The following is a 57,671-nucleotide window of genomic DNA, read 5'->3' on the forward strand; positions in this document are numbered from 1 at the left end:
CAGCGGTGGCAGAACGTAGCAGAACCAGGGAACTTCGCTGAATGATCCGATTCGCCCGATCAGCAGAATGCCGGACAGAAGAATCGTGTACGGAAGCACAATTCCGGACAGGACTGTCTGCCTGCGGCCTGAAAAACAAACCAGAGACATTCCTGCCAGTGCTCCGGTGCCACAGCCTGCCGTTTGGCAGAATCGCAGACTGCCGCATAACAGCAGGATGATCGCAGCGCACGCGGCAACGCCGGTCAGAGCTGCCGGGAACGCCCAATCCGTCAACCGTTCCTCCAGTGGTTCCAGGCACAGAATCATCGGGACCAGCATGACGTGCCACGCCATGACGAACGCACGTTCGGTCGTTTCCAGACGTCCCCAATTCGGCACCAGCAACCACGCGGAAAGCGCGGCGACGACCAGGACTATCGCCCCGCGAACTTTCAGACTTCGCCACGGCGTCAAAGTCCCTGCAGTTGCAAGAACAACCATTGCCGGAAGCCAGTCACGCGCCGATTTGGGTTTGACCGGCCCGAGTTCCAGCAGCCAGTAGCCAACAAGAAACCCGGTAACCAGCGCCAGGGGAGACGGCAATCGGCGCGCGGCATGGAACGGCAGCGCTGTTCGCAGCAGAAGAAATACGGCAGCGGCAGCGACGGCCGGCAGCAGGAACCCGTGCGTCAGATCTTTCAGATCGAATGGCACGTGGTTACTTGCCGATGCTGATCATCAGAGTAACGTCCTTCTCGACTTTGGAAGGATCGTAATCCATTCCAAACTCCGTTCGATCGATCACGAATTCGGCGTTCAGCGTCAGTCCATCCGTTGTCGAGATGGTGGCGGGAATAGAAACCTCTCCGGAGTTTCCCAGCAGCGTCAGTTCTCCCCTGATCGTGACGGTGTCGCCGTCACCCGGTTCAACGGACGCGGACTTGAAGGACGCCGTCGGGTGTTCGACAACGTCAAAGAAATCAGCACTCTTGAGATGGTTGTCCAGCATCGCATTTCCGGTGGCGAGAGATTCCGTTTCGATGTCGACAGACACGGACTGCAGCTTGCCGTCACTGACACTGGCCGTGCCCTGAAATGCGCCGAAGTGGCCGCGGCGAGCATTCGGATCAGGCTTCTCATCCACAACGTGCGTCCCGATGAACTCAATCTTTGTGTTCTCCGGCGTCAGTGCCATCGCGGAGCCTTCCGAGGCGCCGGTGCCCGGTTCCGGAGTCGGTTGTTCGGTCCCCAGAGATTCCGCCGGAGCACCAAGGTCCGAACTCGGAGCACCACTGACGGCGGTGGTGCCCCCGGTTCCGGTCGATTCGGTTTCCGTCTCAGCGCAACCGGCAAGAATAAGTACCAGACCGGGCAACAGCATGAAGTGTGATTTCATCAACCGGGAATCCTTAAAAGTGCAACGCTGACAAAAGGAAAAGAACTCACGGCATTCCGCAAGTTGTTTGCCGCGAAAATCGTCTGACCGTCCGCAACGCTTGTGGAAAGCCGCCTGTGACATGCCAACTCGGCGTCTTCTGCTGGTTCATCACAGACCACAACGGCCCGCGGCGCCGCAGTATAACGGCTCTGCTGTCGTGCGACACGCAAGCTGACTTCTGAGCTGACAACCGGCAGGATTCTTCCCGGCGCGCGCATCCGCTATCCTGCCGCTGCGTCCACCGGGTGACCGAACAGAGACAGGGGCAGGCAGTGGAAAACAGAACCTCAGACGCGGCAGTGCAGTGCGAACTGCAGTTCCGCAAGGGCTGTGATGCGGCGTTCGTGAAGGCCGCCGAAGACTCGGCCGATCGAGAACTCCGGAAGGCGTGGCGGAAGATGACCGCCCGGGCTCGAAGAAAGTTCAATCGTCGATTCGCCGGCGATTCGTGTGTGACGCTGTGGTCTGCGGAATCGATGGTCCGGTCATCGGCGGACCGGGAGCTAGCGGCAACAATCGAAGCGTGGCAGCGATCGCCGCGGCCGGGAAAGTCGCGTCGATCGGTCAAAGCCGCCCAGGAAGCCACCGCCGAAATCGCGGAGCTGCTGGCGTCGGCCGTTCAGCAGGAGCCGACTGCGTACTCGATACTGACGGCCGCGGAAATGCTGCTGCGTCAGCCCGAAGCGTTTTCCCCGGAGGCGTTCGCAGCGCTGTGGAGACTGCTGGCGGCCACCGATACGTCCCAGTGGAATCACGTCGCGCTGCCCGGCGAACCGGAAACCAGCGACGCCGTCGCGCGCACGGTAACGAATGGCGAACTCCCGTTTGTGCTCGGCCTGCTGATGTCTCCGCTGAAACAGGCAAAACTGTGGCTGCAGCAGGGTCGCGAGTCACTGCAGCGGACGCTCAGCGACGCGACGGAAACCGACGGAATGCTGCATGCATCCATCACCGGGCACATCGGTGAATGGTTCGCCCCGCTGGTCCGAGCGTCTGCGTGGGCGGATTCGTTTGGAGTCACGTGGTGCGGAAAACGTGATGCCAGGCGATGGAAGGACACCATTCGACATGCTTCGCTGCTGGCCGCATCCGGAGGAATCATCACCGAACTGGCTGAAGCCACAACCGCCCGTGATTCGACAGCGGCCGGTGATTCGGAAGTGACTGTGTGCATTTTGGAGCACGCCGCGGCACTTTCGGAACTCGGCACGACGTCACCGGCAGCGATGCTGCTGGCTGCGTCGGCGAAACCGTCTTCGGCGAAGTCGCGGCACACGCGAAAGGATCGCGGAAGAGCCGGAAGAAAGAATTCGTCGAAAGCGAACAGTAATCAGTCAGACTGGGCAGCGCTGGCCGTGCTTCGATCGGGCATGCACATCGACGACGACCTTGCGGTGCTGTCATGGGATCAGACCGTTCCGAAACTATCGCTGTCTGCGCTGGGCATCCCGTTTCTCGCCGGCCCGTGGAGTTACAGCATGAATTTGGGGACACAAGCACCTGAAGTCGCGGCGGAGTGGGCCTGTTCCTGCTGGTTTCAGGACAGGGACGTTGCGTTTGTGGAACTCACCTGCGACATCACGAACGGTATGCAGGCCGTCAGGCACGTGATGCTGTCAAAGCAGGAACACTTCGCCATCGTCTGCGAAAGTGTCAGTTGCCCGGATCCGTCGATGGAATTTCGCTTCGAAAGCCGGATGCGATTGCCGCCTGATCGGACGGTCGAATCGGACCCGGTAACTCGGGAACTGCTGCTGCACGGCGACGGGGTCACCATCCGGGCGGTTCCGGCATGGCTGGATGACGACCGCGTCTTCAGCGCACCGGGAGAGTTCGTTCAGGACAACGATGATCTCGTACTGACTGCCGAAGGCGCGGGCGGCGTCACTCTGCCCGTAGTGTTTGACTGGCATCCAAAAAGAAGGATCCGCGAAGCCGACTGGAATCGTCTGACAGTAACGGAAAATCGGGTTCCTCAATCCGCTCAGCAGGCGGCTGGCTTTCGGGTCCGCATCGGCCGGCTGCAGCTTCTGCTGTACCGCAGCCTTCGCGCCGGCGAAACACTGCGCGCGGTGCTGGGACATCACACGAATAACGAAACCGTGTACGGACATGTCCGTAATTCCGGAGAAATTGACATGCTGGTGCTCGTTGACGGAGAAGCGGAAGAGTAACCGCAGACAAATCACGGCGGCGTGGCGGACGAACGGAACCGCGGTCGGTGGTTGTTCAATCGATGTTGCACGACGCCGGCTCTTTGGGAAGATCCGGTCATGCACCGGTGTCGACGACACTTCGACGAACGCGAACAACGCCGAACAGCGTTCCGCCAGGATGGGCACCACCTTCAACCGAAAGACAACGGACTGACAACCATGTGGAACAAACACATTCGAATCACGGCGGCATTGTTTGCACTCATGGCAGGCAAAACCGGCTTATTCGCGGACGACTGGCCGCAGTGGGGCGGGCCTCAGCGCGACTGTGTCTGGCGCGAGGACGGAATCGTCGATCAGTTTTCCACCGACGGGCTGCTTCCTCGCGTCTGGTCGGCAACGATTGGCGAAGGGTACTCCGGCCCGGCGGTTGCGGAAGGCCGTGTTTATCTGACCGACCGCATCGCCGATCAGCAAAACGAACGGATCCTGTGCTTCGATGCCGAATCCGGCGATCTGATCTGGAAGCACGAACATCCGGCTCGGTACACGATCAGCTATCCGGCCGGTCCGCGAGCGACTCCCGTCGTCGACAACGGCCGGGTCTATACCATCGGAGCCGTCGGGCACATGTTCTGCTTTGACGCCGCAACCGGAAAGATCTTCTGGAAGAAGGAATTCCAGGAAGACTTTGGCACGGAGCTTCCGACATGGGGCATGGCCGCGTCACCGCTGGTTGACGGCGACAAACTCATCACCCTTGTCGGAGGCCGGGACGGCGCGCTGGTGGTGTGTTTCGACAAGAACACCGGCGACGAAATCTGGCGGTCTCTGGACGACCCCGCCATCGGCTACAGTCCGCCGGTGATCTATGAATTGTACAACCGGCGGCAGTTGATCATCTGGCATCCGTCGGCCGTGTCGTCTCTGGATCCGGAAACGGGCAAAATCCTCTGGGAGCACCCCTGGGAAATCAAAGCCGGCCTGACGGCTCCGATGGTGCGGCAGTCCGGCAACAGACTGTTTCTGACGGCGTTCTACAACGGACCGCTGATGCTGGAAGTAACGGCGGATGGTGCCAGCGTCGTATGGGAAGGCAGCAGCGACAGCGAACTGGAAGATCAGACCGACGGACTGCATTCGATTATTCCGACACCGTGGGTCGATGCGGAAAACATCTTCGGCGTGTGCAGCTACGGTGAACTGCGAGGGCTGGACGCCGAAACCGGTGAACGGCTCTGGATGACTCGCGAGGCAACCGGCCAGGGTCGCTGGTGGAACGCATTTCTGATTCGTCACAACGATCGGTTCTTGATTCACAACGAACAGGGCGACCTGATCATCGCGAACCTGACCGGTGACGGCTACAGGGAACTCAGTCGAGCGAAGCTGATCGAACCGACTCGCGAAGTGCAGCGACGCATGACGATCTGGTCGCATCCAGCATTCGCGATGAAAAGCGTGTTTGCACGCAATGACCGGGAGCTGGTGCGGGTGAATCTGGCGAAGTGAAATTTGCCCGCTTTCTCCGCCTGGGAAACAGTCCGGTATGCCAGGTTCTGCGACGTGGAAGCCATTGCTTTCTGACCACCGCATCGGCGCTGCGCGCCGTGCAGGGGAAAATCCAGGAGAAGTTTCCCGGTCCGAGTTTCACAGGGATTACGACCGCATCATCTTCAGCAGCGCGTTTCGTCGGTTAAGCGATAAGACGCAGGTGGTCCCGTTTCCAAAGTCCGACTACACACGGCAGCGGCTGACGCACAGTCTGGAAGTGTCCTGCGTCGGACGTTCGCTGGCGACGATGATCTACGACAGTGTTCGGAAGGAAATCGGAACACTGGTGACTCAGGGAGACTTCGAGGCGATCGTTGCCGCCGCGTGTCTGGCTCACGACATCGGCAACCCTCCGTTCGGTCACTTCGGAGAACGGGCCATCCAGGACTGGGCGACAAGCCGCCTCAGCCATCCGATCTTCCGCGACCTTTCCGTCGCGGAACGTGCCGACCTGACGCGGTTTGAAGGGAACGCTCAGAGCTTTCGCGTGCTCTGCCGGCTGCAGATGTCCGAACGTCGCGGAGGCATGCGGCTGACCGCAGCGACTCTGGGAGCGCTCGTCAAATATCCGCGAGGCAGTGTTGTCGAAGGGAACTCGCGGTATCGCAAACACGGATACTTCCAGGACGATGCGGAGCTGTTTCACGAAGTGTTCCAGGGGATCGGCCGGACTGAGCTGATTTCCGGCGAGTACGCTCGCCACCCGCTGGCCCTGTTGTCAGAAGCGGCCGACGACATCTGCTACGCCATCGTTGATCTGGAAGACGGCTGCCGCGCCGGGCTGGTGCCTCTGGCCCGCGGACTGGAAATCCTGGAAGGAATCAAGTCGGGTTCCACGGGAGGCAGCAGGATGCCCGACGCGGAACGACTGTCGATGGGCCGCGCTTTGGCGATCAACGAACTCGTACAACAGTGCGCGAGCGAATTCGGCAGTCACAGCGAATCCATCCTGTGCGGCGATTACACCGCATCGCTGATCGATCGCTGTCCCGCCGAAGCGGCTTACCACGAAGCCCGGCGAGTCTCCGTCGACCACATCTTTTCCAGCGAACGGGTGCTGGAACTGGAGTCCGCGGGTTATCGCGCGATTCAGGGCCTGCTGGACATTCTGCTGTCGGCCGCGGCGACGGATACTCCGGATTCGTTCGGACGGCACGTTCGCAGACTGACTCACCTGCGAACCGGCGACGGCATGACCGCATATCAGCGGCTGCTGAGCTGCACGGACTTTGTCAGCGGGATGACTGATCGCCACTGCGTGGAACTGTTCCGAACGCTGTCCGGTCACGCCGCGTGGTGACCGCCAGCTGCGTCGGGAAAGCCGCACAGGGACGCGTGACGTTACGGTTCCGATATCGCGGCGCCGCGCTGCTTCATGCTGTCTTCCAGCACCTGAACGATTTCCGGGTGAGCCGGTTCGCCGTGGTAATGCGACCAGCGTGCCAGGTCGACCGCAAGGTTTCCGGTGATTGGATCCGCGATCGTCGGATCAGCGCCGTGGGCAAGCAGCAGATTCACAAGTTCCAGGTCTCGCTGCCGCGCGGCGCGAAGCAGTAGAGGTCCGCCGGTTGGCAGCAGGCCGTTCACATCGGCTCCCCCTTCGATCAGGGCTTCGATAACGCCGGCACGATCAGGGCCGGACGCCCACGGCAGGGCCGCCAGTCCGGATTCGTCCGGCTCATTCGGATCAAGCCCGTGACTGAGCAGCAGGCGGACCATTTCCGCGTCGCCGTGGCTGGCCGCGATGTTCATCAGCGAACATTCGGGCACCGCGGCCGAATCGGACAGCGCTCCGGCATCGATAAGCCACATCGCGATCTCACGCCGGCCGCGAACCAGCGCTTCGCACAGCAGCGATGTCCCGGTACGGTTGCCGCCGGGAGCATCTTCGGCCGTGGAAGTCAGCAGCGACGGATCGTCCTGAATCATCCGCCTGACGTCGTCGATGCGGTTCAGTGCGATGGCCGCGGTCACCGTGTATGTCACGCCGTGTTCGATCAGGACATCAGCCACTTCACCGTTGCTGTAGCCCAGAGCTTCCATAAGCGTTTCGCCGTCGTCGCTTTGTGAAACGACAGCTCCGTGCCGCAGCAGCATGCGAGTCATTTCGGCCTCGGTGGAAATCTGGTCCGCCGCCTGGACGGTCACGGACAGAGAATCCCCGATGTCCGCCCCGGCTTCGATCAGAGCCTCGGCGGATTGAACATCACCTTTTCGAATCGCAACTTCCAGCGGCGGGACTCCCCGGTTGCCGGCCGAATTCGGATCCGCGCCGTACTGCACCAACAGGCCAACGCAGGACGGCTGACCGCTGCTGACGGCGGTAAACAGCGGCCCGTTGGTTCCGGAACCCAGCGGGTCGACGCCCGCGTCCAGCAGCAGTTCCACAACCTGCTCGTGACCGGACTCAATCGCAACGGAGATCGCGCGCTGTCCCTGTTTGTCGGCCGCATTGCAGTCGGCACCGTCTGCAAGAGCGGACTGTGCCGCCTGGACGTCTCCCGACCGGCAGCATCGAAGAAGTGTCTCGGTCGCACGATCCGCCAGCCAGGACTGATACGCCGGGAGGAATCCGCTGATCAAAATCACAACGGCAGCCAGCACCAGCACCGCAACGGTCGTGACGCTCTGAATCGACACACGGGACGTCGGCGCCGAGTCGGTCTGAGCGGCACTTTCGCTCACGCCAAAACCTCCCGAATGACACTGCCGTGGACGTCCGTCAAACGCCGCTCGATTCCGTTGTGGTAGAAGGTCAGGCGTTTGTGGTCGAGTCCCAGCAGATGCAGGATCGTCGCGTGAAAGTCGTGCGGCGTGGTAACGTTGTCCTGAGCACGGTAGCCGAATTCGTCAGTGGTTCCGTAGCTGATGCCGCCTTTCACGCCGGCTCCGGCCAGCCAGCAGGTGAAGCCCAGAGGATTGTGGTCGCGTCCGTAGGTGCCGGCCTGAAACATCGGCATGCGCCCGAATTCCGTGGCAAACACCACCAGCGTGGACTCCAGCAGTCCGCGCTGCTTCAGGTCGGTCAGAAGTCCGGCAACCGGCTGGTCGAGGATTTCGCCGTGAACGTCGTACTGCGACTTCAGTTCGCTGTGGCCGTCCCAGTTGATTCGGCCGCCGGACGCGTAGGCTCCGTTGAACAGTTGCACAAACCGGACGCCGCGTTCGATCAATCGCCGGGCCAGAATGCAGTTGTTCGCGAAGGCCGCCTTGTGCGAGTTCGCGCTGTCAGCGCCGTACAGCGACTGAATGTGCCGAGGTTCGTCGTCAAGCCGCACAGCATCCGGGACCGTCAACTGCATTCTGGCCGCAAGTTCGTACCCGGCGATTCGCGCGGCCAGCTGCTGGTCTCCCGGAAAACGATCCTGATTCCGCTGTTCCAGAAACCTCAGTGCGGCCCGCGCGGCGGAATCCGTGTCGGCGGAAATCGACGCCGGGCGCTGCAGAAAACGAACGGGCTTCGTACTGCTGAACGGAGTCCCCTGAAACGCGGCCGGCAGAAATCCGTTGGCCCAGTTGTTCGGACCGGACTGCGGCATCCCGCGCGGATCTTCGATCGCGACAAACGACGGCAGGTTCTGATTTTCACTTCCCAGTGCGAAATTGATCCAGGCTCCCATGCTGGGAAAACCGTCGAACGTGAAGCCGGTGTTCATCACGTTTTCAGCCGGGCCGTGCGTGTTGGACTTGTTCGTCAGCGCATGAAAGAAGCAGATATCATCGGCCAGAGCACCGATGTGCGGCAGCAGGTCAGACGTCATTTTGCCGCATTCACCGCGCGGCCGAAACGGCCACAACGGCTGCGTCAGGTTTCCGTTCGGTCCCTGAAATGAAACCAGTTTTTCGTTGCCGGGAAGAGGCTTTCCGTGCAGGCGAATCAGTTCCGGCTTGAAGTCAAACGTGTCGACGTGGCTTAGTGCTCCCGAACAGAACACGACGATCACGTTTTTGGCTTTGGGTTCAAAGTGGCTCGGCCGCGGTTCGTACGGCCTTGTCGGATCGATGTCGGGCGATTCCGCGCGGGCACCCGGTGCCAGCATGGAAGCCAGCGCGATTCCCGCAAAGCTGTTGATGCTGCGGCCCAGGAGTTGTCGGCGACGAAGGCGGACCATGATGCAGTCCTCATTCGAGATGCGAGTCTTACAACGTTAACCCGCAGCGATCACGACTGTGAGCGGCGGCACCCGATATTCCGGTGTGCCCCGTTGCTGCGGATTTCAAAGTTGTTGGTGCGGAATCCGCCATGGTCCATCTGTCAGTTGTTCGTACCACAGCACTCGCCCGCAGGCCACAGGGCCAGAAGACTCCGATTCGGTCGTCTATTCTACACACACTGTGCGACGTTCAATCCTTTAACCATTGGAACACAGGTGCTGGATTAAGACAATGAGCGGCAGACATCAGGTCTCCGGGCTAGGGGTGTCCCAGGACATGGCGACGTAACGCGTTTACCGGAGGCCGGTTCAGAGAGCCTGAACTCCGGGGCGAACGAGGCAGCCGCCGGGACTGCCGATCAGGCGGATCATGTCGTTCAGTCCTGCGTACCGTTTATGGCACAACATGTGTCGTCAGAAGTACTTCGAGGCGTACCTGACCCGGTGCACGGGCTGTTGTTCACCGGGTGTCAGCAGGACTTCGCAACTGAGGTCCGGACAATTCTGGCTGAGGCATCGGAAGTACAACACGCGACAGGCGACGATGGTGTAAACCGCAGAGCTGCTCGCGATGCCGGAAAACACTTCAAACGACCACTCTTCGACACGGCATCCGGACCTGAGTGTTCGAACGCAGGAAACAGGCAGCACCGCCTCGTCACGTCATGGACTGTCGACGACTTTGACATCGCTGTGTTTCGCCGAGACGGGAGCGGCAGCTCTCCGGTATGTGGCGTGGAAGCATCTCGCGTCTATGTCGCACGCAACAGGACTGCCTGTCGTGTGTCGCCAGAGACGCGACGTCGTCTCGGCGCATGTGAAAGCAGGACACCACCCGCGTGGGGCCGACGACGCTTCAGGATTCACGCTCGAAATGACTGCAGTAATCCGGTCAATATCAGTCGTGACGATTCTTTCGAAATTCCGGAGAATGCGGATTGACGAATCAAGTTCCGGTTGTACAGTAGTCGTTTGTGGGGAGGCTTCTTGAATAATCCCCTCGGCCCCTCGCGACTGAGCCGCTGACCGGTCGACCGTCGTCACGGATGATTGTTGTGCTTTCCTGTCACCCTGTTTCGAAAGGGGTGCGGCACGATGAACTTTCTGCAACGCCCCGCACTTCGCGGTTTCCGCATCACGGAACAGTGGTGCCGTTGCCAAGCAGGCGAATGCTTCTTGGATTGGGCACGCGAGCAACGTATGCATGGTTGACGATTACTGTGGAACCTGTCGGGACGACGCGTCGCCAGAGCGACGTGGTAGCCTGATTCTGTTGTGGTGTGCTCGTTAATTACAAGGGAGAATGCAATGCGTCGATACAAGTTGGTTGCACTATTGTCTGTGTCTGTTGTGATGGGCTTGTCCGGAGCAGTGTATGCGGGCTTGTTTGAGTGGTGTACCAAGACGGGTGGACATGCTTGGACATGTACCGGAAAATCTGCGATGGTGGCTGAGTGTGGAACGCCAGCAGGAAGATGCGACGCCACGGCAAGCGCAGTAAAACACGGCACATGCACGCCTGGCCTTGACTCGTGCCCGGCAACAGTCACCTGTGCCGGCACTTGCTGGGGCACGACTACGGTTCCCTGTTCTGTACCGGTTGCCGGTTGCCCGTAACACACATGCGAATCTATCTCCCGTGGCGATTGTCCCATGCTCGTAGCATGTCACCGGGGCGCAGGTCGCCTCTTGGGTTACTGGTTACCTGATAGTAGGACGGAGGCCGCGCCCCCACGATCCTGGCCGAATTCAACACTCCCGAATAAACTGCACTGCGACGCGAGCCTTGTCAGGCTCGCAGTGGTAGAAATCGGTGCCTTTTAGGGAGTGGACTGCTGTGAACGGTTGCGTTCTTTACACTGTCCCCGCCTTTCAGTGGCACAGAAGGGAGAAACGCGTATGTCAGGTAGCGTGTGTGGTGCCACGTTTGTTGTCATTGGACTATGCGTGCCACTTCTGCAGGCACAGGAGCCAACGGCGCAGTCGCTAATTGATGCACATGATGCCGCGGTGAAATCGCTACGAAGCGGCGATGTGCAACTCAGGGTTCGGGGTCTTCACAGGGCAACGGGGCAATTCCGTGACAGTTTCACATTTCGTTGGCGATGGGATGGACTTCGCGAGCGAATCGCGGTTCTGCATCATCAAACCAGCGTAAGCGCCGACATCGAGCGCTTGCGCCGTGACGATATCTTGCTCGACAATGACGAATGGCGATTCCTTTATAACTACGATCCGGACGGGAGTGTGTCGGTCGACCCTGGCGACCAAAACGGGGTAGCGGCAACCCTAGCCCCGCCAGGCGTCTATGGATTCATGGATCCAGCGGCTTATTGCTTACTGCGGTTCGGCCTTTCAAACGGTGATATTGCCAGACCACTGCGCGAGTTAACGCGCAGAATGCGTGAAGTATCTCTCGTCGGAACTGACCGCACATTCGGAACCGATAGCGAAGCCTGGCGTCTACACTTTACTCTCGGCGAAAAGACTAACAGCCTGGAGCCGGAGAGTCTTGACGTCTGGATTGATCCGGACCGCGGTTTCCAAGTCGTTCAGTTGATGAAGGACTACGGTGCAGTTGCTGGGAATGGAGGGCTCGAGAATATGACTTCGTATGTCACGGCAGAAGCGTTCTCGAGCTTCGGCCAGGGTGTCGTCCTGCCAGTATTACTGATTGAACGATCGGCAATTGGGAATGGTGAGCCCGAGATCATTGGAAGAACGGAAATGAGCATCGAAAGTATCAATGCTCCAGTTGATGAGGCAGTGTTTCAGATGCCATTTCCGGAGGGTCTCTACGTTGCCGATGACCGTTCGGTCGCTGACGGTGTTGAGAAATGGTTTGTATGGGGAGCCGACGACCATGCCGCATTAGAGATCGCAGAGCCTGCGGAGTATCGGCGCGCTTTTCTGGATCAACGGGAGGGCCAAAGATCCGGCAGCGTGGCTCGAACCATGATTTTTTGGGCCGCCAATGCCAGTGCGCTTGTTGTGGTTGTTTGGTATGTCACCACAAAGTGGCGTCGCAGAGTGAAACACTGAGTCATAGTTCCTAAGTGCATTGCCGAATTGCGCTCTCCTTATGCATTGGGAGTCGGAGATGACGGGACCCGCAAAACTCATAGGTGTAGTCGCCGGCTGTGCGGTGTGTTCTTTTGTCGGCATCATGCTTATTAACGGCGCGTCGCTGCTGAACCGCGAAACAAAAGTGTTGCGTATTTCATCGACTCTCGAGAATGCCATCGCAATTGAGGGCCGCCCATATATCGCGGCACTGGAGATTTTTAATGACTCGAGGGACACCGCCCGGATTCGAGCGATTTCCAAATCGTGTGGGTGCATGGAAATCACTTCGCCGGCAGGTGCCGCCGTGGAGTTGCCCCTGACTATCAATCCCGGCGCGACGCTTCCACTCCTTCTCCAATTGGATACCGAGCATCGGCGCGGACTACAGAGTTACGGGCTTGCTATAGAATACCAAATATGCGGCGTGGCACGGACTGCACGGAACACGTTGGAAGTTCCTGTCTCGCCAGCGTGGTACTCAAGTCCTCCGGCAATTGTAGCGCCTGCCGACGAAACCACGTCTTTCGAGATATCCATCTATACGCTAGATGTATTGGAGCCATTTGGTGTTTCGAGAACGTCGTCCACGGATGATACACGAATTCGCCTGGATTCGTTGCGAGTCGACGCGGCGGGCGGAGCGACCGACACGAAACATGGTTTCACAAAGTCCTTTGTCGTGAGTGGGTCTATCATTGAGGGCACTGACGGCACCGAAAGTATCCGAGATATGGTTTACGTATATGCCACAGACGTGTCTGTCCCGGTTTTAGTGATCCCGATCTACTATCGGCCCAGACAGCTCCCATTTTCCGTAGACCCTGCCAGATTGGTATTACGTCGAAAGGATCTCGCCGCTGCAATCGAGCGAAGTGTGATCATTCGAACCGAAGAAGAGCAATCCCCGAAGGTCGTGCGACTGCCCTCCGGAACAAGCGCGGAATTGCACAAAGTGAAAGGCGGCGTCTGGAAATGCACATTGGTTGTCGAAAATAATGCTCTACGTGCGAACGAGCTGGTTGAGTTTGAAGACTCTCTCGGCCGCAGGCTGACACTCGCCCTCGGCGTGACAGAGCTCTGAAACTGCGTGTAACCATCGTGGCGACACCAAAAGAAGGACCTGCGGACAACAGAGAAGAGGCTCATTGACATGATCCGCTTGAGAATGGGTTGAAAGCGCGGCGCAGCTAGGATACACGTTCAATCGGAACAACTTAAGTGACGCGTCTTGGCGAGAACCCATGGATCAAGGACAAAATCGTGGCCGACCGGCCCACATCGCATCGACCGAAGAGACCTGCAGTATATGGCATTTCTGGAGTTCGAATCGCTGGTTGCTGTCTCTGATGCTGTCGTTGTTGACGCGTTTCTTGCGATTGATCGGGAGTCTGGTGGTCTACTGCGCTATAGATTCGCGACGTCTAAGTGGTGTGGGTAAACGGCATCTGCATAGTGGCCACAGGATCGGTTGATGTACGTGGCCTGCCGTACGCAAGTTCTATGTACGCATCTGGTATTAGCCATGCGATAGGAAGAATTGGTCACGCGCGTGGAGAACCTGCGGCTGGATTGGACTGTTCAGAAATGCGGGCGTTGTGCCGACGTATGGCGCGGCACTTTGGCAGAAAGTAGTGTGCGTCAAGCTGCAACGGTCGTCGGGTGCCAACTGTTGCTCAATGTAATCTTATTGACGACCACGGGGCTCCGTCAGTCGCCGGTCATGGATGAGATTGTGCGCCTTCGCGCAGGCGTGGCGTATTGGCGAGACGGGTCGTGGAGCGGGAATCCTGGAAATCCACCGTTGAGCGATTCTCTTGCTGCTCTTCCCAGCGTTTGCTGCATGGATTCACTCGCGGACAGTCCTTCACCGAGTTATGCACCGACCATTCGCCGTGGCCGACTAATTATTGGCGGTTTGTCTGTGTTGGGCGGCTTACTGTGCCTCGCATGGACGCGCGTATTGTTTGCCCGAGTTGTTGGCGTTTCGGTGCTCGCCCTCTGGTCTTTCGATCCGCTTGTGTTGTCACACGCGGCGCTTGCCACCGGGGATGTAGTTCCCACTGTGCTCGGTATCGCTTCAGTGTATGCGTTCTGGAAATGGATGCAGAAGCCTTCGATGTCCGGGGCTGTTATTTGTGGGATTGCTCTGGGGTTTGTGCTGCTGTCGAAATATGTCTGGGTGGTGATGCCCGTGTTGTGGACTGTGCTTTGGACGGTGCGGCGGTTTGTGTCGCCAAGGCCGGAGCGCTGGCCGTTGCCGGGGCATCTTGCCGTGATGGCGGTGCTCGCGGTGTATGTCGTCAACGTCGGCTACGCGTTTGAATCGACCTTTCAGCCGTGGCGGACGTTTCAGTTTAACAGTCCGACGTGGCAGCGATTTGCCGTGGATCCGGAGGCGACGTCCGGGCTGTCGGCGTGGCTGGGAGCGGTGCCGGTTCCGCTGCCTCGGAATTACATCATGGGAATTGATGTCGTGGCTCATCACGTGCAGACGGAGTCGTTTCCCACGTATGTGCATGGCAGGTTCTATGACGGCAATGTGTGGTGGTTTCATATCTACGGCCTGCTGGTGAAAATGCCGCTGGGGACGTGGCTTCTGCTGTTCATCGCGGTTTATGCCCGGGTAACGGGCCGGGAGTCGAGGGTTGAGCGTCGAGGGTTGAGAGTACGGGGGCGGGAGCCAGCGACGGCTTCAGAGAGCCGTGGTACGGAAGGTGACTCGACGGCCTCGGAAGACCATCGTACAGACTTGTTTGGCGCACGGCACTGGTTTACGGATCTGGTGTTGTGGCTGCCGGCGATCACGATTCTTGTGTTCGTGAGCTGGGTGACGCAGATCAAACTGCTGCGGTACATCCTGCCCATGCTGCCGTTTGTGTTTATCTGGATCGGGCACGCGTTCGTGTGGGCTCAGGAAGGCCGCTGGTGGCGGAAGACGCTGGTATATGGGGCTCTGGCGTGGTCAGTGGGCAGCAGTCTGTGGGTGTATCCTCACAGTTTGTCGTACTTCAATGAAGCGGCTGGCGGGACGGCGAACGGGCACAATCATCTGATCTGGGCCAGCTATGACTGGGGCCAGGACATGCTGTTTCTAAAGGACTGGGTGGACGAACATCCCCAGGCTCGGCCGCTGTACGTGAACTGCTATGGGGCGGTGGCTCCGGAAGTCGTCGGAATCACAGCGGAGTCTGCACCGTGGGACGGGCCACAGCCGGGCTGGTACGCGGTCAGTGCCAGTTTTCTGCGCGGCATCTGGCGAGCACACCATCCGTATTACAACAGGCCGATCTATCCGTATTCGTATTTGGAACTATTCCTTGACGAAACGCCGGTGGACCGTGTGGCATATTCGATTTTTGTTTATCACCTGGACTGCGCTCAGGCGAATGCGATGCGGGCGAAGCTGGGGCTGGAGTTGATTGAGTGTGGGGAGTCGCCATGAGCGGTTGGCGATTAGCCTCGATCGCGCATGGGGTAGGCCGGAACAAGGCCGTCGCCAACGCCGGAACAGCGCAAACCAGTTTACCGGCGACAACAGTTTGTTGGCGAGAGCAAGCGGATTGTGAGGTCGAAGTTCCGGCGGGATTACGGTTTGCTCGTTCCGGCCTACAATCTGTGTGCAATGCAGGTCAGGGGGGCACGGGATCGGGAAACGAAAAACATAGACAAACAGTCATTCGGCGGGGATCATACAATGTAGCTATCATCGCTCCGCGTGACGAGCGCGGCGAAACGGATGTCGTGCAGCACAATCCGGTGTGACGGGAGAGTTGGCATGAGAAGGCACGCTTCGAAAAGTTTGGTGCAAACGGCGGACGGAAGTTTATCGGGCGGCATCCCCTCCCCCCGGCCCTCCCCCCTTCAAAGGGGAGAGGGAGTTGGAAAGAACTCATCCATCGCTCGCCCTGCGTCCCGTCGCGGCGGGTTCACCGTCATCGAGCTGATGGTCGTGATTGCCATTATTTCGCTTTTGTTGTCATTGATTCTTCCCGCGGTCATGAATGCTCGCGGAGCGGCTCGGAGGACTCAGTGTCAGAACAATCTGAAAAATCTGGGGCTGGCGATGATCAATGAGGCAGAAGCCAAGAAGCGGTTTCCGGCGTCGGGATACTTCGGCCGAACGACAGGCTTCTATCGCAGCTGGGCGGTGGACCTGCTGCCCTGGATTGACCAGCAGACAATTGCCGATCGATGGGACAAAGATCAGACCTATGACACTCCCGGCAACCTGGCTCTGGCGAATACTCATCTCTCCGAGCTTGCATGTCCGGATGACATCAGTACGACTGGCGGCGGCGACCTGAGCTATGCCGTCAACAGCGGGTTTGGCTGGACGACTCTGGCCGGCGGCGTGGTCCAGCTTCGCGGGTCGATCGATCTGAACGGCGACGGATCGAACAATCCGGACATCGGCAAGCCCACGGATCGTGAACTGCTGGTTCGGTCGGGGCTGTTCTTCGTGGAAAACTGGCCGACGGAAATTGGAGAACGGCAGCATCATTCACTGCACACGATTCGCGACGGGGCGTCCAATACGATCATGATCGCCGAATGTATTCGTTCCGGAACAGATCCGAGCGCTCCGCCGTCATCTCCGGCCAATTGGGCGTGTCCGGCGGCACAGCGGACGGCGTTTTATCTCAGCGGCAACGTCTGCAACGACCTGGACTGCAGCGCCGGGAATGTGGACTATGGCCGAGCCAATACTCATCCCATGGAAAAGATCAATTCCGGCCGCGAGCAGGCGGACGGGGAAGCACCGTGGGCGTCGTCCTGGCATGCGGGCGGAGTTTATGTTGTGTTCGCCGATGGACATGTTCAGTTTCTGAATGAGGATATGGATGGTCGAGTCTACGCAGCGCTGTTGAGTCCTCAGGGCGGGCAGATGACGGGAACATTGGATCAGTCGGGGCTGCCGACCGAGTTTTGAAGGGGGATGGGAGGCGGAGCCTTCTGGCAAGGGCGTTCCATGGGCTGGAGCCCTGGAACGCCCTGCCACGGCCTGAGGACTGCGCGGTCGGCCCTCACCCCGATTTTCTGCTGGACGCAGAAAAATCTCCCTCTCCCGCTTTGCGGGCGAGGGGACGCACTGACGCACTGACGGACTGGCGGCGCGCGGCTCGTCCTCCTGGGAGGTGTTCCCGTTTGAGGGTATCCTGTTTGCGACTTTGTGATGAGCACTCAATTCTACAGACAATCCGATGACGGCCGGGAGACGGGGCCGTTTTCGCGTGAGGAACTACTCGCGGCGGCGATGCTGGGTGAGCTGACGGAAGGCGATCTGGTGCGTTCGGAAGGCAGTTCGCTGTGGTTGAGTGCTCGTCGTGTGAAGGGGTTGTTTCCGGAAGACGCAGCGGTCGGCGGGGAAGCCGAGTTGGCAAAACGCATCCACGCGGAAAGCGAAGGGATCGGTGTCCCGTCGTACCCTGGCACGGCCGCCGCGGCTCAGGCGGCGTACGAGGCTCAGTTGCGGGCGCTGGAGTCCGGTGGCACCGACGCTGACTCCGGACGTCGATCGAAGAACCGCAGGGCTGCGTGGTGGCAGGGCGATGTTGGCTGGGAAGTGTGGCTCGGCGTGGCTGTGATTCTGGCCGCCATTGTGTACACGGTATGGGTTCCGTCGGAGCAGCTTCGGTTTCCTCAATCGCAGCGCGGCGGGAATATGGCTCCGGCGGGATATTTCTTCTTTGGCACCGGGCCGTGGTCAACATTGGAATATGGATTGTTATGGTTTGATGCGGGGCTGGTTGTCGGCGCGTTGTTGTTCGGGCGACGATTATTGGGCCGCTCGGGAGGGTGACCTACCGCGAGCAACCCGCAGCGCGCTAGCCCCGGTTGAGAGAGGGCACTGGCAGAGCCAGTGGCACGCATGCAAGCCGCAGCGCGATGAATGTGTTCGTCAGGCCAATGTCGGCCTGGCCTGTCGGCCATGGGTTAAACGGGGGGTGAGCGATGGTGGCGGTGCTGGAATCATTTGATCGCTCCGCTGGCGAACCAGCCGCCTGCGACCGTGGCAGCAACGATCCGCTGATTTCCGTCGTCATGCCGTGCCGGAATGAAGCGAAGACGGTGGGCGGCTGCGTTCGTCGGGCATTGGAAGTGCTCGGCGAAGCGGGATTGTCGGCGGAAGTCGTGGTGTGCGACAACGGGTCGACAGACGATTCGGGCGGGATCGCGCGGCAGGCCGGAGCTCGCGTGGTGCGGTGTGACGAGGCTGGCTATGGCAACGCCGTTCGCGCGGCGATTGATGCGGCACGTGGCGAGATTCTGGTGATGGCCGACGCCGACGGCAGCCACGATTTGGGATCGCTGCCGGAACTGGTCCGTTCTGTTCAACACGGTGCCGATATGGTCGTGGGAAGCCGGTTCGCCGGCGGCATTGACCCCGGTGCGATGCCGTGGCTGAATCGCCGCGTTGGCAATCCGGGATTGAGTTGGCTGATCAACCGGTTGTTTCACACCGGCATCGGGGATACTCAGTGCGGTCTGCGGGCGTTCACGCGAACCACGGCTGAGCAATTGGCTTTGAACAGCACCGGAATGGAACTGGCCAGTGAAATGCTGGTCAAGGCGGCTCGGCTGGGACTGCGGACGGAGGAAGTGCCGACTCGCATGTTTCGAGCCGGTCGCGACAGAGCCGCTCATTTGCTGCCGGGACGAGACGGCTGGCGGCATCTGAAGTTTCTGCTGATGTTCAGCCCGTTGCATCTGTTTCTGATTCCCGGCGCGACGGTCGCGGGCTTCGGAATGATGCTGACTCTGCTGCCGGCGTGGGGCATGTTTCGAGTTGGTTCGTTCTACATGGACATCCACTGGATGGTGCTGGGAATCCTGCTGCTGCTGATCGGAATTCAGATCGTGCAGTTCGGAGTGATCGCTCGACTGTACACCGTCCTTCATCGGTTCCCCGCGGCTGATCGTGCCCTGGAATGGCTGCGTCGGCATTTCAGTCTTGAACGAGGCCTGATCGCGGGAGCGTTAATGTTTGCCGCGGGCTTTGCGATCGATGTCTGGATCGCGTGGGAATGGATCCGCCCCGGTCCGCCGCTGATGGAAATCCGCGCGGCTCTGCTGGCAACAGCCGCGATGGCCGTGGGAACTCAAACGGCGTTCTTTTCGTTTCTGTACGCGGTCGTGGAACGAGGCGTGACTCACGGCGAGCGATGACGGAGTAACGTGTGCGACAGATGAGAATTGCCACTGCCGTTTCAGCGGGAGGGCCGTCCGCGCACCTGGCGTGCGGGGTGAGGCCGCAGCCAGCCCTCACCCCGATTTTTCTGCTGGAAGCAGAAGAATCTCCCTCTCCCGCTTTTCGGGCGTGGGGAAGATGTCTGACTTGAAACAACTGAACGTGACTTCTTCAACACCATTTTCCGTAGAGCGCGCTCCGCGCGGCTTGCGGGTAAGCGTGCTTCTTCCGGTTTACGAGGCGGTTCCGGAACTGCTGCGGCAGGCGATCGCCAGCGTCGTGGCACAAACGATCGGCGACTGGGAACTGCTGGTTGTGGAAGACGCATCGGAGCACTCGGCGAGTGACGTGTTGATGGAATTCAGCGACCCGCGAATTCGACACGTGAAAAATTCGGCGCGAACATCCTTTGCGGCGCAGTTGAATCGGGGACTCGCGGAAGCTCGCGCGGAGTGGGTCGCGCGAATGGACGCGGACGACATCTGCGAACCGCATCGACTGGAAACTCAGTTGGCGTTCTTGGCCGCGAATGATTCGATCGATGTGCTGGGCAGTCAACTGGCGGTGATTGACGCTGCCGGGCGTGACATCGGGTTTCGACGGTACCCCGAACCGCACGACGAAATCGTCGCGGCGCTGAAGCGGTTTTGTCCGCTGGCTCATCCGGCCGCAATCTTCCGCCGACAGACAATTCTCGCCGCAGGCGGATATGATGACGAAACCGACGAGACGGTAGCAGATTACGACCTGTGGTGCCGACTGGCGAAGCAAGGCACACGGTTCGCCAATCACCGTGAAGCGCTGTTGAAGTACCGCATTCATTCAGGCTCTACGAAGTCCGCGAAGCTGCGCCAGATGTTGCGCGGCACGCTGGACGTGAAACGGCGACACTGGAATGGCACGTTCGACGCCTGGTCTCGCCTGAGATTGCCGGCAGAACAGGCGATGCTCTGCGTGCCGCCATGTCTGGTGCTGTGGCTGTTCCGGGTCACCCACCTTCGAAGCTCGCTGCCGCCGTCATTCGAAACGAATAGTTCCTCAGGCGACGCTCCAAAATCGCTGCGCTGACGTGATCTACTGCAGGAACAGAAACTCACTTGTGTTGACCAGAACTCGGCAGACCTGTTCCAGTCCGTGGGTCTCTGCCAGTTCGATCATCCGGAGGCTTTCTTCATTCGTCGGTGGACGCGACAGGGCCAGTACGAAGCTGCGGTTCACCTGAGCCAAAAGATCATCACCTGTCTCCGTACGAACCCGTTCCGCAAAGAATTCCGCCTGGCGATTGGCAAACGGACTGTTCAGCAGACTCAGTGACTGCAGCGGCGTGATTGATCGCGTGCGCTGCGGCGTCATCTGTCCGGCATCGGGGCAGTCAAACGATCCGAAGATATCGACAGCCTGCATGCGAATCTTGTGAGCGTAGATCATGCGTCGCCAGCCGGCATCGTCGAAGGTTTCCTTCGGGACGTAGTCGGACAGTCCGCCGCGCTGGTTGAACAGATCGAAGCCGGGTCCGCCCATCGTCATGTTCAGTTTTCCACTGACCGTCAGAATCGCATCGCGAATGGCCTCGGCTTCAAGCCGTCGCGGAGGAAATCTCCACAACAGTCGTGAGCCCGCGTCGACCTGCAGCGCGTCAGCATTCGGCCGGCTGCTCTGCCGAAACGTGTCCGACGTGACGATCTGCCGGTGCAGCCGCTTCAGTGACCAGCCGTGTTCGACAAAGTCGGCTGCCAGCCAGTCCAGCAGTTCCGGGTGAGTCGGCCGGGAACCCATGCGTCCGAAATCGCTGGGCGTGTCGACCAGTCCCGTGCCGAAATGGGACTGCCAGATTCGATTCACGATGACTCGCGCGGTCAGCGGGTGGTCGGGACGAACTGCGTGCTCCGCCAGAGCCAGCCGGCGACTGACTTCAGAGGCCACCGACAGGTTCGCCGGAATGGCGACAGCCGTTGGAACAACCCGCGACTGCCCGTCAAAGGTGCGATTCCGGCGCGCGGACGCTGAGACCGCCGGCGTCCCGTCATTTCGCCTGATGGCCGCGCTGGCCACAGCGCGACGAAGAACTTCCGGCACTGAGGGCACAACGATGTCGACGCGCTGCATGGGATCACCGCGGCGCAGCAGCCACGTGTCCTCCGGTTCGTCGATGAAGCTTGCCGCGTAGACCTGAGGTCCGGCGGACACCCTGTTCAGCGTCTGCTGAGTCGATCGGATGGCCGCCGTCTTTTCCATCACTTCGGCGATCGATTCGGAATCCAGTCCGGTCAACCGGACACTCGCCGCATGACGAGCATCGTCCGTCCGGGGCAATCGTCGCCGGGAATCCAGCACCGTGATCCATTCATCGGATGACGGCGGCAGCACGTCGATGTCGTAGTCGGCCGGAATACTTTCACCGCGGTGCCAGACGGTTCGATCGATGTGAGTGCTTTTCGGAAAGTCGATCCGAATCCATGCCGGTCCGCCTGCCGCGGAGACCCACGGAAAGGCCTGCCGCTGGTCTACGGAACCATCAACCAGGTTGTCGAAGTGCCGTGTCTGATTGGCCAGTGCGAAACTGGACGCGGACGGCGTCGCTCCATTTTCGGCGAGCGCCACGTTGACAGAGGATTCACCGCCATGTGCGGTCGACCAGGCTTCGAATTCGTACAGCGATGCCGCCGCACCGTTTCCCGTCGCGTGGATTCTCATCCGCACGGCGCGAGCTTCCACGGGCTCGAAAGTCTCAGCCTGAATCTCCGTCAGCGGCGGCTGCAGCGCATGCCGGATTCGAAGAGCTTCGAGCTCCTCGCGCAAAGTCTGCAAACGTTCGCGAACCTGCGGAACCTGCGAGGTCCATTCGTCGTTGAGCCCGCCGCGCAGTCGCCGGTCGCCGTATTGCAGTCCCGCGAACGTGGCCTGCATGGCGTAGTAGTCTCGCTGAGTCAGCGGGTCGAACTTGTGACTGTGGCAGCGTGCGCAGTCCAGCGTCAGAGCGAAGATGCTCTGGCTGACGGTGCGGATCACTTCGTCAAGTTCATCCTGGCGAGCCTGCCGCATGGCTTCCTCATCGCGTCCGATCTGACCGGGAAGATTGGCCGGCCCGGCGACAAGAAATCCCAGCGCCGCATCTTCGCCCGACGTGTCACCGGCAATCTGAGCGAACAAGAAGTCATCGTACGGCTTATCCGCGTTGAGAGCTGCGATGACCCAGTCCCGATACGGCCACGCGTTGGGTCGCTCCAGGTTGGTTTCGAAGCCGACAGTTTCCGCCCAGCGGATGATGTCCAGCCAGTGCTGAGCCCATCGTTCTCCGTATCGCGGCGAAGCCAGAAGCTGTTCGACGAGTGCTTCCCAGGCCACATCCCGATCGGCGGCGCTCGCGAATGCCTGGACGTCAGCGGGAGCCGGAGGCAGCCCGGTCAGGTCGAAGAACAATCGCCGAACCAGCGTATGCCGTTCCGCCGGTTCCGAAAGCTGCAATCCCGTTTTGTGAAGTTCACGGCCGATGAACGCGTCGATCGGATGCTGGTTTTCGGAGTCGGCAGGCAAATCCGGCTTCCGGAGTGGCTGAAACGACCAATGCTGAATGGAATCGGCGTCGCCGTCCGGAAACTCGGCCCCCTGTTCGATCCAGCGCGACAGCAAGCGAACTTGCTCCGGCGTCAGTCGATCGCCGTCGGGCGGCATCCGCGAATCCGGGTCATCGCTGCGAACAAGTTCCAGCAGCAGACTCTCACCAGGCTTGCCGGGAACAACGGCGGGCATGCCGCGATCGCCGCCTTTCAGAAGACTGCCGCGGTCATCAGTTCGCAGCCCGGATTCCCGCAGATCCGGCCCGTGACATTCGTGGCAATGAGCAGCGAAGATCGGCTGGATATCGCGAACAAAGTCCACAGGCTGGGCGTTGGCAACAGCGGCAGACACCAACACAAGTGCGGCGATGGTCATGCCGACAAAACTGCTCCGGCAACGGTTCATCACTTCGTCCTCGACACGAAATCAGGGATAAGCGAAAGCCCAGTATAATTGGAGATTCGCGAGGAATCAGGTGTTTACTGCGAACGGCAATTCGTCCGTTGGTACATCGGCAAAGCGGATGAATTTTCGCGGTGAGCCGCACGTCCCGTGCTGAGGAACCGGGGCTGAATTTCGTCGGCCCGGCGCCGCGCGGTGCGGGATCGCGTCCTACGGATGGTGATTCCGGGTGACGCGCAGCACGTCGTCGTGCAGATTCGTGTTGCTCGCCAGAAGACTGCACTTTGCCAGCGGCAACGGTTCGCCGCGGCAGGTGGTGACTTTTCCGCCGGCTTCTTCGACGATCAGTCTTCCGGCCGCAAAGTCCCACGGCGAAAGCTGGTATTCAAAGTAGGCACCGAAGCTTCCGGTCGCCACCTGGGCCAGATCAAGCGACGCGGTTCCCATCCTTCGGATGCCGTGGATGTTCTGACGAAAACAGTCACCGACGGCCGCCAGCGTTGCTTCCATCATTGCACCGCGGTCGTAGTAGAATCCGACGCTGATCAGCACTTCGTTCATTCGCGTCTGACCGCCGACACGAATCGGTGCTCCGTTGTGAGTCGCGCCGCGGCCGCGTTCCGCGACATAGCGGTCGTCGCGAATCGGATTCAGAACAATCCCGTACTGCGCGATGCCGTTGTGGTGGTACGCGATCGAAACGGCAAAGTGAGGAATCCGGTGAGCGAAGTTGGTGGTCCCGTCGAGCGGATCGACGATCCACAGATGTTCCGCGCGGACGTCGTCGGACTGCTCTTCCTCCCCCAGAATGCTGTGATCCGGGAACTGTTCGTGAATGACCTTCACGATCGCTCGTTCCGCGTTGACATCGGCGTCGGACACCAGGTCGACGGCGCCCTTATGGCGCATTGTCACACCTTCACGGAAGTAGTCACGCAGGATGTTTCCGGCGGATCGAGCGGCATGTTCGGCAGTGGCTGGGATGCTCATGCGGCGAAGCGTACGCTGCCGCAGGCGTTCCTCCCAGCGCGCTCGCGGAATTCTCGTGAGTCGCTACGATCCTGGCCGGCTGCGAACGAAGCAACGCTGGCCGCGGCTGGTGCAAAATGTCCGATCAACCTGCAAAAGTCTATCTGGTCGGAGCCGGTCCGGGAGACCCGGGACTGTTGACGTTGCGCGCCGCGGAACTGCTGTCGACGGCGGATCTGGTGCTGTACGACGGACTGGTGAATCCGTTGCTGCTGCGGCTGACGACGGGTGTCTGCGAACGAACCGCGCGCACGCGGCAGGGCGACGGTTCCGTGGTGCCGCAGCACGAAATCAACCAGCGGCTGATCGAAGAATCTCGCGCCGGGCGAACGGTTGTGCGGCTGAAGGGCGGCGATCCGTTCATTTTCGGACGCGGCAGCGAAGAACTCGCGGCGCTGGAAGCTGCGGGAGTTCCTGTCGAGGTCGTGCCGGGGATCACCGCAGCAACGGCTGCCGGAGAATACGCCGGGTTCTCGTTCACGCACCGGCAATTCGCGTCGGCCGTCGCGTTTGTCACGGGACACGAAGATCCCACTCGCCCGGCCAGCCGGCTGGACTATCGCGCACTGGCCGCCTTTCCGGGGACTCTTGTGTTCTACATGGGACTCGGACGCATCCAAAGCATCTGCGCGGAACTGATGAGCCACGGAAAGCCGGAACAGACACCGGCTGCGGTCGTCTGCAGCGCGTCGCTTCCGTCTCAGCAGGTTGTCGCGGCGACGCTGTCGGATCTGCCGGAAAGGGCTGCCGCAGCGGGCGTCCATGCTCCATCGTTGATCATTGTCGGAGAATGCGTACGGCAACGAACTGGTCGATCCTGGTTCGAGCGTGGTCCGCTGTTTGGCCGGACCGTCGGAATTACGCGGCCCGACGACCAGTGCGACGAAGTTGCGGCGAAGATTCTGCGGCTGTCCGGCCAACCTGTCCTGATGCCCCTGATCCGGATCACTCCGGCGACTGAATACCAGTGTGCGGCACTGGATGCCGCGTTGCAGCGGCTGCCTGACTTTGGCTGGCTGGTCTTCACCAGCGTGAACGGCGTGAGTTCGTTCTTTGACCGACTGTGGCAAACGGGCCGAGATCAGCGTTCGGTGGCTCACATGAAGTTCGCTGCAATCGGTCCGTCCACCGCTGCCGCGCTGGAAAGCCGATCGCTGCGGCCCGATATCGTGCCAGGTGAATTCCGCGCCGAAGCCCTGGCGGCGGAAATGGCGCCTTACGTTTCCGGATGCCGAATTCTGTGGGCAGGAGCCAGCCGGGGGCGGGATGTGCTGCCGCAAATGCTGACAGAATCCGGAGCTCAGGTGGAAAAGCTTGTCGTTTACAACAACGAAGACTCCGCAGCGCTGGACGCCAGCGTCGTCGACAGGATCCAATCAGGGCGTCTGGACTGGATCGGAATCAGCAGCCCGTCAATCGCCAGCCGACTGGCTGCCCTTGCCGACTCCGAGAGGCTTGATTTCGCGGCGACGAAGACAAAGATTGCATCCATCAGCCCCGTGACCAGCCGCACGGCGCGCGAGTCTGGGCTGACGGTAGCCGCCGAGGCAGTCGACTACACCTGGGACGGTATTCTGCAGGCCATCGTCCGTGCGGAAGTGACCGGCGCGAATTGAGCGGCGATCGAACGCAATACCGGTTTTTGCTCACATTTTTGTGGCCAACGTCGTAAAATATTCGAATGCCGCCGGCCGCCGGAAACTCATGCAGGCCGGTCGCAACCATTTGCGATTGCAGAACTTATCCCCTGTTACTTCACGAACTCAGAAGTGCCATGTCCCAACAAACACTTGATTTTCCGGCGACAGCAAATTCGTCCCCGACTGCGGATTCCGGTCACACAGGCTGGGCTGAGTCCGGTGAATTTGACGATTTTAGCTACGTCCCGGTATCTCCCTGGGGCCCGATCACTCTGGTACTGGGGATTGGCAGTCTGACCGGGTTCTTTGGGATCTTTGGGCTGGGACTGGCTGTCATCGGGATCGTGATCGGGATCGCCGCCTGGGCGCGGATCCGCGCATCGGCGGAAACTGTCAAGGGAATGAAGTTCGTTGCTGTGGGTTTGGTTCTGTCTGTGCTGAGTCTGACGCTGGGTTCGGCCAAAATGGCCCATGCGTATTCGACGGAGGTTCCCGAGGGTCACCAGCGCGTGAATTTTCCTCGCGACATCTCTGACAAACAGTTCGTGTATTACGGCAGCCAGCGACGACTGCATCCCGAAGTCGCACCGCTGGTCGGCGAAAAGATCTTCATCAAGGGGTTCATGTATCAGACTCAAAAGGACGACGGGCTGACGGAATTCGTATTTCTGAAGGATAATGGCGAATGCTGTTTCGGCGGACAGCCAAAGCCGTTTGATATGATGCTGGTCAGGATGGGCGAAGGCGAAACGACACGCGCGTATTCGGGAATTGTCGCGGTAGCCGGTGTTCTGGAAGCCGACGTCGCGGCCGGCGAAGGAAAGCCGGTCTATACGATCGACGCGACACTGGTTGAGGAAGCACGGACACGATTTTGATCGCTGCCCGCGTCTCCTGATTCCGGTAGTGAACACATCCTGAGTGACGATTATTCGTTGTGTCGCTTGCCTGCCGCTGCAGACTGACCATCATGGAACGACTCAGCCTGCGGAATCCGTCTGACGCGTCCGCAGGTATCGAAGACGAGCGTCAGTGACGACACCGCGGATTCTGACCGCAGTCCGAAGAGGAGCACGTTCGTGAGGACGCGGAACACAACGCTCGCACTGCCAGCAACGGCACCGGCTCTGGTGTTCGGGGCTCTGATGTTCGGGGTCATGCTTGTCGCGGGATGCCAGGACAGCGGTGCTGACCGCTTCGTGCAGTATTCGGAAACTGCTCCCGAGGTGCCGGCTGCCGCGTCAGACGAAGGACCGGACGTCGACGCAACCGATCATGTTCCGGAAGGCTCACCAGCAACGGCTGCGGAACCATCGGTCACGGTCACGACACTACCCGAGGAAACCGAAAGGCCGGTCGCGGCCGTCACCGAACTTGTAGATGAGCCCGAACAGACGGATTCAGACGTCCCAGGGAAAAACGGGACACCGGCGTCTTCCGTTTCTGACCGATCCGATGCGATGGAGGAAATCGCCCGACAGAGAGCCGCCGTGCTGGCTGCCTACGCCAAAGCAACCGCGCCGGCAGGTGCGGAACCTGTAGACATCCAGGCGGTTTCGGAACCTCGTGAAATGAAGCTGCTGATCCCGGAAAAGCACTTTCGCACGGAGGGTGATGCGGGGGCTTTGCGATTGTCCTACGACGATATCGACCTGCTGAAAGTCCTGAATATGGAACCGGTGCCGGTCGACGCCGCGGAACACTTCCCCGAATGGCTGAACGATCTGGACGGTACGCCCGTGCGAATTCGCGGATTCATGTATCCGACATACCAGGCCACGGGATTGACGGCATTCACCATGGCGCGCGACAATGGCATCTGCTGCTTTGTTCGCAAGCCCAAGATTTATGACATCATTGGTATTCGTCTGGCAGAAGGTGAAGAAACCGACTACATCGAAGGCAAGCCGTTCGACGTGGAAGGCGTTTTTCGCATTGTTCCGGAAGCCGATGAGACGGCACTGTATCGACTGTATTGCATTGAAGACGGCCGGATTCTGCAGTAGCCGGCACTGCCCGGTTCGTCAGGCGATCAGCGGGAGACCTACCATGAAAACCAGAATCATTGTCGCTTTCAGTCTGACGCTGGCCGTGCTGTGCAACATGCCGGTCGGTGTTCCGTGCCCGTTCTGCGATGCACCGTCGCTGACAATGGCCGAACAGATCGACCAGTCCGGGCATCTGCTGCTGGCAAAGTGGCTGGGGGGTGAAAAGCCGACAAACGAATCCGCCGGGACTGCAAAATTCGAGGTCATCAAGGTCGGAAAGTCTCGCGATGATGCGTTCAAGACCGGCGATGTGATCGAACTGCCGCAATACCTGGCCGGCGCGAATGAGAAACTGTACGCGCTGATGGGTCCGGGAACGGACTTCGTTGACTGGCATTCTCCCTGCGAGGTCACTCCTTCGTCATGGGAATACCTTGCGAACATGCCGGCTCCGGTCGCCGCTCCGGAAATGCAGTCGGATCGACTGGCCTACTTCCTGGCCTATCTGGAACACCCGGAGTTGCTGGTGTCGAACGACGCCTACGCCGAATTCGCTTCCGCTCCGTATGACGTCATCAAGCCGCTGAGCCCGCGAATGCCTCGCGAAAAACTGCGTGAGTGGGTGACCAGCCCGGACACCGCCGTCACGCGGCTGGGGCTCTACGGCCTGCTGCTCGGCCTGTGTGGTAACGACGGCGATGCGACAGCGATGGAACATAAAATCCTGCTGCCCGATTCGGACTTTCGCCTGGGCATTGAAGGTGTCATGTCGGGATATCTGATCATTCGCGGCGAAGACGGCCTGAAAGTGCTGGAAGACTCCAAAATGAAGGCCACAACCTTCACGAACAAAGACGGCGAAGATGCCAAACTGCCATTCAGCGAAACCTACGCGGCAATGCAGACACTGCGGTTCATGTGGACGTACGAACCGGACAGAGTCCCGAAAGAACGGCTGAAGGAATCCATGCGTAACCTGCTGGAGCGACCCGAACTGGCCGACCTGGTCATCGCCGATCTGGCTCGCTGGAAGGACTGGGGCGTCCAGGAACGTCTGATGGCGATGTATTCGGACGAAGAGTTCGATATCCCGTCGATCAAGCGGGCCATCGTGCGATATCTCTTCTACTGCAGCGAAGACGTCGAAAAAGGTGCGGAGACCAAACCCGAATACGCGGTAACAGCAGCGACCTACCTGGCGGAACTGGAAGCCCTCGATCCGAAAATCGTGCGCGACGCGAAGCGGTTTCTGATTCGCTGATTTCAGAATTGCTGTTACCGCATTTTCACGTCGCACCGCAAGAGCGTTGCCGGGGACAGCTCAGGCAAAGTCGAAGCGGGCCTGGTCTTCAGAAGCGCTGCCCGGCCGCTTCGCCTGAAATCGGATGGCATAGACCGCGAACACTCGCGGCCCCATTTGCCACTGCCAGGGATCGAACACCTGCGCCGTGTCCGCTCCGTGCGGAAGCCGCTCCAGCATGTTCAGTTCGCTAAGCACGACCGCCGGATTGACTCCGGTGAAGAAATTCCGGTCATTGACAAGCTCCCTGATCAGCGGCCCGAGTTGCGCGTCCTGCGTGCGGGCCAACTGAGGAGCCGTATCCGACGACACGATGTCCGTGACCAGAATCGCGATCCCTCCCGGCCGCAGTAGGTTCAGCATCCGTCGCAGGTGTCCGACACGAATCGCTTTGACTGCCGCCGCAAACAACGGATGTTGCTCACCGATGATCTCGGTAAGTGAGCCGATCAGCTGTGTCAGAACGCAAAGCGACGCTGCGGCATCGCATGATCGTGGCGGGATGCCAGCCCTGATTTCGTCCGAAGACAACCGCTGCAGCAACCCGGCGACCTCTTCGGTGCTGCCACCAGTCGTCCGAAAATCCTCCGCGGTCAAGGACATCAGCGGTGCCGCGATGTCAACCGGAGCGTGCTGAATCACCGACGCACAGTCGCCGGATTCGCGACGCGCTGCGTCCGAAATCGCCGCGGCATCGATGTCAATCAAATGCACGCCGCGAAACAACTCCGCCAGTCGCGGCAGGTCCACGTCCAGACAGTTTCCGGCTCCCAGCAGCGCAATTCGTTCACAGGCGGAATCATTCGGCACGGCCAGTTCTGAAGCCGTTGCTTCGATCAGCCGCATGACATTTCCTCGATGCGTGGCGTAGGACGTGCCGTCATTCTTCGTGACGGCATTTCGCTGACACTGAATCTGCACCAGATGCGATTGCACTTGTGTTCTCTCTTCAATGGAGGCTCGACACTCGCGGATAACTCGGTTGTCGCTCATTCGGTGATGCCTAGAATACATGGATCAGCCTCACACGAAACGTCACACCCCTTAAACAGGAAATCCGGATCATGGCCTACACGCTTCCCGACCTGCCCTACGCCAAGGACGCGCTGGAACCTCACATCGATGCAAAGACGATGGAAATCCACCACGGCAAGCATCATCAGGCTTACATCAACAACGTCAACGCAGCTCTGGAAGGGACCGCTCTGGCGGATCAGCCAATCGACGACCTGATGCGGAATCTTTCCAGCGTCCCCGCCGACAAGCAGGCCGCCGTGCGAAACAACGGCGGCGGTCACGCCAATCACTCACTGTTCTGGACGGTCATGTCGCCCAATGGCGGTGGTGCTCCGACCGGTGCTCTGGGTGACGCCATCAACGCGAAGTTCGGCAGCTTTGATGCGTTCAGGGAACAATTCGCGAAGGCCGGTGCCACGCGGTTCGGCAGCGGCTGGGCCTGGCTGTCGGTTGACGGCGGCGGCGAACTGGTTGTGGAAAGCACTCCGAACCAGGACACGCCGCTTTCCGAAGGGCGCACTCCGATTCTGGGTCTGGACGTCTGGGAACACGCGTATTACCTGCACTACCAAAACCGCCGGCCTGATTACATTTCCGCGTTCTGGAACGTCGTCAACTGGGACGAAGTCAGCAAACGCTACGCAGCCGCGAAGGGATAATCCCGATATCACAAGATCGATCCGGAAAACGTCTGTCCCCTGGATTGATCGACTATGAATTCCGAGAGCCCGGCAGCAGTCGCGCTGCCGGGCTTTTCGCTGCGCGAGCTGTGACGGCTGCCGTGTGACATTTCGCCGTACGTCATTCAAGGGCGGCGCAGCCGGGATTCGCTGGTCGCAAGCCAGACTGCGGGATTCGGGCCGATTCTCAGCAGCAGAATCGTTGCCAGGCCACATCCGAATCCGAATTTCAGCGGCGGCCAGACACCTGGCAGCAACAGAATTCCCAGTGTGAGCATCAACGGCCAGATCAACGAAAACACAGCGTTGTCTTGCCGACTCCGTTGATGCCGGTCAGAACGGCGATCTCACCTCGCTGGACGCTGAACGACAGATCTTTCAGGATCCATCGAACTCCGTGCGCCTGCCACAGGTTTCGAACTTCGATTGCGGGGGTATGTATCACGAGAACTGCTCCCGGTGCCGGCGGAATGGAGATTTCGCACACTCAACGATCTGCAGAACGAACCGTTCCGAACTTTGGATCACGGCTTTCCTGCGGTTCTCCGATGGAACCGGTCGACCGTTTTCTCCGGGACATCCTGACAACACTCATGCCCGCGAACCTGACGCCGCAATACCACAGGGCTGAACGAGAACTCCGTCAGGCACAGACGGCTGTCGAACAGTTGCAGTGTCTTCAGCGAATGCTGCAGCTGCTTCCCAAACACAAGGGAACCGACAAACTGCACGCGGAGCTGAAGGCTCGCATCAGTGACACGCGGCGCGCCGTCGAAGTGGAGGCGAACGCGGCCAGGTCGCGCACGGAGTTGCGAATTCCCCGACAGGGAGCCGGCAGAATCGTCATTGTGGGAGCACCGAATTGCGGGAAGAGTCGTCTTGTGAAGGAACTGACCGGTGCGGACCCCGAGGTTGCCGATTTCCCCTTCACGACTCGCACACCGATGCCGGCGATGATGGATGTCGACGGCGTTCAGGTACAGCTCGTCGATACACCGCCGATTGTGCCCGGTCAGCTGAGTCCGCCGATGCTGAACCTGGTGCGAACCTCCGACGCGGCTGCATTGCTGTTCGATGGTTCGTCCGACGACGCTGTGAGCCAGACGGTCGATGTCGTACAGCAACTGCGGAATCGCAAGACATGCATGTCACGGCATGGCGGATTCAACCAGCATGGCGTCGGCGACGTGGCCGTGCCGACGCTGCTTGTGGTGACTCATGCGAACGCCCCGGACGCGGGACTGCGGCTTGAACTGCTGCGCGAATGCCGCGAGTTGGACCTGCCGGACATTTCCGTCGACTTTGAAAATCCGTCGGCGGGACAGCCGTTGAAGTCAGAGTTGTTCGCGCTGCTGGGGCTGATTCGCGTTTTTACGAAACGGCCTGGTGAACAACCCGAACGGAATGATCCGCTGACCATCCCGGATGGCGGTACCGTCGAAGATCTGGCACTGCGGATTCATGAAGATCTGGCCGCCGGCGTTCGGTTCGCCAAAGTCTGGGGACTGTCCGGCCATGACGGTCAGGTCGTCGGCCGTGAATACGTGCTTAGCGACGGAGATGTGGTTGAGCTACACTCGTAGCACCGATTCACTCACCGAAGTCCGCAATTCAAAGTCGAGGTTCATGCGGGAACTGACTTCCTTTTCCAACAAAGTTCACGCTGAGCGGCTTGCCGGATTCCTGGCCACGAAGTCGATCCACACGCGGCTGGATGACGAAGATGACCAGTGGGTCCTGTGGATTGTCAATGACGACGACCGGACCGCTGCGGAAGCCGAATTGTCGGCGTTTCTCGGCAACCCTGACGATCCCCGATACGTCGAAGCCGCCGGCAAGAACCGCGAGCTCGAACGCGAAGCCGTTCAGAAGCGCCGTCGGATCAGACGGCGCGAAATCGACCTGACCAGGCGCTGGAGCGGCTCGTGGTGGCACGCCTATCCGGCCACGTACATTCTGATCGGAATCTGCGTGGCCGTCGCAGTCGTGTGTACTGATTTTCGCCAGCAGCAATTCGGCGGATTCGGGCCGGCACTGTGCAACAATGAAGATTCAACGCTGCTGGAAGCGCTCTACGTCACGTCGTCGACTTCATTTGTCGGGCCGGACGGAAGGGCCTATATCGGCTATCCGCGACATGTTTATCACGATGTGCTGAAGGGAGAATTCTGGCGGCCGATCACACCAATCTTCCTGCACTTCGGAGTCCTGCACCTGTTGTTCAACATGATGTGGCTCCGCAGCCTCGGCAGCTGTGTGGAATTCGTTCGCGGCACCAGGCGGTTCTTGACGCTGGTGGTCACCATCGCTGTGATATCGAATGTTGCTCAGTTCTATGTGTCAGGTCCGCATTTTGGCGGCATGTCCGGTGTCGTATTCGGGTTGATCGGTTATGTCTGGATGAAAGGTCGAGTCCAGCCGGAACTCGGACTGGGGCTCAGTCACCAGACGATCGTCTACGCGTTCCTTTGGCTCTTCCTTTGCATGAGCGGCAGCTTCGGACCAATTGCCAACACTGCACACGTGGGTGGTCTGATCGTCGGAGTGCTGATCGGTGCACGGAAGGCGATCTGGCGCAGGATCCGCGGACGATAAGCCGGCACGCATGACAGCAATTCTTGGCATCTCCGCGTTCTACCACGATTCCGCAGCAGCGATTGTGATCGACGGTGAGATCATTGCTGCGGCGCAGGAAGAACGATTCAGCCGCAGGAAGCACGACGAACGGTTTCCCGCCGCTGCGGTCGATTACTGTCTGGCGGAAGCAGGCCTGAAGCCCGGTGACCTGGACTACGTCGGGTTCTACGACAAGCCACTGAAGAAGTTCGAACGGCTTCTGGAAACGTACCTGGCTTACGCTCCGGCGGGTTATCGCAGCTTTCGAAAAGCCATGCCGGTGTGGCTGCGACAAAAACTCTACACACCGAGGGAGATTCGTCGGGGACTTCATGGCGAATACGCCGGCCCCATCGTATTTGCGGAACATCACGAATCTCACGCGGCAAGCGCCTTCTTTCCGTCACCGTTTGACGAAGCCGCGATTCTGACGATGGATGGTGTCGGAGAATGGGCAACGTCAACCACCGGAATCGGTCGCGGCAATCGCATTGAGCTGCTTCAGGAGCTCCGCTTCCCGCATTCGCTCGGACTACTGTATTCGGCATTCACCTACTACGCGGGATTCAAAGTCAACAGCGGCGAATACAAACTGATGGGACTGGCACCGTATGGCCGGCCTGTTTACCGGGAGAAAATTCTGGAGCACATCGTGGATCTGAAACACGATGGTTCGTTTCGGATGGACATGCGGTATTTCAACTATTGCCAGGGGCTGACGATGACGTCGGCCCGGTTTCACGAACTTTTTGGCGGCCCGCCCCGCAGGCCCGAAACACCGATTTCAGAGCGAGACATGAACATTGCAGCGTCCGTACAGAGTGTGACGGAAGACATCATGCTGCGAATGGCGAATCACGTGCATGAGGCGAGCGGTTCTGAGAATCTTGTTCTGGCGGGAGGCGTCGCTTTGAACTGCGTTGGCAATGGACGAATTCTCAGAGAGAGTCCCTTCAAACGCATCTGGGTTCAACCGGCATCGGGAGACGCCGGCGGAGCACTTGGCGCGGCGATGTTCATCTGGCATCAACTTCTGGAAAAGTCGCGAATCCCAGGGTTGCCGGATGCTCAGAAGGGCTCCCGGCTGGGACCGGAATTCAGCGACGAACAGGTCTGCGCGACACTGCGGCGGCACGATGCGGTCTTCGAAACATGCGGAACCGACGATGAGCTGTGCGAACGAGTCGCGGAGTTGCTGTCATCCGGCAGTGTCGTTGGCTGGTTTCAGGGACGCATGGAATTCGGCCCGCGGGCACTTGGCGGTCGAAGCATCATTGCAGACGCCCGCGAAAGCAGGATGCAGTCACTGATGAACCGAAAAATCAAGTTCCGCGAATCGTTCCGCCCGTTCGCGCCCGTCGTCCTGCGGGAATTTGCCACTGAGTATTTCGACCTGCCGCTTGAAACTGACAGCCCCTATATGCTGCTGGTCGCGCAGGTCGCGGCGCAGCACCGCAGATCGCCGGAGGAAGCCAGTGAAGCGGCCGTCGGGATTGAAAAGCTCCAATACTGCCGTTCAGACATTCCCGCCGTCACTCACGTGGATTTCTCCGCACGTGTACAGACGGTGGATCAGGAACGCAGCCCGCTGCTGCACAGGCTGCTGACGGCTTTTCATCGTCGCACGGCGTGTCCTGTCCTGATTAACACGAGTTTCAATGTGCGGAATGAGCCCATTGTCTGCAGTCCTGATGACGCATGGCAGACGTTCATGATGACCGACATGGATGTCCTTGCGGCCGGCCGGCATTTGTTGTTCAAAAGCCGACAACGGAACCAGTTGACGGAAGCCGATCGCCAGCGGTACCGCGGATCGTTTGAACTCGACTAAGGACGGTGAACAAAGCCACGCGCACCAAGTTTTCCACGGTTGCAGACCAACAAATTTTCCCCTGAATGAATCGTTTGGCACGCGGCGTTGTGCCGTGAATCCAAACGGTGATTCCGACCTGATTGACAGCAATGTCTCTGATTTCTCTGAATACAAACCCGACTCAGCGACAATTGCGGCAATTCGGCGTCGTCAGCCTGATCGCGATGCCGGCGGCAGGCTGGCTGTTGTTTCACAGCGTCAGCGTGACGTTCTCAGCAGCTGCCGTTGGTGCGCTGTTCGCCGTGCTGGCATTCACTGCACCGAACATTCTGAAACCTGCATTCGTGGCGATCAGCGTGCTGACGATTCCCTTCGGGCTTGTACTCAGCGAACTCATCATGCTGACGATCTTCTTCGGACTGTTTTTTCCGATGGCACTATGCTTCCGCGTGGTCCGGCGTGATCCGCTGCACAGAAAGCAGGGTTCGGACAAGCCCAGCGCGTGGGTGCAGAGAGTCGCCATGCAACACGCGGGGCGTTATTATCGGCAGTATTGAAAGGACAAACCGATGGCAGCGCAGATTCCACCTGATTCGCACAAGCGTGACCGGCAGACGGAATTCGAAGCTGCCGGGGAAGAACCACAACCGTCGCTGGCGGCCGAGTTCTTCCTGTTCCTGAAGGAAGAAAAGAAGTGGTGGCTGACGCCAATCATACTCGTGTTGCTGGCGACGGGAGTCATTGTCGCGCTGACCGCCACAGGAGCAGCTCCGTTCATCTACGCGCTGTTCTGACTGATGCAGCCCGACTGAGCGTGGGTTCCGCCTGAGAGTTGAGCAGCACGCGCCGGAACTCGGCGGCATCAGCGCTGCGACGGCAAATCTGCGTCAGCGACAGCCTGCGAAGCTGACGAATCGCCTGCGCGTCGCGCGTCACCGCCGCCCGATCGAAGTCACTTCTCTTCCGATCCGCTTTCGGAATCACTTATCTGTGCACCGGATTCCTTCGGCGAGCCGATGCGTTCCCTGAGATACTTCAGAGCAGCGGCAAGCTGTGTATCTTCGAACGTGGCGCCTTCCTGTTCGGACGTGGCGTCGTTGCGCAGGATATCCCGCTGTCGGCGATCGATGCTGTATTCAGTGAACTGCTTGTCGGAAAACGGGATCAGGAAGTCCTTGTCGGGTTTCACACCCCACTCCTCGTCTTCACCGGCACCTTTGCTTCGATGAATGTTGACGCCATTGGGACGGTGGTACGCAGCGGTTGTCAGTTTCAGCGCGCTATCGCCTTCTTCCACCTTGATGACATTCTGCACGCTGCCCTTGCCCCAGGTCCGTTCACCGATGACAACGGCCCGATGGTTGTCCTGCAGGCAGGCACTCAGCACTTCGCTGGCGGACGCACTGAATCGGTTTACCAGAATGGCAAGCGGAAAGTCGGGGAAAGTGTCTCCCGGCTTTGCCTGCCACGAGCGTTCGGGCACATTTCTTCCCTTCACGCTGACGATCTGTCCTTCGTCAAGAAACATGTCGCTGATTTCAATCGCAGCTTCCAGCAGGCCGCCGGGATTCGACCGCAGGTCCAGCACCAGACCTTCCATGCCCCGCGCCAGAAGATCCTCGATTGTGGACCTGAGTTCCTGAGGAGTATGGCGGCTGAAATGTGTCAGCCGGATGTAGCCGATTTTGGGATCTTCGCTGTAGAGAAACTCCCACTGGTTCTTGTCGTTGTAACGATCACCCAGGACCGTGGGCACCTGAATGATTTCCCGCACCACTCGGATTTCCTCGGGCTGAGAGTTCTCGCCGGAGTGTACGACTTTCAGAGTCACAGGCCGGCCAGCGGGTCCCTGCAGCTTCTTCACCAGGTCTGTCAGTGTGAAGTCCTCCGTCGACTGGCCTTCAACTTCAACAATCACATCGCCTGCCTGAATTCCGGCGCGATACGCGGGCGTTCCAGGCAATGGGCTGATTACGGTCAGCCGGTCACCTCTCTGGCTGACGTTGATCCCGATGCCGCCGAACTCCTGTTCCATGACCTGATCGAAGCGCTGCAGATCCGTCGGGGCGATGTAGCTGGAGTACTGATCCAGGTGCTGAACCATTCCCTCGATGGCAGCTTCGACCAGTTGCCGCCGATCGACATCCTGAACGTAGTTGTTGTCGATCTGTTCGAATGTCTCCACGAACAGTTTCATCAGTTCGTATCGTTCGTGAGATTCATCGTCTTCGAAGGCTCGTGTGGCGGGGCACGTTTGTCCCAGGAGTATCAGGCCCGCAAGCAGCATGGACGAACGCTTAATCATCGAGGTCTCCCGAATGGGAAGGTATAAATCCGAATTCCGAACCGCTCAGGATACCGAATCCGGCTGCCTTCGGTCCAGGTGTGTACGGCACGGCAGAATCGTAGGCTGCCGCAAACCCGTTTCCAATGTCTCCGGATTTCGCACACATGTCTGCTGACGACGTTCGCCCGCATGATCCCGGCGGCTCTGCATTGACCGGCGAAGCATGGCTGAACGGCCGGATTCTGCCCTACTCTGAAGCTGCTGTGCCGGTCTGGGATCTGGGACTCGTTGCGGGAGCCGCCGTCACGGAGATGGCGCGCACGTACCGGCACAAGCCGTTCCGTTTGGCAGAACACATCCGGCGGCTGCTGGATTCCTGCGCCGAACTTGGTTTCGTGGTGCCGTATTCCGAAATCGAACTCCGGCAGGCAGCGGAAACGATCGTCGCCGGCAATCGTCGTCTGATCCCCGACCAATCCGACCTTGGAATCGTGGCGTTCGTGACGGCCGGAGCAAACGCCACTTATCTTGGCGCGAAGGCCGCGCCGAGGCCCACGGTCTGTGTTCATACTTTCGAACTGCCGTTGTCGCTGTGGCGCGATGCGGCAGCCAGCGGACTGCGACTGCGCGTTCCGGCAAGGATGCAGATTCCTGATTCTGTCCTTCCGATTCACTTGAAGATCCGTAACCGCCTGCATTGGTGGCTGGCGGACAGGGAAGCCGAACGCGCCGAACCCGGCAGCCGCGCGTTGCTGGTAAATTCCGACGGCCACATCACGGAAACCAGTAGTTCGTGCTTCTATGCGGTCATCGACAACGAAATCGTGACTCCTGTGACCGATGTCCTGAACAGCATGACTCGGCGAATCGTCAGGGAACTGGCTGCTTCAGAAGGGATTGCGTTCGAAGAACGACAGCTCAGCCTGCAGGACGTGCATGCTGCCACGGAAGCGTTTACGTCGTCGACACCGGCCGGATTGCTGCCGGTTCGGACACTGAATGGAAACACCCTGGGAAGCCACTGCCCCGGGCCGGTCTGCAGCCGGCTGCTGGCGGCGTGGACGCGGCTGACAGGCGTCGACACGCGGGAACAGATTATCGGCCGGACTCCGCCGACCAGAAACTGATGTCGGCGATTTCAGCTTCGGTCACGAGCCTGACCAGTTCCACGACATTTCGAACGCCGAGCTTGTCCATGACCTTTGCGCGGTGCTTCTCCACGGTCTTGTCGCTGATCTTCATTCGGATGGCGACCGCCTTGTTGGTGAAGCCGTCGTACAACATCCGCAACACCTCATTTTCGCGCGGTGTCAGGACGGTTAGTCTCGCCTGGGCCTGCAGTGAACGGTTGACGATGGATTCCAGCGATCGCGAGTTCGTGACGACCTGAAACGACACCAGGCGGCCGATCGGGCTGCCGTCGCCATCAAACACCGGCTGCGTCACAGCACGAACGGAAAGCCCGTCGTTTCGCGTAATCGTGACGGGATGGCGACTGGTCACGATGTCCGTCAGCCAGGATCCCGCAATTCCCAGATTTTCAGCGGCGCACTGAAACGTCTCTGAAGTGAGTTCCACTCCAGGTTCAATCGCGACTTCGCCGCTTTCAAATTCACCCGGAATCCGCCACAGCGCAAGAAACTCCCGGGAGCAGAGTTGCACAACATCGTCGTCCAGAGGCAGGAAGCACCACGCCTGTTTGTTCTGCGCCAGCAGTGCGCGCAACACAGGACGAAGGGTCAGAGAGATTGAATCAAACACTTCCATCAACTCAGCGTCGGTTTCAAAAGATGCGAATCAAAGGTGGGCTGTCAGCAATGTTGATTGTTCAGCAAGTGGCACTTCAGGGGACGCGATGCGAGTGGCTCCTGCCGGTCCCGGCACATGTTCGCGTCGAACCGCGAGTTGCCGGGGTCGGCTAAGGTCAAAACAGGAGACACCGAGGCCGCTGCGCTTCAATCGGATTTGGTCCCTGATTTCGGACCTGCTTTTTTCTGAAGTGGGGAAACTACCTATTGCGCGCAGGAGATTCCCGTCGAATACAGTGAATAGGGCAAGTACGAATTCATCGCGTCAGGCAACTCAGTCGCCGCAGATGTCGCACATCTCGCCAACTCACTCCCCGCCGACCGGCACCGCATGAATCAAAATTCAGCGGCTGACTGCCGTTCGAATGCCGCGTGCAGCGTCGGACGCCGTATCAGTCACGTCGCGGTGCATGACGCGATTGGGCCGAGATGTGACCGAATCGCCGGGACCTGAATCCCCCCCGGCAAAGTTCAGCCCCTGCACAGTTCAGCCGTGGCCAACCGTTCATCGGCTCAACACCGACGCAGCGCTGGCTGGGTTCACTTGAGTTCGAGCATCCGCTTTCGATCCACGGGAGACCGGCCGCACGCGTTCATTCGGAAGCGGGGACTCGCCAGTCGATTCGTTCGGCATCGGCCCAGAGTTCTTCCAGGTTGTACAGTTGCCGGCCTTGCTGAGTGAAGACATGCAGCACGACATCGCCGTAGTCGGTCAGAATCCAGTTGCCTTCCGTGCGGTATCCTTCAATGCTCAACCGAGCGTTTCCCTGTTCGCGTTTCAGTTTTCGGTTGACCTCGTCGGCGATGGCGTGCATCTGCCGTCGGCTGGTGCCGGTGACAATCACGAAGAAGTCGACGATGGACGTCAGCTTCGTCAGATCCAGGACCATGATGTCCACGCCACGCATTTCGTCAGCGCACCGGGCCGCTGTCAAAGCGTTGGCAAGGCTTTCGCTGTATTGGTCCGAATCTCTCGGAACAATCCTGGGAAGCGTAACGGCCGGATCGTCGTGACGATCTGTCCGGGGATTTTCGGCTGACATGAAAAGGCATCTTCCTGCGATTGGCGGCTGTCCGTCACGGCGAAGTCACCAACAGAGCAACTTGACGATTGGCCTGACCGGAGTGTGGTCACGACTTCTGCAGGCCGCGGAATCGAGCGTTGAACGACAGCAAAGTCTTCGTTGTTGTTTTGCCCGAAACTTAACGGAACGGCAGTCCCGGCGGAATCTGGCGGCTTTGCAACAACTGACACGGGTTTTCGAGCAAGGCTCGCAGTCAGCGACAGAGGTGCCCTCCCCGCATAACACCGGACCTTATTCCGACTGATCGGGGTTCCGATCGGGCTCCGGATTCCTGCGAGGCTTTGACTTTTTCCCCGGAACGACCTTCGCCGCAGATTTCGGTTTCGCTTTGACGGCAGGGACCGGCTTCGCGTCAGGTCCGGACTTCGGTTTGGCGACGGCTGGCTTTGCCGATGCGGGCTTTGAGGAGGCCGGTTGTGCCGAGGCCGATTGAGCGCTGGCGGGCTTTGCGGAAGAAGGTTGTTCCGAAGTGGGTTGCGCGAGGGTGGATTGAGCAGAGACGGGCTTTGCGGCCGGTTTCTTCTGTTTTTGAGCAGCAGCCCGTCGGGCGGCCTGCACCAGCCGTGCTTCCGATTCACGAAATTCCTTCACCATTTCGGCAGCCGTGCTCCAGCGGTCGTCCGGATCCGCTGCCAAGCCCTTCATGATGACGCTGGCGATCTGTGCATCAATTTTCGGAACAAGCGCGGTGATTTCCTCCGGCGGCTTGTTGATGTGCTGCAGCACGGCGTCGAGCGTCACGGCGGCGTCCCAGGGGTGCCGTTTTGCGTACATTTCGAAGCAGGTGACAGCGTAGGCGAAGACATCGATTCTCTGGTCGGTCGGTTGCCGCTTGATGAGTTCCGGCGCCATGTAGTTGGCGGTCCCGGTTCGGTTACCCGGCTTTCGAAAATCTGCGGTATTCGGGACAGCCAGTCCGAAGTCGATCAGCTTGATCTGGTTATCTTCGGCGACCATGACGTTTCGCGGGCACAGGTCGCGGTGGATCCAGTTTTGCTGATGAAAATAGTGCAGCGCCTCGCCGATCTGAATCATGTATCGCAGCCGGTATCGCCGCATCTGCTCAGACTGCAGATCGACCAGCAGGCCAAGTCCGGAACCTTCGATGTACTCCATGACCAGAAACGGCTCGTCTTCGGTGGTAACGCCTGCTTCCAGCGTCTGCACGATGTGCGGATGATGCAGCGACATCGCGATTTCAGCTTCGCCGGGCTTGTTCAGACCGCTGAAACGGCCTTCGTAGCGCTTGGTCTTTTCGAGATCAAGAACCTTCAGAGCCACCAGGCGGTTTCCCGCAGCATAGTCTTCCGCCTTCCAGACGCGCGACATGCTGCCCTGCCCGACACGGCCGATCAGGTTGAAGCGTTTGCTGATATCCGTCTTCGGGACGGCATCCTTTTTTCCGAACAGTTTTTCGAACATGGTAGTTTCGGACTCCGCAACTCGGGACAAACTCCTCAGGCGCGGCAAATCCGTTGCGGCGGTCGGACGACGGGTTAGCGCGTGCAGTAGTCGATCAGTCGTGCCAGCTCCGTTCGCAACTGTGCACGATGCACAATGCGGTCGACGAATCCATGCTTCAGCAGGAACTCACTGGTCTGAAATCCTTCCGGCAGTTCGATCTTGCAGGTCGCCTGAACGACTCGCGGCCCGGCAAAACCGATCAGAGCCCGCGGTTCCGCGATCACGACGTCGCCCAGCGACGCAAAACTTGCCGCGACACCGCCCATCGTGGGATTCGTCAGCACAGAAATAAACAATCCGCGTGCCCGGTGAAATCGTGCCAGCGCCGCGGAGACTTTCCCCATCTGCATCAGAGAAAAGATGCCTTCGTGCATTCGAGCGCCGCCGCCTGAGCCGCTGACAATCACCAGTGGCAGCGACAGTTCCGTGGCCTGCTCAATGGCCCGCGTCAGCTTTTCACCGACAACGGACCCCATGCTGCCCATGATGAACGCCGAGTCGGTCATTCCGAAGACCAGCGGGCGCCCGCGCATATACCCGCGGCCGACGGTGCAGGCGTCCTTCATGCCGGTCTTGCGCTGTTCGTCGGCGATCCGTTCGCGGTAGCTCTTGCGATCGGCAAAATTCAGCGGATCGCCGGCCGTCAGGTTTGCGAACCATTCCTCAAAACTGTCCGGGTCCAGAAGCTGGCGGATCCGCGTTCGGGTGGGAACGTAGAAGTGGTGATCGCATTCCGGGCAGATGTTCAGGTGATCCTCGACCTGGTTGCGAAACACGGTCGCGCCGCATCCGTCGCACCGCAGCCACAGACCTTCGGGAACTCCGCGTTTGGGACGTTTCATGTATTGCAACCAGGATTGTTGTCGAGACTGGCCTGCTGTGCTCATTTGGCGGGTGACTCCTGCGTGATGGCAGCCGACGCGGCGCCTGAGGCATCGGATTCCGGGTCCGAATTCACGAATGCTCCGGCATCGAATTCATTTGTGTCAAAACATTCCACGGCCGCGCTGCATTCTTCGCCCTTGAGGCACGCGTCGACCGAGGTCCCTCGCTGCTGCAGCGTACACCGGATGACGGTGGCCATCGGTTCTGACGCCACAATCGCAAACACGTGGTGCTTTCGAATGGCCTTGTTGATGACCTTTGTCAGACGACGGCAGGCATCGGCCAGTGTTTCGCCTTCCGGCGGACAAATACTCTGGGGCTTCTCACGTCCAAGGCGGAAAACACGAGGGTACCTCCTGCGAACATCGGCCTCCGGCAGGCCCTGCCACAGGCCCTGGTTGACGTTTCGCAGCTCGTCCAGCTCCTTGACCTTAACATCGTCCAAAGCTCTGCCGATTGCAACGGCGGTACTGATTGCCGGTTCCAGCGGAGCCGCGTAGATGACTTCCAGACGCAGGCCCTCACGCTGAATCTGCCGGACCGCTTCCTGAACCTGCTCCATTCCGCGCTTGTTCATCGGCATTTCGAGAGCGCCCAGCAGACGCTGCTGCGTGTCGTAATCGGTACAACCGGGGCGAATGAGTGCGACTGTTGCCATGCCTGTCTCCCTCACGCCTGAGCTTCGGCAGTGACGGCGGCTTCGGCCAGAATCCTGGCGGCCCGGCCGTAATCCGCGTGGTCGAAGACGGCACTGCCCGCGACGAACAGGTCCGCTCCGGCGGCCGCACATTCGCCGATCGTTTTCACCGACACACCGCCGTCGATGGAAATCACCAGCTCGTCGCCAGCGATTTCTCTCGCCCGAACGACCTTGCTGAGAACCCCGGGAATGAATGCCTGGCCCCCGAACCCCGGATGAACGCTCATCACCAGCAGCAGGTCACAAGCTTCCAGAAACGGTTCCGCAGCTTCGATGGGTGTCTCCGGATTGATCGCCAGTCCGGCGACAATATCCTGATCGCGAATCGCCGTTAACAGCTCCACGGGCTGTGGCACGGCTTCCAGATGAAACGTGATTGCCTGGCAACCCGCCCTGACGTATTCGTCCACGTATTTTGCCGGATCAGAAATCATCAGGTGCGCATCAAACGGCGTCGACGTCAGTGGCCGCATCCGTTCAATCACCATCGCACCATAGGACAGATTCGGCACGAAATGGCCGTCCATCACGTCAAGATGCAGGACGGGAAAATGAGCAGCATCGAGCTGTTCCAGTTCACGTCGCAGATTGCCGAAATCGCACTTCAGCATCGAGGGAGCGATGACGGGACGGTTTTCCCGCAGATGCTGAAGCATCGCGTCACGGTTCTTCATTCGGTTTGTCGCAGTTGCAGGATCTGAGATTGACTGCTCTTGAGGTCGGGTCGCCCATTCAACGGGTGACGTAACGTCAGCCGCAAATTCGCGCGAAGCCGGTATTTTCACGCCGTGTTGCGAGCAAGTCCAGTCGAACCGCAGCAATCGTGAGAATTCCGTTAACACGCGGAGGAGTTGTGCCGCCGGCCCTGATACGGGCGCAAAAGAAGCCTGCCGATGATGCCACACCGGCAGGCTTCATGATAGTCACCAACAGGCTTCGGGACACTGCCACGGCTCGCGCCTGACAGAAACGCCTCCCCGAACACGCTAAGCTGCCTGTGTTTAAAGACTTGCGATCTTCTTGATCAGGTCGACCGTGCGTGAGGAATAGCCGTATTCGTTGTCGTACCAGCCCAGAACCTTGATCATGTTCCCGCCCACAACGTGCGTAAACGAACCATCGAAAATGCAGCTGTTGGGATTTCCGATGATGTCGCTGGAAACGATGGGATCCTCCGTGTATTCGAGCACGCCCTTGAGCGGCCCGGCGGCAGCCGCTTTCATGGCCGCATTGATTTCTTCCGCGGTCGCATTTTTCGACAGGACGGCGGTCAGGTCGGTCGCGCTGCCCGTCGGAACCGGGACACGGAGCGCATAACCGGTCAGCTTGCCAGCCACTTCCGGCAATACTTCGCCCACAGCTTTCGCCGCCCCGGTCGACGTGGGAATGATGTTAATTGCCGCCGCGCGAGAACGACGCGGATCCTTGTGCAACTGGTCAGCAACCTTTTGATCGTTGGTGTAAGCATGAACAGTTGTCATCAGGCCGTGTTCGAGCCCGAATTTTTCGTTCAGGACCTTCACCATCGGAGCCAGGCAGTTGGTTGTGCAGCTGGCATTAGAAATACAGTGGTGATCCGCAGTTAATTTGTTGTCGTTGACTCCCAGAACGACGGTCAGGTCGGGCCCCTTTGCGGGAGCGGAAATCACAACCTTGCGAGCTCCCGCCTGGATGTGGGAATCAAAACCCGGTTTCCCGTCGGCCGCGCGGTTGGTGAAGAATCCGGTGGATTCCAGAGCAACTTCGACGCCCAGTTCCTTCCACGGCAGGTCCGCCGGGTTGCGTTCGGCACAGACCTTGATCTTGTTGCCGTTCACGACCAGCGAATCGCCCTCAACGGCAACGGTCCCGTTAAATCGCCCGTGAACGCTGTCGTATTTCAGCAGGTTGGCCAGATCCTGCGGGTCGCCAAGGTCGTTGATTGCGACGACACTAAATTCAGACGGACGACTCGCAAGAGCTCGAAACGTAATGCGCCCGATGCGCCCGAAACCGTTGATTCCTACTTTCAAAGCCATTCCTGCACTCCCGGCGCCAGAGATTCTCGTCCAGATGTCCGCGGGTGACCGGTGAATCGGCCAATGTACCGCACAGCAGCCGCCTGATCGGCGCGTACAGAGGACGCGGCTGAAAAAACGGCGGAGGCGGGATGGTACTGACCGACGATGTCAATTCAACCAGCTCGGCGCTGCTTCCTCAATTCGGGAAAAAACGCGGGAATCAACTCATCGCGCGCCAGGCTACCGCCTCATGCGGTGGGACGTCGACAAAACACCGTTTGCCTTTACAGCCACTGCAGCTTCACCGGCACGGTTACCAGGTCGTGCGACTCATTGGCGTGGATCGTGATCACACCGTCCAGGTGACGCATTTTCGGGGTTTCAGGCAGACGAATTTGCAGCAGCAGGTGATGACGCTGACTTCCGGAGGCCGGCTGGGAGTCGTAGCGAACATCCAGTTCCTCGGGCCATGCTTCGACGTGGGACACTTCCCAGCTCGACGGAATGTCCACCGACACGAACTCGGGTTCGCCGCCGGGGCGATTCGCCACCAGCACGGCATATTGCGGCTTCACGGAAACGTCCTGATCGGCCGGCCGCGCGGGGCCAGTCACCCAGACCGGCATCGTAAGCAACGGAAATTCCGCGTCATCCGTCACGACTTCAACGGGAAACACGTGGCGTCCCGGGGGAAAGTCGCCCGGAATCTCCACATCGATTTCCGTCGACGCACCGCCATCCGGCAGGTTCTCCCGGGAACCCGCTTCGGCCTTCACCAGCGAACTTCCGGACTTTACGCCAACGACCTTCAGCGGATCTGGTCGAAAATCGTCGATTGAAAAGGCATGGCGAATCGGAGAGTTGCTCGATTGTGAAAGAAACAGGGCTCGCGGACGCAGCACGACCATCTGATCCGGGAACACGGCCTTCACGCACAGCACAACCTGCTGCGGCTCGGGATCGGTATAGTTGACGGTTAGCAGATAGTCATGTTTGCCGGGGCTCTGCTGAGCCGTGGCGATCGGAACGCGAAGAACTCCCGTTTCGCCGGGGGCCACTGAATCGGAACTCAAAGCAGGGCTCATGCAGCCGCAACTTCGCTGGATCTCTCCAAAGCGCACGGTCTCCGATCCGGTGTTCCGAAAGTAAAACTCGGAAACGAGCTGAGGCACCAGGTCCCGCGTCCTGACGTCGTGAAAATCCAGGTGCCTTTCAAACTGCAGGCCGGGACGCCGTTTAGTGTCCGTCAGGGGCGAAAGCTTCGTGTCGGTCGTGGCAAACACCAGTGAGGCCAGACACGGCAGCAGTCCCAGCAGCATTAGAACGACGGGAGGCTTCCGGATTTGCGCGACCTCAGATTGCTGCGACGCTGGCGATGAGGCCTGACGCCCGCCATGTTCCGAATCGGTTCGAACTGTCCGGTGTTCCTTCATCGCTGAGTCATCCTGGCAGCCTGCCTGAACGTGTTGCCGTCAACCGACACGGGAACGATCGAACAACTGCAGGAAAAACACAACCCCGAATCGGTCCGGCACGACCACCCGGCGCTTGTCTCCATTCGCAAAGCGCCGATCAGCGCCACGGGTTCGTCCGCCGGACGGATTTTGCGGGTCAGGAAAGTACCAGCCGCCTGGAATCGAATACCGGCCCTTCGACGCAAGTGCGGCGGTAGTCCCACGACCCGTCATCTTCGCGAACCTTCGCCACGCAACTGAAGCAGGCACCGAAACCGCAGGCCATTGGCGTCTCAAGTGAAAGCAGGCACGGAACGGACGCCTGCCGGCAGAGATCCGCGACAGTGTGCATCATCGGTTCCGGCCCGCAGCAATAGACCTGTGTGTCGGTGGAACATTCCTCCAGCCGCGTCCGCAACAATTCGGTCACAAAGCCGTGAACTCCGGCGGAACCGTCGTCTGTGGAGATCTCCACCGTCAGGCCCGGAATGCTGAAATCGTCCAGGCCGGCCAGAAAGTTCTTCGACCGGGCCCCGTAACAAAGCGTCACCGAATCCGGCCGGCTGGACGGTCGCCGCGCGGGATCGCCGTACGCTTCAACCCCCAATGCTTCGCGCACGACGGCGAGAAACGGTGTCTGCCCGATGCCGCCGGCGACACAGACCAGGTGCTTCGCATCGGGCGGTGGAAATCCGTTGCCGAGCGGTCCCCAGATTTCCGCCGTTTCGCCTGCGCGCCATCCGGCCATCAGCGAAGTCAGTTTGCCCACGACGACAAATCCAAATTCCACGCCGCTGGGTTCACCGTTTTCGTCGCGATATGTGTCGTAAAGGGCAAACGGCCGACCGAGCAATGGATCACTGCCCTTCACCGGTCGCAGCATGAAAAACTGTCCGGGCACAACGCAGCGCGCGAGATCCGGCTGACGAACTCTGACGGCCCAGGTATCGGTGGCCAGTTGCCGAACTCTGTCGACAACCGCGACATGCTGCCGCGCAGTAGAGTTCATTCCTGGAAGACAGGGTTCGCTGGGAGTCGTCATTGTCGCTTTACTAATCTCCCGAACCGCCGGCCTCGCCGATAATCTCGTCAACGTAGGTCGAGATTCTGTCGACGATGTCCATCGCGTCGCGGTTGTCGATGATTTCTTCGTCTTCCAGTACGGCGATCAGGTGGTTTACGAACAAACTGAAGTGACGCCGCCGGATGCCGCGGCCCTGATGGATATAGGCAAGGTCCAGATCGGTGCGGCGAACCGGACCATCCAGCGCCGCGGCAAAGAACTCCTTCTGCATCGACGTCAGACGCTCAATGGACGTGTCGGCGAAGAACGGTCGCAACTGGGGATCGTTCAATATGCGTGAATAGAACTTGTCGACCAGTCGCGACACGGTGGCCGCTCCGCCGATCCGGTCATACAGAGTTTCAGTTTCGTCGGACATCGCTGCAAACTCCGTCGAGCGTGCCGGGAACGACCGGCTTCCGGCGGGATTTTCCACGGGCCTTCCGGGGACCCTGTAGATTCTTGCCCGCGGCGCTGTGGCGTGCAAACCAACCTGCCGAATGCCCCTTCCGGTCGTCCGGGTTGAGTTGAAATTGGGGTGTGACGAGGCGACGTTGTCGTTTCTCGCTGGGACGTCACATGCGGTCCCGCCTCGCTTTTTGAAGGAATCTCGCTTGCACACCAGGCGCCGAACGACAGTTGCTTCCGTCTCGGCGAGACTGAGCTGTGGATTCCGCTTCGACCGCCGTCTGCGGTGTATCAGGCGCCGCCTGGTTCGGAGTGCGACGCGCACGCCCGTGTCGGCAGTTTTCGACGGCATCCGGCTCCGTCCTGGCGTTCGACATCAGCAACCGCCATTGGCAGAATGTACCGTCCGCTTCACGAACAGATACTCGCCCGGATACTTGCCTCTGGATCGAACCGCGACAGGAGCCATCCGAATGATGAGTCCCACGGCATTGTTGCGCGGCACGCTGCCATTCCTGCTGAGCCTTTCCGGAACGTTCGCCGACGAACCGGCCGGTCGCGTTGACTTCAGCCGGGACGTTCAGCCGATCCTTGCCGACAAGTGTTTCAAATGCCACGGCCCCGACGCATCTCAGCGAGTCAGCGAATTGCGACTCGATACCAAAGCCGGCGCATTCGCCGAACACGACGGCCGCCGCGCGATCGTGCCAGGCAGCCCGCAGGAAAGCGAACTGCATCGCCGAATCACGTCCGATGATCCCGAGCAGCAGATGCCGCCGCCGGATTCAGGCCTTACTCTGGACGACGCTCAGATCGAAATGCTGACGTCGTGGATCAGCCAGGGAGCTTCGTGGCAGGATCACTGGGCCTTCGTGGCTCCGGTCGCGCCTCCGCTGCCGGAAACGACAAACACGTCGTGGCGCATCAATCCGATTGACGACTTCATCCTGGCCCGCCTGGAGTCCGAGCAAATTCAGCCGTCCGCGGAGGCCGACCGGAAACGCCTGATCCGACGCGTGGCGCTGGATCTGACCGGTCTGCCGCCGACGATCAGCGAAGTGGACGACTTCGTCAACGATCAAAGCCCGCAGTCCTACGAACGTCTGGTGGATCGGCTGCTGCAGTCTCCGCGATACGGCGAGAGAATGGCGATGCAGTGGCTGGATGCCGCGCGGTACGCCGACACCAGCGGCTACCAAAACGACGGTCCCCGCGACATGTGGCGGTGGCGAGATTGGGTGATTGACGCGTTCAACAACAACCAGCCGTACGATGATTTCACCATCGAACAGCTTGCCGGAGACCTGTTGCCTGGTGCGACGCTGGAACAGCGAATTGCCACCGGTTTCAACCGCAATCATCGCGGAAACGCCGAAGGCGGCATCATTCCCGAAGAGTTCCAGGTGGAATATGTCGTGGATCGCGTCGACACAACCGCAACCGTCTGGCTGGGACTGACTCTCGGCTGCGCGCGATGTCACGACCACAAGTACGACCCCGTCACGCAGCGGGAGTTCTACCAGGTCTTTGCGTACTTCAATAACGTTCCGGAACACGGCCGAGCCATCAAGGAAGGCAACTCTCCACCGTATGTCGTCGCTCCCACAAGCTCGCAGCGCCGGCAGCTTTCACAGAAGCAGGCCGCCATCGCCGAAACGGAACGTCTGGTCGAAGCGCTGCAGCCGGCGTTTCTCGAAGGTCAGGCGGCATGGGAGCAGTCAGCGCGAAGTCAGCTTGCCGACGAACCGAATGCCATCACCGCCAGCGGCGGACGGCTGGTGGCCGATGGCCTGGTGGCCCACTACGAACTGAACGACAACCTCGTCAACACGATCGGCGACAGCGATGGTGATGCCAGCGATGTGGCTGCCGGTTCTGTCAGCGGCGGCAGTTCAACAGGCCGCGTCGTGTCTCAGCATGACCCCGACGCGACGGTTGCCGCAGAATTCACTGCGGGAGTCTTTGGCGCCGCGGCGAAGCTCGACGGATCGTCGATCATCGAAGCCGGCGACTTGGCCGACTTCGGATACTTCGATCGGCTGTCCATCGCCTGCTGGGTTCGGCCGGACGGAAGCGACGGCACACTGGTTTCACGAATGACTCCGGTCGATCAGGGCGACGGCTACTACCTGCATTTGCAGAACGGCCACGTTCAACTGAACCTGGTCAAACGCTGGCTGGACGATTGCATCCGTGTCGAAACGCATCGTCAACTGGAACGCGGTCGCTGGCATCACATTGTCGCAACGTACGACGGACTGCGGAAAGCGAGCGGCATTCATCTTTACATCGACGGAGAACCCGCGGAACTGCAGGTTCACCTTGACGCCATCAACCAGACGTTTGCCACAAAACAGCCGCTGCGAATTGGTGCCGGACACCGAACGTTTCGCGGCGAGATCGACGACGTGCGAGTTTACAACCGCGACCTGAATCCCGAAGAAGTCCGCATCCTGGCAACGCCTTCCACAATTGCGGAACTGCTGGCCATCCCTGCCGGCGAACGAAACGCCGGACAGGCCGCGCGGCTGCGAGCCTTTTATCTTGAGCAGCACGCTGACAAGGAAATTCGCAACGCGCATCACCGGTTGCGACAACAGAAATCCGAACTCCGGGATTTCCGGGAGCAACTGCCGACGGTCATGGTGATGGAAGAACGCAGCACTCCGCGCGACACGTATGTCCTTGTTCGCGGGCAATACGACAAGCCGGGAGAACGCGTGACGCCGGGCGTACCGGACATTTTTCCGCCGCTGCCCGCGGATGAACGCAACAATCGTCTGGCGCTGGCCAGGTGGCTGGTCAGTCCGGCGAATCCGCTGACGGCTCGCGTTGCAGTGAATCGGTTCTGGCAGCATCATTTCGGAGCCGGCCTGGTCCGCACCACGGAAGACTTCGGCGTTCAGGGAGAACGGCCGACGCACCCGGAACTGCTGGACTGGCTGGCCACGGAGTTTGTCCGTTCCGGCTGGGACATGAAACACATGCACAAGCTGATCGTGATGAGCGCCACGTATCGGCAATCGTCACGGCTGACGGAAGACGGACTGGCGCGCGATCCGGAGAACCGTCTGCTGGCAAGAGCTCCCCGACTGCGACTCGACGCGGAAACGATTCGCGATCAGGCACTGGCCGTCAGCGGATTGCTGACGGAACGCGTCGGCGGTCCTTCGGTCAAGCCTTACCAGCCGCCGGGTCTGTGGGAAGAGATTGCCACGGACACCGAATACCGGCAATCACAGGGAGCGGACCTGTACCGACGAAGTCTTTACACATACTGGAAGCGAACCGTTGCGCCGCCGATGATGGCCACGTTCGACGCGACCTCCCGCGAATCCTGCACCGTCAAGCGTTCGCGCACCAACACGCCGCTGCAGGCTCTGGCGGTGATGAACGACGTGACGTTTTTGGAAGCCGCTCGAGTCCTGGCGGCGCAGTCTCTGCTGAAATGCGGCAATGACCCGAAGCAGCGATTGTCGTATGCCTTTCAGCAGGCGACGTGCCGTCTGCCGAGTACCGAGGAACTGAACGTACTGCTGGATTCTGTGGAGCATTATTCGGCAGCGTTCGCTGCGGACCCCGATGAAGCCCGGCAGCTTGTCAGTGTCGGCGAATCGCCGCAGAGTCACGACCTGGACGTGCCGGAACTGGCCGCGTACACCCTGGCGGCCAGTCTGATTCTGAATCTGGATTGTGTGGTGACAAGAGAATAGACGTCGGTCCGCCAGCCGCCGTTACAGGAATGAGTCATGATCCGAAGCGACGAAATACTTTCTGAAACACGACGTCATTTCTTCGGCAGCACGGCAACGGGACTTGGCGCAGCGGCGCTCGCGACATTGCTGAATCCGGATTCCGGCGCGGACGATTCCGAATCTGACCCGCGGCAGGGACTGGAACGGTTTCCCAACTTTCCGGCGAAAGCCAAACGGGTGATCTACCTGTTTCAGTCAGGAGCACCTTCGCAACTGGATCTGTTCGACCCGAAGCCGCGGCTGGCGGATCTGCGTGCGACGGAGCTGCCGGATTCCATTCGGCAGGGCCAGCGGCTGACGGGCATGACGTCGTCACAGTCGAGCTTCCCGGTCGCTCCGTCGATCTTTCCGTTTTCGCAACACGGGCAAAGCGGAGCGTGGCTCAGCGACCTGCTGCCGCATACTGCTCGCATCGCCGACGAACTGTGCTTTGTCCGATCGATGCACACGGAAGCGATCAACCACGACCCGGCGATCACGTTCTTTCAGACCGGCGCGCAGCTCGCGGGGCGGCCGAGCATGGGAGCCTGGCTGTCCTATGGCCTGGGAAGCGAAAACGGGAATCTGCCCGCATTCATCGCGATGGTTTCCGGCAGCGGTGATCAGCCTCTGTACGACCGCCTGTGGGGCAGCGGATTTCTGCCGACTCGCTACCAGGGCGTGAAATTCCGGTCGGTCGGCGATCCGGTGCTGTTCCTTTCCAATCCGCCGGGTATCGACAGCAACGTTCGGCGCCGCTTTTTGAATGACCTGACTTCGCTGAATCAGCTCAGCCTGAACGAATTTCACGATCCGGAAATCGCCACCCGGATCGCTCAATATGAAATGGCGTTCCGCATGCAGACGTCCGTGCCGGAACTGACCGACCTGTCCGGCGAACCGAAGCATGTGATGGATCTGTATGGCCCCCAGGCCGGTCAGCCCGGCACCTTCGCATCCAACTGCCTGCTGGCCAGACGACTGTGCGAACGCGGAGTTCGATTCGTTCAGTTGTTTCACCGCGGCTGGGATCAACACACCGAACTGCCGAAAAACATCCGCCTGCGCTGTGAAGACACGGATCAGGCCTCTGCCGCCCTGATCACGGATCTCAAGCAGCGGGGACTGCTGAAGGATACGCTGGTCATCTGGGGCGGCGAATTCGGACGCACGGTGTACTCGCAGGGAAAGCTGACCGCGACCGACTACGGCCGCGATCACCACCCGCGGTGCTTTACGGTCTGGCTGGCCGGCGCCGGAATTCGCCCCGGCACGACGTACGGCACGACCGATGATTACGGCTACAACATCACACAGAACCCCGTCCACGTTCACGACCTGCATGCCACGATGCTGCACTGCATGGGCATCGATCACACGCAGTTGACGTTCAAGTTTCAGGGACGCCATCATCGGCTGACCGACGTGGCTGGAAACGTGGTGCATCCAATTCTGGCATGACGGCAATGTTCGCCGCACGTTATCTACGGTCAAAGTTCAGGAGTGTCTTCGCATGAATCGTCCAGGACGTGAACTGTGTCTGCCGGCCGTTTTCCTCATATTACTTCTGTGTTCGGACGTGTCCGCTCAGAACGCGGATTCGTTCAACACGAAACGCCGCGTGCCGTGGACGACGTCACGGGTCACAGGCACGCCTGATCCGCCGGCGCCGTATCGAACCGTCAACGCGTTTCCAAAGCTGACATTCGACGAACCGGTCGGCATGACTTCCGCCCCGGGAACGGAGCGACTGTTTGTCCTTGAGCGCTTCGGCCGGCTTCTGTCGTTTGAAAATCGCAACGACGCCAGTCGCGCCGACGTGTTGCTGGACCTGCGCGACGGCGAAAACATCCATTTCATGGGCTTCGCCTTCCATCCGAAGTTTCCGGAAAACGGACAGGTCTTCGTCACGCTGCAGGTGCATCCCGAAGATCCGCAAGGCATGCGGGTTTCACGATTCACGGCGGCGGGTGACGGGACCATGAAGTTTGATCCGCAGTCGCAGGAAGTCGTGATTGAATGGCCGTCCGGAGGACACACCGGCGGCTGTTTGAAATTCGGACCGGACGGAATGCTTTACGTCTGCACGGGCGATTCCAGCGGCATCGCTGACCAGTTGCTGACCGGTCAGGACATCGGCGACCTGTCGGCATCGATCCTGCGCATCGACGTCGATCGGCACGATCCCGGACTGCCGTATGCGATTCCGCCGGACAACCCGTTCGTCGGCGTCGACAACGCTCGCGGAGAAATCTGGGCGTACGGTCTGCGGCAGCCGTGGAAAATTTCCTTCGACTCCGCGACCGGTGACCTGTGGACGGGAAACGTCGGGCAGGATCTTTGGGAACAGATTTTTCTGATTGAACGAGGCGGAAACTACGGTTGGAGCGTCATGGAAGGCGGGCACACATTTCGGCCCGATCGCGAACGCGGACCGACGCCGTTCGTGGCGCCGGTTGTCGAACACGATCACGCGGAATTTCGATCGATCACCGGCGGATTCGTGTATCACGGCAAAAGGCTGCCGGAGCTCTCGGGGGCCTACATCTACGGCGACTACGACACCGGCAAAATCTGGATGTTCCGCTACGACCGCGACACGAAGCAGGTCTCCGAACATCGCGAACTTGTGGATTCCGCGCTGCGGCTGGTGGGCTTCGGCGAGGATCATTCCGGCGAGCTGTTCCTGGTCGACCACATGAGCGGCCTGATCAACCGACTGGAAAAGAATCCGGACGCGGACACCAGCATCAACTTCCCTCGACTGCTGAGTCAGACCGGGCTGTTTTCGTCCGTTGCCAATCATGAAGTTGCAAACGGCGTGATCCCCTATGACGTCATCGCTCCGCAGTGGATCGACGGGGCGGCGAAGGAACGGTACCTGGCACTTCCCGGCGATTCGAAAATCGAATTCGACGGTATCACCTATCCGCAACCGGCTCCTGGTGCTCCTCACGGCTGGAAGTTTCCCGACGGAACGGTGGCGATGGAGACAATCTCCCTGGAGATGGAACCCGGGAATCCGGCCAGCCAACGTCGATTGGAAACGCGGCTGCTGCACTACGAACAGCTTCTCGGCAGCGAATCCGTGGGTGACCAGTTGTGGCGCGGCTACACCTACATCTGGAACGAAGATCAGACGGACGCCGTCCTGCTGGAAGAGCCGCTCGGCAAAGATGTCGCACTGACGATTCAGGATCCGTCGGCACCAGGCGGAAAACGCACCCAGACCTGGCACTTTCCTGGACGAGCCGAATGCATGGTGTGTCACAATATGGCCGCCAAGTACGTGCTGGGAATCAACACGCTGCAGCTAAACCGCGACTTCGAGTACGATGGCACAACCAGCAATCAGCTTCAGGTCTTTGACGAACTCAGTCTGTTTGCCACAAGTCTGCCGGAATCGCCGGATACCCTGCCCGCTCTCGACGACTACCGTGATCCCGCCCGCGACGTTTCCCGGCGTGCTCGCTCCTATCTGCATGCAAACTGCTCGCACTGTCACCGCAAATGGGGCGGAGGCAATGGCGACTTTCTGCTGCTGGCCACCGTGACTCAGGACGAAATGGGAATCGCCGACGAACGCCCGCGGCAGGGAGGATTCCTGATTCCCGACGCGCGCCTGCTGGCTCCTGGTGACCCTTATCGCAGCGTGCTGTTCTATCGGATTTCGAAGCTGGGACCCGGTCGCATGCCGCGGCTGGGGTCGAATCTCATCGATCACGCCGGGATGAACCTGATTCACGAATGGATCGCCGAACAGGCTCCTGCCGCATCGGATGACACCATTGGCGACACGATCGCCTCACTGGATTCGCTTACCGGTGATGCGCTGGCCCAGTCCATCGACGGCCTGCTGACGACGACTCCCGGAGCCATGCGGCTGATGCGCGCCACCGATTCGAATGTTCTGAACGCCGCTGTTCGAAAGCAGGTAATCGAACGCGCAGCAAACAGCTCGGCCGATCATATCCGGGACCTGTTCGAAGGATTCCTTCCCGAAGAAATGCGACCCAAACGCCTGGGGACCATCATTCAGCCGGAAACTATCCTGGCCCTGGAAGGAGACATCGAACGTGGAAAGGCCCTGTTCCTGACAGGCGCCAGCGTGCAGTGCCGCAATTGCCACAAGATCAACGGACAGGGAACCGAAATCGGCCCCGACCTCAGCGGGGCGGGAAAGAAATACCCGGAACGCAGCCGGCTGCTGGACACGATTCTGAATCCGTCCCGGGAAATCGATCCGAAGTACCAGGTTCATCTGGTCCAGACGACCAACGGAAAAGTGGCGACCGGCCTGCTGGTGAAGCGAGACGATCAGCAGGTCGTGCTGAAAGACACCAAAGGTGCTCTGACCGTATTCTCAGCAGACGAAGTGGAAGAACTCGTCCCGCAACAGCAGTCCATGATGCCGGACCTGCTGCTGCGAGACATGACCGCCGCACAGGTCGCCGACCTGGTCGCCTACCTGTCCAGCCTGACGCAGGATTCCGCATCATCGCCGTAGCTACGATTGCCGCAGCGTCGATGGCCTTCGGCAGCTCATTTTACAGGCGGCAGTTGGTAGCCTTCCTTCTTCAGACGAATGCGGTACACACTTTTTCCGGCCGTGATATACAAGGTGCGGCTGTCCTGGCCGCGGCCGAAACCCACGTTGGTGGGAATTTCGGTTTCGATGTAGGCCAGTTCCGTGCCGTCAGGCGAGTACACGCAGATGCCGGGGCGAGTCACGTCGCGGACAGCCACGTACAGGTTGCCATCACGGTCGGCGATCAGTCCGTCCGGACCATCCTGCGGATAATAATCCACCAGCACTTTGCGAAACGTCGCTTCGCCGGCCGGCGACAGGTCGTATGCCAGAAGAGCCATCTGACCCTTGTGCGTCGGTGTGTCTTCCGAAAGCTGTTCAATGCCGGCGGAACCGTTGTCGTTGCTGACGACGTACAGCGATTTCTGATCCGGTGAAACACAAACGCCGTTGGGTTTGCCGACATCCGTGATGATGCGGTGAATGGAAGCGTCAGGGTCGATGCGGTACACGGCCTGCAGCGGCTGATCGATCGTTTCGTGCCCCAGATATCGCGGGTCGCTGAAGTAGATGCGTCCCTTTTCGTCGAGGGAAATGTCGTTCGGCGAATTGAACTTTCGTCCCTGAAACAACCCGGCGATGACGTGAGTGCGGCCTGTTTTCATGTCGGTTC

General features: G+C 59.7%; 45 protein-coding genes (2 of these 45 cut by a window edge). 24 read left to right on the plus strand and 21 right to left on the minus strand.

Annotated elements, in window-relative coordinates:
* Together R3C19_09380 and R3C19_09385 are read right to left on the minus strand one after the other, a co-directional pair.
* Window positions 1-696, minus strand: the 5' portion of a protein-coding gene (locus R3C19_09380) for a hypothetical protein (protein ID MEZ6060560.1). 153 nt of this gene lie to the left of the window's left edge; only the first 696 of its 849 coding nucleotides appear in the window; it begins with the start codon at window positions 694-696; its stop codon lies off the left edge, out of view.
* A 4-nt stretch (window positions 697-700) separates the two neighbouring features.
* Window positions 701-1,378: a YceI family protein gene (locus tag R3C19_09385; GenBank protein ID MEZ6060561.1), complete on the minus strand. Its 678-nt coding sequence runs from the start codon at window positions 1,376-1,378 to the stop codon at window positions 701-703.
* A 314-nt stretch (window positions 1,379-1,692) separates the two neighbouring features.
* Between R3C19_09385 and R3C19_09390 the strand changes: the two genes are divergently transcribed.
* The 3 genes from R3C19_09390 (at window position 1,693) to dgt (ending at window position 6,430) form a co-directional block, all read left to right on the plus strand.
* Complete coding sequence (locus tag R3C19_09390) at window positions 1,693-3,594, plus strand: hypothetical protein (protein ID MEZ6060562.1); 1,902 nt, start codon at window positions 1,693-1,695, stop codon at window positions 3,592-3,594.
* A 201-nt stretch (window positions 3,595-3,795) separates the two neighbouring features.
* Entirely contained in the window at window positions 3,796-5,088 is a 1,293-nt protein-coding gene (locus R3C19_09395) for a PQQ-binding-like beta-propeller repeat protein (protein ID MEZ6060563.1), read from the plus strand.
* Window positions 5,089-5,125: 37 nt separating this feature from the next.
* Window positions 5,126-6,430 carry a dNTP triphosphohydrolase gene (dgt, locus tag R3C19_09400; protein MEZ6060564.1) on the plus strand — a complete coding sequence of 435 codons (1,305 nt, stop codon included), beginning with the start codon at window positions 5,126-5,128 and terminating at the stop codon, window positions 6,428-6,430.
* A 41-nt stretch (window positions 6,431-6,471) separates the two neighbouring features.
* Here the strand turns inward: dgt and R3C19_09405 are convergent, their stop codons facing one another.
* Both R3C19_09405 and R3C19_09410 read right to left on the minus strand, forming a co-directional pair.
* On the minus strand, window positions 6,472-7,815 hold the full coding sequence (locus R3C19_09405; protein MEZ6060565.1) for an ankyrin repeat domain-containing protein: 1,344 nt from the start codon (window positions 7,813-7,815) through the stop codon (window positions 6,472-6,474).
* Complete coding sequence (locus R3C19_09410; GenBank protein MEZ6060566.1) at window positions 7,812-9,242, minus strand: DUF1501 domain-containing protein; 1,431 nt, start codon at window positions 9,240-9,242, stop codon at window positions 7,812-7,814. The genes R3C19_09405 and R3C19_09410 overlap by 4 nt, the downstream gene beginning before the upstream one ends.
* A gap of 1,989 nt (window positions 9,243-11,231) precedes the next feature.
* On the opposite strand from R3C19_09410, the gene R3C19_09415 reads away from it, so the two are divergent.
* From R3C19_09415 to R3C19_09445, 7 genes are all read left to right on the plus strand, one after another.
* Entirely contained in the window at window positions 11,232-12,326 is a 1,095-nt protein-coding gene (locus R3C19_09415) for a hypothetical protein (protein MEZ6060567.1), read from the plus strand.
* Window positions 12,327-12,384: 58 nt separating this feature from the next.
* Window positions 12,385-13,431 (plus strand): hypothetical protein, encoded by a 1,047-nt coding sequence (locus R3C19_09420; GenBank protein MEZ6060568.1) that lies wholly within the window; start codon window positions 12,385-12,387, stop codon window positions 13,429-13,431.
* Between the two features lie 759 nt (window positions 13,432-14,190).
* Window positions 14,191-15,792: a glycosyltransferase family 39 protein gene (locus R3C19_09425; GenBank protein ID MEZ6060569.1), complete on the plus strand. Its 1,602-nt coding sequence runs from the start codon at window positions 14,191-14,193 to the stop codon at window positions 15,790-15,792.
* A gap of 333 nt (window positions 15,793-16,125) precedes the next feature.
* Window positions 16,126-17,280, plus strand: coding sequence for a DUF1559 domain-containing protein (locus R3C19_09430; protein ID MEZ6060570.1), 1,155 nt, complete (start codon window positions 16,126-16,128; stop codon window positions 17,278-17,280).
* Window positions 17,281-17,523: 243 nt separating this feature from the next.
* A complete protein-coding gene (locus R3C19_09435; GenBank protein MEZ6060571.1) occupies window positions 17,524-18,150 on the plus strand; it encodes a DUF4339 domain-containing protein in 627 nt (208 codons plus the stop codon).
* A 152-nt stretch (window positions 18,151-18,302) separates the two neighbouring features.
* Window positions 18,303-19,517 (plus strand): glycosyltransferase family 2 protein, encoded by a 1,215-nt coding sequence (locus R3C19_09440; GenBank protein ID MEZ6060572.1) that lies wholly within the window; start codon window positions 18,303-18,305, stop codon window positions 19,515-19,517.
* 241 nt (window positions 19,518-19,758) lie between these two features.
* On the plus strand, window positions 19,759-20,607 hold the full coding sequence (locus R3C19_09445; protein MEZ6060573.1) for a glycosyltransferase: 849 nt from the start codon (window positions 19,759-19,761) through the stop codon (window positions 20,605-20,607).
* Between the two features lie 6 nt (window positions 20,608-20,613).
* Here R3C19_09445 and R3C19_09450 read toward each other — a convergent pair whose 3' ends face one another.
* Window positions 20,614-23,472: a DUF1553 domain-containing protein gene (locus R3C19_09450; protein MEZ6060574.1), complete on the minus strand. Its 2,859-nt coding sequence runs from the start codon at window positions 23,470-23,472 to the stop codon at window positions 20,614-20,616.
* A 237-nt stretch (window positions 23,473-23,709) separates the two neighbouring features.
* Window positions 23,710-24,489 (minus strand): inositol monophosphatase family protein, encoded by a 780-nt coding sequence (locus tag R3C19_09455; protein MEZ6060575.1) that lies wholly within the window; start codon window positions 24,487-24,489, stop codon window positions 23,710-23,712.
* A gap of 116 nt (window positions 24,490-24,605) precedes the next feature.
* On the opposite strand from R3C19_09455, the gene cobA reads away from it, so the two are divergent.
* From cobA to R3C19_09475, 4 genes are all read left to right on the plus strand, one after another.
* Window positions 24,606-26,144, plus strand: a complete 1,539-nt coding sequence (cobA, locus tag R3C19_09460) for a uroporphyrinogen-III C-methyltransferase (protein ID MEZ6060576.1) — start codon at window positions 24,606-24,608, stop codon at window positions 26,142-26,144.
* Between the two features lie 158 nt (window positions 26,145-26,302).
* The gene (locus R3C19_09465) at window positions 26,303-27,046 is read left to right on the plus strand and encodes a hypothetical protein (protein MEZ6060577.1); all 744 of its coding nucleotides are present in this window, start codon (window positions 26,303-26,305) and stop codon (window positions 27,044-27,046) included.
* Window positions 27,047-27,247: 201 nt separating this feature from the next.
* Window positions 27,248-28,174 carry a hypothetical protein gene (locus tag R3C19_09470; protein ID MEZ6060578.1) on the plus strand — a complete coding sequence of 309 codons (927 nt, stop codon included), beginning with the start codon at window positions 27,248-27,250 and terminating at the stop codon, window positions 28,172-28,174.
* Window positions 28,175-28,217: 43 nt separating this feature from the next.
* Window positions 28,218-29,417: a hypothetical protein gene (locus R3C19_09475; GenBank protein ID MEZ6060579.1), complete on the plus strand. Its 1,200-nt coding sequence runs from the start codon at window positions 28,218-28,220 to the stop codon at window positions 29,415-29,417.
* Between the two features lie 60 nt (window positions 29,418-29,477).
* Here R3C19_09475 and R3C19_09480 read toward each other — a convergent pair whose 3' ends face one another.
* Window positions 29,478-30,392: a hypothetical protein gene (locus tag R3C19_09480; protein MEZ6060580.1), complete on the minus strand. Its 915-nt coding sequence runs from the start codon at window positions 30,390-30,392 to the stop codon at window positions 29,478-29,480.
* Between the two features lie 128 nt (window positions 30,393-30,520).
* Here R3C19_09480 and R3C19_09485 point away from each other — a divergent pair, with 128 nt between their 5' ends.
* Window positions 30,521-31,132, plus strand: coding sequence for a superoxide dismutase (locus R3C19_09485; protein ID MEZ6060581.1), 612 nt, complete (start codon window positions 30,521-30,523; stop codon window positions 31,130-31,132).
* A 146-nt stretch (window positions 31,133-31,278) separates the two neighbouring features.
* Here R3C19_09485 and R3C19_09490 read toward each other — a convergent pair whose 3' ends face one another.
* Both R3C19_09490 and R3C19_09495 read right to left on the minus strand, forming a co-directional pair.
* Window positions 31,279-31,431 (minus strand): hypothetical protein, encoded by a 153-nt coding sequence (locus R3C19_09490; protein MEZ6060582.1) that lies wholly within the window; start codon window positions 31,429-31,431, stop codon window positions 31,279-31,281.
* An 11-nt stretch (window positions 31,432-31,442) separates the two neighbouring features.
* A complete protein-coding gene (locus tag R3C19_09495; protein ID MEZ6060583.1) occupies window positions 31,443-31,598 on the minus strand; it encodes an ATP-binding cassette domain-containing protein in 156 nt (51 codons plus the stop codon).
* Between the two features lie 148 nt (window positions 31,599-31,746).
* Here R3C19_09495 and R3C19_09500 point away from each other — a divergent pair, with 148 nt between their 5' ends.
* From R3C19_09500 to R3C19_09520, 5 genes are all read left to right on the plus strand, one after another.
* Complete coding sequence (locus R3C19_09500; protein ID MEZ6060584.1) at window positions 31,747-32,736, plus strand: TGS domain-containing protein; 990 nt, start codon at window positions 31,747-31,749, stop codon at window positions 32,734-32,736.
* Window positions 32,720-33,748: a rhomboid family intramembrane serine protease gene (locus tag R3C19_09505; protein MEZ6060585.1), complete on the plus strand. Its 1,029-nt coding sequence runs from the start codon at window positions 32,720-32,722 to the stop codon at window positions 33,746-33,748. The genes R3C19_09500 and R3C19_09505 overlap by 17 nt, the downstream gene beginning before the upstream one ends.
* Window positions 33,749-33,758: 10 nt before the next feature.
* Window positions 33,759-35,600, plus strand: coding sequence for a carbamoyltransferase (locus R3C19_09510; protein MEZ6060586.1), 1,842 nt, complete (start codon window positions 33,759-33,761; stop codon window positions 35,598-35,600).
* A 131-nt stretch (window positions 35,601-35,731) separates the two neighbouring features.
* Entirely contained in the window at window positions 35,732-36,139 is a 408-nt protein-coding gene (locus tag R3C19_09515; protein MEZ6060587.1) for an SxtJ family membrane protein, read from the plus strand.
* A 12-nt stretch (window positions 36,140-36,151) separates the two neighbouring features.
* Window positions 36,152-36,376, plus strand: coding sequence for a DUF5989 family protein (locus R3C19_09520; protein ID MEZ6060588.1), 225 nt, complete (start codon window positions 36,152-36,154; stop codon window positions 36,374-36,376).
* 158 nt (window positions 36,377-36,534) lie between these two features.
* Here the strand turns inward: R3C19_09520 and R3C19_09525 are convergent, their stop codons facing one another.
* Window positions 36,535-37,887, minus strand: coding sequence for a S41 family peptidase (locus tag R3C19_09525; protein MEZ6060589.1), 1,353 nt, complete (start codon window positions 37,885-37,887; stop codon window positions 36,535-36,537).
* Window positions 37,888-38,033: 146 nt separating this feature from the next.
* Here R3C19_09525 and R3C19_09530 point away from each other — a divergent pair, with 146 nt between their 5' ends.
* Window positions 38,034-38,996, plus strand: a complete 963-nt coding sequence (locus R3C19_09530) for an aminotransferase class IV (GenBank protein MEZ6060590.1) — start codon at window positions 38,034-38,036, stop codon at window positions 38,994-38,996.
* Here the strand turns inward: R3C19_09530 and R3C19_09535 are convergent.
* From R3C19_09535 to R3C19_09580, 10 genes are all read right to left on the minus strand, one after another.
* Window positions 38,965-39,597: a LuxR C-terminal-related transcriptional regulator gene (locus R3C19_09535; protein MEZ6060591.1), complete on the minus strand. Its 633-nt coding sequence runs from the start codon at window positions 39,595-39,597 to the stop codon at window positions 38,965-38,967. The genes R3C19_09530 and R3C19_09535 overlap by 32 nt on opposite strands.
* A 673-nt stretch (window positions 39,598-40,270) precedes the next feature.
* Window positions 40,271-40,720: a ribosome silencing factor gene (rsfS, locus tag R3C19_09540; protein MEZ6060592.1), complete on the minus strand. Its 450-nt coding sequence runs from the start codon at window positions 40,718-40,720 to the stop codon at window positions 40,271-40,273.
* Window positions 40,721-40,993: 273 nt separating this feature from the next.
* The gene (locus R3C19_09545) at window positions 40,994-42,184 is read right to left on the minus strand and encodes a protein kinase (protein MEZ6060593.1); all 1,191 of its coding nucleotides are present in this window, start codon (window positions 42,182-42,184) and stop codon (window positions 40,994-40,996) included.
* Between the two features lie 74 nt (window positions 42,185-42,258).
* A complete protein-coding gene (gene accD / locus R3C19_09550) occupies window positions 42,259-43,068 on the minus strand; it encodes an acetyl-CoA carboxylase, carboxyltransferase subunit beta (protein MEZ6060594.1) in 810 nt (269 codons plus the stop codon).
* A 41-nt stretch (window positions 43,069-43,109) separates the two neighbouring features.
* Window positions 43,110-43,769 carry a histidine phosphatase family protein gene (locus R3C19_09555; GenBank protein MEZ6060595.1) on the minus strand — a complete coding sequence of 220 codons (660 nt, stop codon included), beginning with the start codon at window positions 43,767-43,769 and terminating at the stop codon, window positions 43,110-43,112.
* A gap of 11 nt (window positions 43,770-43,780) precedes the next feature.
* The gene (gene rpe / locus R3C19_09560; GenBank protein MEZ6060596.1) at window positions 43,781-44,485 is read right to left on the minus strand and encodes a ribulose-phosphate 3-epimerase; all 705 of its coding nucleotides are present in this window, start codon (window positions 44,483-44,485) and stop codon (window positions 43,781-43,783) included.
* 327 nt (window positions 44,486-44,812) lie between these two features.
* Window positions 44,813-45,829: a type I glyceraldehyde-3-phosphate dehydrogenase gene (gene gap, locus R3C19_09565; protein MEZ6060597.1), complete on the minus strand. Its 1,017-nt coding sequence runs from the start codon at window positions 45,827-45,829 to the stop codon at window positions 44,813-44,815.
* 266 nt (window positions 45,830-46,095) lie between these two features.
* Entirely contained in the window at window positions 46,096-47,130 is a 1,035-nt protein-coding gene (locus tag R3C19_09570; GenBank protein ID MEZ6060598.1) for a DUF1573 domain-containing protein, read from the minus strand.
* 292 nt (window positions 47,131-47,422) lie between these two features.
* Window positions 47,423-48,274: a dihydroorotate dehydrogenase electron transfer subunit gene (locus tag R3C19_09575; protein MEZ6060599.1), complete on the minus strand. Its 852-nt coding sequence runs from the start codon at window positions 48,272-48,274 to the stop codon at window positions 47,423-47,425.
* A 43-nt stretch (window positions 48,275-48,317) separates the two neighbouring features.
* Window positions 48,318-48,707 (minus strand): group 1 truncated hemoglobin, encoded by a 390-nt coding sequence (locus tag R3C19_09580; protein ID MEZ6060600.1) that lies wholly within the window; start codon window positions 48,705-48,707, stop codon window positions 48,318-48,320.
* A 502-nt stretch (window positions 48,708-49,209) separates the two neighbouring features.
* On the opposite strand from R3C19_09580, the gene R3C19_09585 reads away from it, so the two are divergent.
* From R3C19_09585 to R3C19_09595, 3 genes are read left to right on the plus strand one after another with little or no spacing between them, the layout of a single operon-like run.
* Window positions 49,210-52,449, plus strand: a complete 3,240-nt coding sequence (locus R3C19_09585) for a DUF1553 domain-containing protein (GenBank protein MEZ6060601.1) — start codon at window positions 49,210-49,212, stop codon at window positions 52,447-52,449.
* A gap of 36 nt (window positions 52,450-52,485) precedes the next feature.
* Window positions 52,486-53,931 carry a DUF1501 domain-containing protein gene (locus R3C19_09590; GenBank protein ID MEZ6060602.1) on the plus strand — a complete coding sequence of 482 codons (1,446 nt, stop codon included), beginning with the start codon at window positions 52,486-52,488 and terminating at the stop codon, window positions 53,929-53,931.
* Between the two features lie 52 nt (window positions 53,932-53,983).
* Entirely contained in the window at window positions 53,984-56,977 is a 2,994-nt protein-coding gene (locus R3C19_09595) for a PQQ-dependent sugar dehydrogenase (GenBank protein ID MEZ6060603.1), read from the plus strand.
* 35 nt (window positions 56,978-57,012) lie between these two features.
* Here R3C19_09595 and R3C19_09600 read toward each other — a convergent pair whose 3' ends face one another.
* On the minus strand, window positions 57,013-57,671 hold the 3' portion of the coding sequence (locus R3C19_09600; protein MEZ6060604.1) for an SMP-30/gluconolactonase/LRE family protein. It continues 406 nt past the right edge of the window; the window shows 659 of its 1,065 coding nt (coding positions 407-1,065); its start codon lies beyond the right edge, outside the window; the stop codon is at window positions 57,013-57,015.

The organism is Planctomycetaceae bacterium (genome assembly GCA_041398785.1).
In the GTDB taxonomy this organism is placed as follows: domain Bacteria; phylum Planctomycetota; class Planctomycetia; order Planctomycetales; family Planctomycetaceae; genus JAWKUA01.

What these genes read in the sequence shown, in the direction of transcription:
- R3C19_09385 (MEZ6060561.1), bottom strand. Translation starts at nt 1,378, where the DNA reads ATGAAATCACACTTCATGCTGTTGCCCGGTCTGGTACTTATTCTTGCC.
- R3C19_09395 (MEZ6060563.1), top strand. Translation starts at nt 3,796, where the DNA reads ATGTGGAACAAACACATTCGAATCACGGCGGCATTGTTTGCACTCATG.
- dgt (MEZ6060564.1), top strand. Translation starts at nt 5,126, where the DNA reads ATGCCAGGTTCTGCGACGTGGAAGCCATTGCTTTCTGACCACCGCATC.
- R3C19_09410 (MEZ6060566.1), bottom strand. Translation starts at nt 9,242, where the DNA reads ATGGTCCGCCTTCGTCGCCGACAACTCCTGGGCCGCAGCATCAACAGC.
- R3C19_09420 (MEZ6060568.1), top strand. Translation starts at nt 12,385, where the DNA reads ATGACGGGACCCGCAAAACTCATAGGTGTAGTCGCCGGCTGTGCGGTG.
- R3C19_09425 (MEZ6060569.1), top strand. Translation starts at nt 14,191, where the DNA reads ATGGATTCACTCGCGGACAGTCCTTCACCGAGTTATGCACCGACCATT.
- R3C19_09430 (MEZ6060570.1), top strand. Translation starts at nt 16,126, where the DNA reads ATGAGAAGGCACGCTTCGAAAAGTTTGGTGCAAACGGCGGACGGAAGT.
- R3C19_09435 (MEZ6060571.1), top strand. Translation starts at nt 17,524, where the DNA reads ATGAGCACTCAATTCTACAGACAATCCGATGACGGCCGGGAGACGGGG.
- R3C19_09440 (MEZ6060572.1), top strand. Translation starts at nt 18,303, where the DNA reads ATGGTGGCGGTGCTGGAATCATTTGATCGCTCCGCTGGCGAACCAGCC.
- R3C19_09450 (MEZ6060574.1), bottom strand. Translation starts at nt 23,472, where the DNA reads ATGACCATCGCCGCACTTGTGTTGGTGTCTGCCGCTGTTGCCAACGCC.
- R3C19_09455 (MEZ6060575.1), bottom strand. Translation starts at nt 24,489, where the DNA reads ATGAGCATCCCAGCCACTGCCGAACATGCCGCTCGATCCGCCGGAAAC.
- cobA (MEZ6060576.1), top strand. Translation starts at nt 24,606, where the DNA reads ATGTCCGATCAACCTGCAAAAGTCTATCTGGTCGGAGCCGGTCCGGGA.
- R3C19_09465 (MEZ6060577.1), top strand. Translation starts at nt 26,303, where the DNA reads ATGTCCCAACAAACACTTGATTTTCCGGCGACAGCAAATTCGTCCCCG.
- R3C19_09475 (MEZ6060579.1), top strand. Translation starts at nt 28,218, where the DNA reads ATGAAAACCAGAATCATTGTCGCTTTCAGTCTGACGCTGGCCGTGCTG.
- R3C19_09485 (MEZ6060581.1), top strand. Translation starts at nt 30,521, where the DNA reads ATGGCCTACACGCTTCCCGACCTGCCCTACGCCAAGGACGCGCTGGAA.
- R3C19_09490 (MEZ6060582.1), bottom strand. Translation starts at nt 31,431, where the DNA reads ATGCTCACACTGGGAATTCTGTTGCTGCCAGGTGTCTGGCCGCCGCTG.
- R3C19_09500 (MEZ6060584.1), top strand. Translation starts at nt 31,747, where the DNA reads ATGCCCGCGAACCTGACGCCGCAATACCACAGGGCTGAACGAGAACTC.
- R3C19_09510 (MEZ6060586.1), top strand. Translation starts at nt 33,759, where the DNA reads ATGACAGCAATTCTTGGCATCTCCGCGTTCTACCACGATTCCGCAGCA.
- R3C19_09515 (MEZ6060587.1), top strand. Translation starts at nt 35,732, where the DNA reads ATGTCTCTGATTTCTCTGAATACAAACCCGACTCAGCGACAATTGCGG.
- R3C19_09520 (MEZ6060588.1), top strand. Translation starts at nt 36,152, where the DNA reads ATGGCAGCGCAGATTCCACCTGATTCGCACAAGCGTGACCGGCAGACG.
- R3C19_09525 (MEZ6060589.1), bottom strand. Translation starts at nt 37,887, where the DNA reads ATGATTAAGCGTTCGTCCATGCTGCTTGCGGGCCTGATACTCCTGGGA.
- R3C19_09530 (MEZ6060590.1), top strand. Translation starts at nt 38,034, where the DNA reads ATGTCTGCTGACGACGTTCGCCCGCATGATCCCGGCGGCTCTGCATTG.
- rsfS (MEZ6060592.1), bottom strand. Translation starts at nt 40,720, where the DNA reads ATGTCAGCCGAAAATCCCCGGACAGATCGTCACGACGATCCGGCCGTT.
- R3C19_09545 (MEZ6060593.1), bottom strand. Translation starts at nt 42,184, where the DNA reads ATGTTCGAAAAACTGTTCGGAAAAAAGGATGCCGTCCCGAAGACGGAT.
- accD (MEZ6060594.1), bottom strand. Translation starts at nt 43,068, where the DNA reads ATGAAACGTCCCAAACGCGGAGTTCCCGAAGGTCTGTGGCTGCGGTGC.
- R3C19_09555 (MEZ6060595.1), bottom strand. Translation starts at nt 43,769, where the DNA reads ATGGCAACAGTCGCACTCATTCGCCCCGGTTGTACCGATTACGACACG.
- rpe (MEZ6060596.1), bottom strand. Translation starts at nt 44,485, where the DNA reads ATGAAGAACCGTGACGCGATGCTTCAGCATCTGCGGGAAAACCGTCCC.
- gap (MEZ6060597.1), bottom strand. Translation starts at nt 45,829, where the DNA reads ATGGCTTTGAAAGTAGGAATCAACGGTTTCGGGCGCATCGGGCGCATT.
- R3C19_09570 (MEZ6060598.1), bottom strand. Translation starts at nt 47,130, where the DNA reads ATGCTGCTGGGACTGCTGCCGTGTCTGGCCTCACTGGTGTTTGCCACG.
- R3C19_09575 (MEZ6060599.1), bottom strand. Translation starts at nt 48,274, where the DNA reads ATGAACTCTACTGCGCGGCAGCATGTCGCGGTTGTCGACAGAGTTCGG.
- R3C19_09580 (MEZ6060600.1), bottom strand. Translation starts at nt 48,707, where the DNA reads ATGTCCGACGAAACTGAAACTCTGTATGACCGGATCGGCGGAGCGGCC.
- R3C19_09585 (MEZ6060601.1), top strand. Translation starts at nt 49,210, where the DNA reads ATGATGAGTCCCACGGCATTGTTGCGCGGCACGCTGCCATTCCTGCTG.
- R3C19_09590 (MEZ6060602.1), top strand. Translation starts at nt 52,486, where the DNA reads ATGATCCGAAGCGACGAAATACTTTCTGAAACACGACGTCATTTCTTC.
- R3C19_09595 (MEZ6060603.1), top strand. Translation starts at nt 53,984, where the DNA reads ATGAATCGTCCAGGACGTGAACTGTGTCTGCCGGCCGTTTTCCTCATA.